We start from the raw sequence: 57,671 nt of genomic DNA on the forward strand, positions 1-57,671 counted from the left end.
TCTTGCTCAGATATACAAAGAGGATATAAACGGAGAAGTGAGAGGTGGACCAGCATTCTATATCAGCAAAGGATTAAAATGCAAAGGTCTGGCAGTATTTTTTTCCGTAACTATAATAATCGCTCTTGGGTTTGTAGGAAATATGGTACAGGCAAATTCTATTGGAGAAGCATTTAAGGAAGCCTTTGGAATAAATCCAATTATTATGGGAGCTATAACTGTTGTTGTAGCAGGTCTTATATTCAGAGGCGGAGTAAAGCAGATAGCTTCCTTCACAGAAAAAATAGTACCTTTTATGGCTGTATTGTATATGATAGGAGGACTATATATACTTCTTTCTAACTTGAGTGGAACTATTCATGGAATAGAAATGATATTTGTAGGAGCATTCAACCCTAGAGCTGCCACAGGTGGACTGTTGGGAGTGGGGGTAAAGCAGGCTGTAAGATATGGAGTTGCAAGGGGATTGTTTTCCAATGAAGCAGGAATGGGAAGTACACCTCATGCCCATGCTATAGCCAAAGTCAGGAATCCTATAGATCAAGGTATAGTGGCAATGTTTGGAGTATTTTTTGATACATTTATAATACTTACTATAACTGCTCTTATAATATTGTCAAATGTACCGATAGATGGAAAAATGACAGGGATAACATTGACACAGTTTGCATTTAAACAAGGAATGGGACAATTAGGAACAATATTTGTAGCTGTTGCTCTTCTTTTCTTTGCTTTTTCTACTATTATAGGCTGGTATTTCTTCGGGGAAGCAAATATCAGATATCTTTTTTCCAGTAAGAAAAGTGTGGACATATATTCATATGTGGTTTTAGTTTTCATATTTCTAGGCTGCCTTTTAAAAGTGGAGCTAGTATGGGAACTTGCTGATATGTTCAACGGACTTATGGTACTGCCTAATATAATCGCACTTATTGGATTATCCGGTGTAGTAAAAAAAGGACTGGAAGAATATAATAGGAAAGAAGGAGACTTTAAATAGGAAAGAACAATTTACTTTAAGAAATTTTCAATAGTGTGTAAGAAAAAGAAAAAATTTGACAAAAATGTTTTTAAGTAATATAATCGAATCGTAAAAAAGAAAATAATAATTAAAACTGCTAGGGGAGCTGAAAAGCTGAGAAGGATAAAACCTGACCCTTGGAACCTGATCTGGATAGTACCAGCGGAGGGAAGCAAGTTATCTTTTCAGCCTTATTTAGAATTATCTGGCAGAAAGTAGCACATTGCTCTATACCGTTTGGTATAGGGCATTTTTTATTTTCTGCCCTATAACTCAGGAATAAAAAACTTAGGAGGAAAAAATATGTATTCAACACAAATGGAAGCAGCAAAAAAAGGCATCTTCACAAAAGAGATGGAGATAGTAGCAAGAGATGAAAATATGACAAGGGAAGAGCTTATGGAAAAAATGGCTCAGGGAAGAGTTGTTATACCAGCTAACATCAATCATAAAAGTCTTTATCCAAGAGCCGTTGGAGAAGGAACTAAAACTAAGGTTAATGTAAATCTTGGAGTATCAGAAGATTGCTGTGATTACTGTGGAGAGATGGTAAAAGTTCAAAAAGCTATTGAATATGGAGCAGATGCAATAATGGACTTGAGTACTTTTGGAGATACTAAGAAATTCAGAAGAGAGCTTGTGGAAAAATCAACAGTTATGCTTGGGACAGTACCTATGTATGATGCAGTTGCAAAGCTTGGAAAAAATATAAAAGACATGTCTGTAGAGGAATTGTTCAGAGTAGTAGAGGAGCATTGTGAAGATGGAATTGATTTTCTTACTATTCATGCAGGTCTAAACAGAACTTGTGTAGATAGATTAAAAAATAATAAGAGACTGACTAAAATAGTAAGCAGAGGAGGTTCAATATTATTCCAATGGATGATGCTGAATGATAAAGAAAATCCTTTCTTTGAGCATTACGACAGACTCCTTGATATCTGTAGAAAATATGATGTGACACTTAGTCTGGGAGATGGACTTAGACCGGGAAGTATTCATGATTCAACAGATGCACCACAGATTCAGGAGCTTTTAATACTTGGGGAGCTTACAAAAAGAGCATGGGAAAAAGATGTACAGGTAATGATAGAAGGACCAGGTCATGTACCTATGCATGAGATTGTAACAAATATGCAGATTGAGAAAAAATTATGCCACAATGCACCTTTCTATGTATTAGGACCTTTAGTTACAGATATAGCTCCTGGATATGATCACATTACAGCAGCTATTGGAGGAGCTATTGCAGCATCATCTGGAGCAGATTTTCTTTGCTATGTAACACCAGCAGAGCATTTGAGACTGCCTACTCTGGAAGATATGAAAGAGGGAATAATGGCATCGAGAATAGCTGGACACGCTGCTGATATAGCAAAGGGATTAAAAGGAGCTATAGAGTGGGATCACAGAATGAGTAAATTCAGAGGAGAGCTTAACTGGAAAGGGATGTTCAGCGAATGTATAGATCCTGAGAAGGCAGAAGCTTACAGAGCATCCTCTGCTCCTATAGAAGAGGAAGTATGTACTATGTGTGGAGATCTTTGCCCAATGAAAAGATGCAATGAGATTTTAGATTAATATTACAAGGAGAAAATATGAATATACTTTTAAATGGAAAGGACTATTCATCAGAAAAAATATCCACTGTAAAAGAGCTTCTTATGGAACTGGAAAGAGAATGGTCGATAGAACTCGGTGGAGCAGTTGTTCTTGTAAATGATGAAATAGTAAAAAAAGATAGATGGGAAGCTACTGAAATATCTGAAAATGCAGAAATAGAAGTACTTTCTTTTGTATCTGGAGGGTAGAAGAAAGTTTGATTACTAGTTATTTATATGTAAAAAACCAAGGATTGTTTCATATTCGAGAAACTTGATTAATTAGGCTCATGGCAAAGAAGGATTACAACAGCTTTGCTGTTGCATCTCAGTAATTATAACAATTAAAATTGCTTAATTACTGGAACTCAGCTTTGCCTCAAACAGTTATATTTTTTAGCGTTCAATTTCGCTGTATTAATCTAACTTTCTTTCATAAATTACACAATCCTTTAAGTTTTTATGAAAAATTATATATTTTAGATAGAAAAAAGGAAGGTAAAATGGATAAGTTTATATTAAAAGGACATGAATTTGGAAGCAGACTTCTTACAGGTACTGGAAAATTTTCAGATAAAAATTTAGTAGCTCCTATGTTGGAAGCCAGTGGGTCACAAATAATAACTATGGCATTAAGAAGAATAAATTTTCAAAATCCTAAAGAAAATATATTGAATTATATCCCTAAACATATAACTCTTCTTCCTAATACATCAGGAGCAAGAACAGCAGAGGAAGCTGTAAAGATAGCGAGAATAGCAAGAGAAGCTGGATGTGGTGATTTTATCAAAATAGAGATAATCAATGATTCTCAATATCTTATGCCAGATAATTCAGAAACAATAAAGGCTACAAAAATACTAGCTGATGAAGGATTTATTGTACTTCCATATATGATGCCTGACCTTATAGCAGCTAAAAGAATGGAAGATGCAGGAGCAGCAGCAGTTATGCCTTTAGGGTCGCCTATTGGTTCTAACAGAGGAATAGTAACTAAACCCCTTATAGAAATGATGCTGGAAACTAACAGAGTTCCTATCATAGTAGATGCTGGAATAGGAAGACCATCTGATGCTGCAATAGCTATGGAGATGGGATGCGACGCTGTCCTTGTAAATACAGCAATAGCTACAGCACAAGATCCAGTGAAAATGGGAAGAGCTTTTTCATTGGCAGTAGAAGCTGGAAGGGAAGCTTTTCTGGCTAAAATAGCAGAGGAAAAGAGATATGCCAGTGCTTCATCACCATTGACTGGATTTCTTTTCAGAGGTGACAAATAAGTGAGCTATTATGATGAACTTGTAAAATGGAAAGATTTTGATTTTGAAAACTATTTTTCTAATGTTACAGATGAAGATATAAAAAAAAGCATAGGGAAGGATAAACTGGGAATATATGATTATTTAAACCTCCTTTCACCAAAGGCTCAAGATCATCTGGAAGAGATGGCAGTAAAAGCTGCAAAGCTTACAAGACAGCACTTTGGTAATGTAATAGGATTGTATCTTCCAATATATGTTTCAAATTATTGTACAAGCAACTGCGTCTACTGTGGTTTTTCAAAAAAGAATCATATAAAAAGAAGACATATGAAATTTGAAGAGATAGAGCATGAAGCACAGGAAATAGCTAAAAGCGGAATCGGAAATATACTTCTTCTTACAGGAGAGGCGAAAGGGCTGGTAGATAAAGAATATCTCAAAGGCGGAATAGATGTATTGAAAAAATATTTCTCCTCTGTTTCGATAGAGGTTATGCCTTTAGATGAAGAAGATTATAGATATCTGGCAGAAGATGGACTGGATGGACTCACTGTATATCAGGAGACATATGACGAAAAAAGATATGAACAGGTGCATCTATCTGGAGAGAAAAGAAACTTTAAATATCGTCTTGATACACCGGAAAGAGGAGCAAAGGCAGGAATCAGAACTATTGGAATAGGTGCTCTTCTTGGACTGGGAGGTATCAGGAGTGATGCTTTTAAGACAGGGCTTCATCTGAAATATCTCATGGAAAATTATCCAAACAGTGAATTCAGTATATCTTTTCCAAGAGTAAATGAAGCAGAAGGAAATCTAAAGGACAGCTATGCTGTAGATGATTTGACTTTTGTGCAGATACTCCTTGCTAACAGAATATTTCAGCCAAAGGCAGGAATAACTCTTTCCACTAGAGAAAGTGCAGCAATGAGAGATAATATTGTAGCTTTGGGAGTAACTAAGTTTTCTGCTGGGTCTAAAACAGAAGTTGGAGGATATTCACATGAAAATGAATCTACTGCTCAATTTGATATAACTGACAACAGGGATGTAGAGGATATAGTAAGAGCTATAAGAGGAAGAGGTCTGGAAGTAGTATATAAGGACTGGGAGACATTAGTATGAGAATAGGAATAGCTGGAACAGGTGGAATAGGTTCTAACACAGCTGTTCATCTTGTGAGATCAGGTGTGAAAGAGTTGAAATTTGGAGATTTTGATATTATTGAAGAATCAAATCTCAACAGACAGTTTTATTTCAAAGATCAGGTAGGAAAGTACAAAGCAGAAATGCTATATGAAAATTTAAAAAGGATAAATCCAGATGGAGATTTTCAATATAGTATCATCAAATTTGAAAGAGAGAATATAAAAGAATTTTTCAAAGACTGTGATATAGTAATAGAAGGGTTTGATAAAAAAGAGTATAAAAGTATGCTTGTGGAAGAATTGTATCCTTTAGGAAAATTGATAATATCTGCTTCTGGGATAGCCAGTCATGACTGTGAAGGAATCCGAGTGGAAGAAGCAGGAAAAAACCTGTATATAGTGGGAGATTTTCAAAAAGACATTTCTGAATACAAAACATATTCTCATAAGGTGGCAGTGATATCTGCTCTTATGGCAGAGATAGCTTTAAAAAGAGGTGGATATATTGAGGAATAGAATAGATATACCAGAAGGGTTATATGGGATAACTGGAGATAATTTTGCCAATGGGAAGAGCAATTATCAATGTGTAGAAGAAATGATAAAAGGTGGAATTAAAATAGTTCAATATAGGGATAAGAGAAAAAATTCCAGAGAAAAAGTAGAAGAGGCAGGAGCTATAAGAGAGCTTTGCAGAAAAAACAATGTACTTTTCATAGTAAATGATGATGTAGCTATTGCTATGCTGGTAGATGCTGATGGAGTACATGTAGGGCAGGAGGATATGAAGCCAGCCGATGTGAGAAAACTTCTAGGTGAAAATAAGATTATTGGCTTGTCTACTCATTCAGAGGAACAGGGAATGGCAGCATACAATGATATAGATGTAGACTATATTGGAGTGGGCCCTATATTTCCAACGACGACAAAAGATACTGCTCCAGTTGGACTTGGATATTTAGAATTTGCTGTAAAGAATCTTCATCTGCCATTTATAGCCATAGGTGGAATAAAAGACTATAACATAGATGAAATAATAAAAAGAGGGGCTAAAAGGATATGTCTTGTAAGTGATATTGTAGGAGCAGAGGATATATGTAAAAAAATTATTGATCTTAATAATAAAATTTTGAAAAAATAATAGTCATTTAATCTGATTTTGAGGATATATTTTTCTTTTAGTTATGGCACGGATATATTATTTCAATAGGTTAAGCCTCTTGACAATTAGGGAATTAAGTAATAAAGTATAATAAGATACTATAAATTAACTATAAGAAAAGAGGGATTTTGTGCTAAAGATATACGACGATATAATGGGTAAAACAAATTCTAGTTTTGCATACAAAATATTAAAAGAGAATATACTCAGACTTGACCTTAAACCTGGAGAGGAACTTCGTGAAATTGATCTGTTTCATTCTCTTAATATGAGCCGTACACCTATTAGAGAGGCACTTATTCTTCTAAAACATGATGGGTTAATAGAAACTCTTCCTCAGAGCGGAACTTTTGTTACTAAGATAGATAAAGAAAAATTTGAAGATGGAAGAATGCTGAGAATTTGTGTGGAAGAGAAAATGATACAATTAGCTTGCGATAATTTTTCAGAAGAACATCTAAAAAAATTAGAAGATAACCTTGCAAAACAGAAATTTATCCTTGATACAACTAGAAACTATGTAGAATTTCATAAACTAGATGTGGAATTTCATCAAATGATATTTGAAGGAGTGGGATACAAAGATTTATTTAAAGTGACAACAGAGAACTTTTTTGACTATCAGAGAGTGAGAGTTTTAAATTCCTCTAACAAGATAAAAGATAATTTTATTCAAGAGAGCCATTTGAGGATATTGGATACTATTAAAAACAAGAAAAAAGATAAAGTTCATGAACTGCTTAATGAGCATTTTTCAAGATTACCAGCAAAACTTGAATATTTTATTGAAGAATATCCATTCTATTTTAAATAAAAGTAAGAAGCTGACTATAAGTCAGCTTTTTTGCTTAGAAATAAAAATTAATCAGAGGGGAATTATGGAATACATAGAAGATTTTTTATTTATATCAGAAGATAAATGTAAAAAGATACAATTGGAACTAAAAGATAAAGTTGAATTAAAAAATAATTTTAAATTAGAAGACATTAAATATGTGGCTGGAATAGATCTGGCTTACTGGATGGAAAATGAAAAAGAGACAGCTGTATGCTGTATAACCATTATAGATATTGATACTAAAGAAATTGTGGAGGAAGCAAATACAAAAGGGGATATAACATTTCCATATATAGCAGGATATCTTTCATTCAGGGAGCTTCCCTTAATATTGGAAATTGTTAAAAAATTAAAGATACAGCCTGATTTATATGTTTTTGATGGAAATGGATACCTCCATCCAAGAAATATGGGAATAGCAACTCATGCTTCTTTTTATTTAAAAAAACCATCTATAGGGGTTGCTAAAAGTTACTATAAAATAGATGGAGTAGAATTTGTAATGCCAGAAGACAAAGAGGGAGCATATACTGAAATAGTAATAGAAAACAAAGTATGCGGTGCATCTTTAAGAACTCATAAAGGAGTAAAACCTGTATTTGTATCTGTAGGGAATTATATGAAATTGGAAAGAGCTGTTGAAATAATAATGCTGCTGGTTGGAAAAGAGAGCCATATACCGCTTCCAACAAGATATGCAGATATAGCTACACATAAAATGAGAGATTTTTATAAAAATAATAAGTAATTTAAAAATGAGTGACTAAACAGGCGGATTAAATCTGCCTATAAGCCACTCATTTTTTATTTGTCATAAATTAAAATATTTACTTGTAAAATATATTAAAAACAGCCACCTGAAGAAGTATTACAATAAGAATTCCTATTACTCCCCCACTTGTTCTTCTGCCTTTCTTGATATTATTTTTTACCTTTTCAAAATACAAGATATTTCCTTTAAAACCTAAATATGCAGGAAAAAGAAAAAGAAATGCCAGATATACTGATGGAAGATGATCTGAAGTAATATTGATAAAAATTATATAAAGAATAGCATATTCATAGAGCCCTCTATAGCCCAGCCAAAAAGGTGCTAAAAAAAATGCCCAAAAATTAAACTTTGTATTATCAGAGAGCCATTCATTTACATAGTGGTTAAAACCGTTTCCAACATGATCTTGAAGGCACTCAATATTATTTTCTATAAACTCAACATCTTCTATTAACAATGGATTTTTCATAGTATATCTCCCTTCTAGTAGTTCTATATATAATCGATTATAACAAAAATAGAAAAATAAGTCAAATTTTGGACTACAAAAATACATGTGAAATAGTTTTTTAGAATATAAAAATATAATAAAAGAGAAATTAAAATCTAAAGAAAATTTTTATTACTCATTTCTTCATTTATATATATAAAATTTTCCAAGATTAAAAAACTTAAAATATGTTCTTCATATAAAAATTTTTCTATGATTTTTATAAAAAAATGACATTTGCTAATCAAAGAAATGAGTAACTTAAAAAATAGAATTTTATTTTGTAAAATTTAAACTTCATAGAAAAAAATAAAAAAAATGAAAACCCTTTAAAAACTTAATATTTTTTTATGAATAAAAAATTTCAAAGATTGAATATACTGGACTTTGTTCTAGGAAATTATTCTAAACGAAAGAAATATCAATTCTTTTTTATGGAAAAATCTGCAAAAAAATAAAAAAACATTTGACATATCGTGCACAATATATTATAAATATATTAATATATTTAGTACTTAATTAAAACTTTGATTTCAAAAATAGTTCACAAATGGAAAAATAGTTTTAAAGGATACAGTAAATAAAAGTTTAATTTTAAAAAAACGTAGGAATTAAAGAGATTTAATTAATGAATAGGGAGGGAAGAGAAGAAATGAAATTTAGCTATTACCCTGGTTGTACTTTAAAAACTAAAGCACAAGACCTTGAGAAATATGCCTTAGATTCAGCAGCTGCTCTAGGTATCGAATTGGAAGAGCAGAAAGACTGGCAATGTTGTGGGGCAGTATTTCCATTAGGTTCAGACGAAATTGCTACAAAACTTTCTTCAGTAAGAAGTCTGGCGGCTTCTTATGCTAAGGGAGAGAAACTTGTGACTATATGTTCTGCATGTCACCATGTAATAAAAAGAACAAATGAGGAACTAAAATCTAATGAAGATATGAGAAGAAAAGTAAATAATTATCTTCAATTAGAAAATGACTACTCAGGAGAGGGAGAAGTAATCCACTATCTTGAAATGTTAAGAGACGAAATAGGATTTGATAAGATAGCAGAGAAAGTGGTAAAACCTCTTAATCGTAAAATTGCAGCTTATTATGGATGTATGCTTTTAAAACCTAAAAAAGCGATGAACTTTGATGATCCTGAAAATCCATCAATAATGGAGAATTTTATAAAAGCACTTGGAGGAACTCCAGTACTTTACCCATATAGAACAGAATGCTGTGGAGCTTATCTTGCTGTAAATAATAAAGAACTTACAGAAAAAATGAGCAGTAAGATAATAAAATCAACTTTAGATAATGGAGCAGAGGAAATTGTTACAGCTTGTCCTTTGTGCAAGTATAACTTGGAACTTAAAGATACAGCATCTGTAAGTTATTTTTCAGAGATTTTAGCTGAAGCTTTAGGAGTTAAGTAAGAGATTTCTAAAGACAGGGAGGAAAAATTGGAAAGAGATAGAGTAGTTTTCAATAAAGATAAAAAAGATGTACTTACAATAGAGGAAATCAGCAAGGAAAAAACAGCAAACTGTATGCAGTGTGGAAAATGTTCTGCTGGATGCCCTGCTGCTGAAGGAATGGACATACTTCCTCATCAAGTAATAAGACATCTGCAAATGGGAGATGTAGAAACAATAAAAAATAGTAAAACTATATGGACTTGTGCTTCTTGTTTTACTTGTGCTTCTCGTTGTCCTAGAAATGTAGATCTTTGTAAATTGATGGAAGCAGTTCGTTTGACTATCGTAAGAAAAAAAGGAAGCAGCAAATTGATTCCTGAGGATGTACCTGGAATAATGTCAGATAAAAAGATGCCGCAGCAAGCTATTGTTAGTGCATTTCGTAAATATAGTAAATAAACTGTTTTGTGAGGAGGAAAGAGATTGCAAAGAGTTGGAGTTTTTGTTTGTTGGTGCGGGAATAATATAGCAGGTACTGTAGATGTAGAAAGAGTATCTGAAGTAGCAAAGGATATTCCTGGAGTAGTTTATTCAACAAATTATCAATATATGTGCTCAGAGATAGGGCAAAATTTATTAAAGGATGCTATAAAAGAGCATAACTTAGATAGAGTAGTAGTTGCTTCATGTTCACCTAGAATGCATGAGACAACATTTCGTAATGCAGCAGCAAAGGCTGGATTAAATCCATACCTTGTTGAGATAGCAAATATAAGAGAACACTGTTCATGGGTACATAAAGACAAAGAGCAGGGAACAGAAAAAGCAATAGCACTTGTAAAAGCTGCTGTAGCAAAAGCTATTCTTAATGCTCCGTTAGTATCTGGAGAGAGTGGAGTAGAAAAAAGAGCATTGGTAATCGGAGGGGGAATTGCTGGTATACAGACAGCCCTTGATATAGCTGATGCAGGATTCAAAGTGGATATAGTTGAGAAGCAACCAAGTATAGGTGGAAAAATGGCTCAGTTAGATAAGACATTCCCTACACTTGACTGTTCAGCTTGTATCTTAACACCTAAAATGGTTGATGCTTCTATGCATCCAAACATTACTTTACATACATACAGTGAAATAGAAGCTGTAAATGGTTATGTAGGAAACTTTACAGTATCTATAAAGAAAAAAGCTCGTTATGTAGATATGGATAAATGTACAGGTTGTGGAATCTGTGTTGAAAAATGTCCTTCAAGAAAAGCAGGAAATGAATTTGAAGAAAATCTAACTAAAAGAGGAGCTATATATAAAGCATTTGCACAGGCAGTACCAAATGTACCAGTAATCGATACTACTCAATGTATAAAAATGGCAACTGGAAAATGTGGAATCTGTGAAAAACTTTGTATGGCAAAAGCTATAGATTTCTCTCAAAAAGATGAAATTATAGAAGAAAGATATGGAGCTATAGTAGTAGCTACTGGATATGATCTTATCAATCTTGAGAAGTTAGGAGAATACAACTATTCTCATCCAAATGTAATAACTTCACTGGAATTTGAAAGACTTACAAATGCAGCAGGACCTACTCATGGAAAATTCCTTAAACCTTCAGATCATACAAAACCTAAGAAAGTAGTTTTTGTACAATGTGTTGGATCAAGAGATACAAGCGACAGAGGAAAACCTTACTGTTCAAAAATCTGTTGTATGTATACAGCAAAACATGCAATGCTTCTTAGAGATAAATACCCAGATATCGAAGCATATGTATTCTATATAGATGTAAGAACACCTGGTAAAAACTTTGATGAATTCCAAAGAAGAGCAGTTGAAGAGTATGGAGTTCAATATATCAAAGGTATGGTTGGAAAAGTATTCCCAGAAGGGGATAAACTAATGGTAAATGGTGTAGATGCACTTACTGGACAGACAGTTGTAATAGATGCTGATATGGTAGTACTGGCAGCAGCTACAAGAGCTAAAGATGATGCAGTAGCTTTAAAAAGAAAGCTAAACATCAGTACAGATACAAACAACTTCTTTACAGAGGCACATCCAAAACTAAAACCAGTAGAAACAGCTTCAGCAGGAATATACTTAGCAGGGGCTTGTCAAGGACCTAAAGATATTCCTGAAACAGTGGCACAAGCCAGTGCAGCAGCAGCAAAAGCAATAATTCTGCTTTGCAAGGATAAACTTGTAAATAACCCTTGTGTATCTTCTGTAAATACAGATCTTTGCAGTGGATGCGGTCAATGTGCACAAATGTGTCCATACGATGCTATCTCTCTAAAAATGACTGATATCAGAGATCATGGAAAAGTTGTAAGAAGATTAGTGGCAACAGTAAATGATGCACTATGTCAAGGATGTGGAGGATGTACAGTATCTTGCCGTCCAGGAGCAATTGACCTGAGAGGATTCTCAAATAAACAAATTATGGCGGAGGTAGATGCAATATGTCGTCTGTAGAAAAAGTAGAAAAAGAAGAATTCAAACCTTTGATAGTTGCATTCTGCTGTAACTGGTGTAGTTATGCAGGTGCTGACTTAGCAGGGACAAGCAGATTAAACTACCCTGCTAATGTAAAAATAATTCGTGTTCCATGCTCTTGCAGAGTAAATACTAACTTCATAATCCGTGCTTTCCAAAAAGGTGCAGATGGAGTAGTTATTGCAGGATGTCACCCAGGGGACTGTCACTACTCAACAGGAAACTATTACACAAGACGTCGTTTCTCTGTGTTCATCAATCTTCTTGAGTATATGGGAATAGAAAAAGAGCGTTTCAAAATAGACTGGATATCAGCTGCGGAAGCAAATAAGTTTGCTACAGTAATGAATGAAGTATTGGAAAACGTTCATAGACTTGGACCAAATAAAAAGTTGAGGGATGGTAGATGGAAATAATGACTGAAAAAATTAGAAAAATAGCTAAAGAAGCACTTTCAAGTAATAAAGTCCAAATGGTAATTGGTTGGGAAAAAGGAGATTTCTCATTTGAATCTATACCAGTTTTCATCACTGATGCTGAACAGGCTGATAAACTTGTATTAGATGCTTACTGTATAAACAACCTAAGCAAATATCTTATGGAACAAACACAAAAATATGAAAAAATTGGAATATTTTTAAAAGGATGCGATTCATTAGGATTAAACCAATTATTGAAAGACCATAGAATAGACAGAGAAAAAGTATATGTATGGGGAGTTCCATGTAATGAAATGGTTGATTCTAAAAATAATAAATATACAAAATGTGAAACTTGTCTTCACCCTACTCCAGTAGTATATGATGAACTGTTAGGAGAGGAAATAACTTCTGAAATTGATCCTGAAGAGAGATTCAGAGAAGTAAGAATACTTGAGAATATGACTGCTGATGAAAGATACGAATTCTGGAGCAATGAGTTTTCAAGATGTATCAGATGTAATGCTTGTCGTAACATATGCCCAGCATGCAGCTGTGTAAAATGTGTATTCGACAATGATGATATAAATGTTTTAGGAAAAGCTAATATAGCACCTGAAAATGGATTCTTCCACTTAACAAGAGCTTACCATGTAGCTGGTAACTGTGTGGACTGTGGAGAATGTGCAAGAATATGTCCTGCTCATATCAGACTTGACCTGTTAAACAGAAAAATAATAAAAGATATCAATGAAACTTATGGAGCATGGGAAGCAGGACTTGATTCTGAAACTCCAGCACCATTAGTATCATACACACTAGAAGATAAAGATAACTTTGCAGTAAAAAAAGGAGGTAAATAATGAAAAAAGTATTAAAAAGCAGACTGACTGAATTATGGGAAGCTATTAATAACAGTTTTGATTTATTTCTTCCAATGGAAAATGGTACTCTTGTAAATTTTGGAAGCTATGCAGCTGACAAAAATGTAAGACTTGATGTACTTAAAACAAGTTCATCAGTAAAAGAGTTTGTTTTTCCTCAAACTGAAACATACTTAAAATTTAAAAATACAAGAAAAAAACTTGAACTTACACCAGTAAATGTAGAGGGAAGAGACTATGTGCTTTTTGGTGTTAGAAACTGTGATGCAGCAAGTTTTAAAATAATGGACAATATATTTTTGAGAGAGCCGGTAGATACATATTACAGAGCTCACAGAGCAAAAGGGATCATAGTAACTATGGCATGTAATTCTCCAGAGGAAACTTGTTTCTGTAGTGCATTTGGAATAGATGCTGCTGAAGCTTCTCCAGCTTCTGATATAGTAACTTGGGATATGGGAGACTATATCTTATGGGAAGCAAAGACAGAAAAGGGAGAAAAGCTTACTGCTGCTGTCTCATCTGTACTTGAAGATGCTGAAGATGTAAATGCTCTTGAAACATTAAAAAAAGAGATCAAAGAAAAAATGGAATCACTTCCATTAAAAGATCTTGATCCTAAAAAAATAACTAAAGAACAACAGGAGCTTTTCGATATGGAAGACTTCTGGGGAGATATCAGCAAAAAATGTCTAGCTTGTGGGTCTTGTACATTTGTATGTCCAACTTGCCACTGTTATGATGTAAAAGATTATGATGGAGGAAATGCTGGAGAGAGATACAGATGCTGGGATTCTTGCATGATATCAGACTTTACTCGTATGGCTCATGGAAATCCAAGAACTAGTCAATTACAAAGAGTAAGACAAAGATTTATGCACAAACTTGTATATTATCCAAAAAATCATGAGGGAATGTACTCTTGTGTAGGATGTGGAAGATGTGTTGAGAAATGTCCTGTAGGACTAAATATTGTAAGAGTAATAAAAAGATTGGGGGAGGAATAATATGAGTTGTGGTTGCGGATGTCATGATCATGACAATGATCCTTTAATGCCTAAAGTGGCAATAATAACTAATATCAGAAGAGATACTCCTGATGTTACTACATTTAGAATAGAGAGTCCAGAAGGTGGAAAACCTTTTGAATTTATGCCAGGTCAATGTGCTATGCTGTCAGTTCCTCCAATAGGAGAAGCTATATTCTCTATAACTTCATCTCCTACTGTAAAAGATTACATGGAGTGCAGCATAAAAAAATGCGGAATAGTAACTGACTATATACACCAGCTTGAAGAGGGAGCTGAAATTGGTATAAGAGGACCATATGGAAATAACTTCCCTGTAGAAGAAGCAGATGTATTGAAAGGTAAAGACCTTCTGTTCATAGCTGGAGGTATAGGACTTGCTCCTCTTCGTTCAGTTATCAACTATGTAATGGATAACAGAGAAAACTATGGAAAAGTGGATATCGTATATGGTTCACGTACTCCAGATGATCTAGTACATCAAAATGATATTTTCAAAGTATGGCCTGCTCAGAAAGACACAAATGTGCATCTGACAGTAGACAGAGAATTTGAAGGATGGGATGGGCATGTTGGATTTGTCCCAAACTATGTAAAAGAGCTTGGACTTGACAATAACAAAGTTGCTCTTGTGTGCGGACCTCCAATCATGATCAAATTTGTACTTCAAGGTTTGGAAGAAATCGGATTTAAGAAAGAGCAAGTATTCACTACATTGGAACTTAAAATGAAATGTGGTGTAGGAAAATGCGGACGTTGCAACATTGGAGATAAATATGTTTGTAAAGATGGTCCAGTATTTAGATGTGATGAAATTTTAGAACTTCCAAATGAATATTAATATTGAGAAAAAATCATAGTAAGGAGAGATAAATGGCTGAAAAGAAAATGGTTGATATATATATATTAGGTAAAAAATATACTGTACCTTCAACTCTAACAATAATGGATTCTATGGAATATGCAGGATATCAGCTTATAAGAAGCTGCGGATGCAGATCAGGATTCTGTGGAGCTTGTGCTACTGTATATAGAGTGCAGGGACAAAGTGAACTTAAAGTAACTCTTGCTTGTCAAAGCGAGGTAGAAGATGGAATGTATCTTACACAAATTCCTTTCTTCCCGGGGAAAAAAGCAGTTTATGATATGGATAAAGTAGAAGCTTCTGCTGATACTATGGTAGAAAAATATCCTGAAATATACAAATGTATAGGATGTAATGCTTGTACAAAAGGATGTTCTCAAGGAATCAATGTAATGCAGTATATTGCATATGCACAAAGAGGAGAATTTGAGAAATGTGCTCATGAATCATTTGACTGTGTAGGATGTGGAATATGTGCATCAAAATGTCCTGCTGGAATAACTCACTACAATGTAGGACTTCTGGCTCGTCGTATTACTGGAAAACATATAGCTCCTAAGAGTAAACATTTAATGGAAAGAGTTGAAGAAATCAACGCTGGTAAATTAGATGCGGAATTAGATGAAATGATGAACAAAAGTATAGATGAACTAAAAGATCTATACAATCATAGAGATATCACTAAATAGTAGGAATGGAGGTTTTTGATAGATGTATACGGCAGAAATGAGAGAATTAATAAAAAAGGTTGAGGCAACTCGTCCAAGTAGAATGGGACATGATTTTCCAAGATTGTCTCCAGAAGCTAAACTTGAAATATTAAAGAGTAATCACCCTGACTATGTAGAAAGTGGATTCAGACCGCTTAATCTTGGAGTAAATTCTGGAGATAAAGTGCCTTTGGAACTAGCTGATCTTATAGAAGCAAAAAGCAGAGTGGAATTAGATAAAGTAGATCTTAACAGAGTAGACTATGATGTAGATGTTCTTATAATAGGAGCAGGGGGAGCAGGAGCTGCTGCTGCACTGGAAGCACATAATACTGGAGCAAAAGTAATGATAGCTACTAAACTTCGTTTTGGTGATGCCAACACTATGATGGCAGAAGGAGGAATCCAAGCTGCTGACAAGCCAGACGATTCACCTGCTAGACACTACTTAGATGTATTAGGTGGAGGACATTTCACAAACATTCCTGAACTGGCAAAAGCATTAGTACATGATGCACCGGGAGCTATCCAATGGCTTAATGAACTTGGAGTAATGTTTGATAAAGAAGAAGATGGAACTATGCATACACAGCATGGTGGAGGAACTTCAAGAAAGAGAATGCATGCTGCTGCTGACTACAGTGGAGCAGAAATCATGCGTGTACTTAGAGATGAAGTAAGAAATAAAGGTGTAGAAGTAATAGAGTTTTCACCAGCTGTAGAACTTATAAAAGATACAGAGGGAAAAGTAGCAGGAGCTGTACTGTATAATCTTGAAACTAAAGAATACTCAGTAGCAAAAGCTAAAACTGTAATACTGGCTACAGGAGGAGCAGGAAGACTTCATTATCATGGATTCCCTACTTCTAACCACTATGGAGCAACAGCTGATGGATTAGTATTAGGATACAGAGTAGGAGCAGAACTTGCTTTTGCTGATACTATTCAATATCATCCTACAGGAGTTGCATTCCCATCTCAAATATTTGGTGCTCTAGTAACTGAAAAAGTAAGAGGACTTGGAGCTACACCTCTTAACATAGATGGAGAGCAATTCGTATATCACTTAGAAACAAGAGATATCGAAGCATCTGCTATCATCAATGAATGTAATGTAAAAGGAAAAGGAATTGCTACACCAACTGGAGAAGTTGGAGTATGGCTTGACACTCCATTAATCGACATGATACATGGAGAGGGAACATTGGAAAAAAGACTTCCTGCAATGTTTAGAATGTTTGAAAAATTTGGAATAGATATGAGAAAAGAACCAATTCTTATCTACCCAACACTTCATTATCAAAATGGAGGACTCCTAATCAATGATAAAGGGGAAACTAAAATAGAAAACCTATTTGTTGCTGGAGAATGTGCTGGAGGAATCCACGGAAGAAACAGACTTATGGGAAATTCATTATTGGATATAATAGTATTTGGACGTAGAGCTGGTAAAAATGCTGGTGCTAAGAGTAAAGAGGTTGAAGTAAAAGACCTTACTCTAAATCATATAGCAGAATACCATGAATCTTTGAAAGCAAATGGAGTAGAAACTGACAGAGTATCTCCTATGCTGCTTCCTCGTTACAGACATGGTGCAGATAAACAAAACTAATATATAAAGGGGGAATAAAATGAATTTTATAGTTGCAATTTTGGTTGTGGTGGCAGTTGGATATCTTATTGTTAAAAAATATTATGCACAAGGTGTTCTGTTGCTTGGGGGAGCTGTACTTTTGTTAGCTGCTGTTGTCTTTAATGGAACTCCTATCCTTGCAAAAGGTGGAACAGGATCACTTTATCTTGATGTATTTGCTCAATTAAAAGCTAACTTTATTAAGACTACTGGAAGTCTTGGACTAGCTATTATGATAGTATCAGCATTTGCTAAATACATGGACCATATAGGAGCAAGTAAGGCTCTTGTAAAAGTTGCTATTAAGCCTTTACAAAAACTTAACTCTCCATATATAGTGCTTGCATTATCGTATGTAGTGGGACAAATACTTAATATCTTCATACCAAGTGCATCTGGACTTGGAGTACTTCTAATGGTAACTGTATATCCTATCGTTGTATCTCTTGGAGTATCACCTCTAGCAGCTACAGCAGTAATAGGAACATCTGCTTGTCTTGACCTAGGACCAGCTTCTGGAAATGCTGTTCTGGCTTCTAAAACTGCTGGAATAGATGCAGCACTATACTTTGTTGATTATCAAATACCAGTAGCAATAGTTACAGTTATTGTTATCACAGTTATCCACTACTTTGTAAATAAATCTATGGACAAAAATATGAATTTAGCTGAAAAAGCTAAAGAGGAAGCTGAATTTGAAAAAGAAATGAATGCAGAAGGAAAAGTTCCTGGATTCTATGCTCTTTTACCTATCATTCCGTTGATTGTAATACTTGTATTCAGTCCGTTAACTGGAAGTAAAGTTAGAGTAGACGTTATAGAAGCTATGTTTATGAGTATTGCTTTAAGTATGTTCATTGAAGGATTGAGAAGAAAAGCTTTCAAAAGTACTCTTGTTGAATTGAAAATAGTATTTACAGCAATGGGAAGTCAATTTGCAAATGTTATCACTCTAATTGTAGCTGGAGAATTCTTTGCTCTTGGACTTACTAGAATAGGAGTTATATCAGCTCTTATTGACTCAACTAAGTCAGCAGGACTTGGACCTCAGCCAATGATTCTAGTAATGACTGCAATAATAGCACTTTCTTCTATCCTTATGGGATCAGGAAATGCACCATTCTTCGCTTTTGCGGCACTTGCACCAGCAGTAGCAGCATCAGTTGATCTTAATCCAATTGTTATGTTAATGCCAATGCAGTTAGCAGCAGGAATAGCAAGAAGTATTTCTCCTATCACTGCGGTTATTGTTGCAGTTGCAGGTATCTCTGGAGTATCTCCATTTGATGTTGTAAAAAGAACAGCAGCTCCAATGGTTGGAGGACTTTTAGCAGTTCTTATCACTAACATGATTCTATTTGGATAATATTTAAAAAATAAGGGGGACACATAGAAATGGATATGAAAAAATATTTAGCAGATTTAGAAAAGTTAGTAAACATCGACTGTGGAAGCAATGTACCTGAAGGGGTACAGGAAGTTACAGAATTTTTCAAGAAAGAGCTTGAAAATGACTGGATACTTAAAGTATATCCTCAAAATGATGGAAAGAACCCTGTATTAGTAGCTAAGAACAGAGACAGTGAAGATATTGATCTTATGTTCCTAGGACATAACGATACTGTATTCCCTAAAGGAACTGTACCAGCATGGTCATATAAACTTGAAGGAAATATAGCAACAGGAGCGGGAGTATATGACATGAAGTCTGGAGTACTTTCTATGATAGAAGTTGCTAAAGAGTTCAAAGATGAAGATATAACTATAGCTCTTGTAATGAATACAGATGAGGAAATCAGTTCTCGTTATTCAAGACCTGTAATAGAAGAAGTAGGAAAGAATGCAAAATATGCAATGGTATTTGAACCAGCTCGTAAAAATGGAAATGCTGTAATAGAGAGAAAAGGACTTGTAAAATACAAAGTTGAGTTCTTTGGAAAATCTTCTCATGCAGGAAACTATCCACAAGAGGGAATCAATGCTATTCTTGAAGCTTCTCGTTGGGTAACTGAAATATCTAAACTTCATAACTGGGATATAAAGAACTCACTTAATGTGGGACTTATAGAAGGTGGAAGTGGAGTAAATATCGTTCCTGATTATGCTTGTATCAAATTTGAAGGAAGATCTCACCAAGTAGAATTCTTTGAAACTATCAGAAAAACTATGGAAGAGTTAAAAGCAAATCCATTAGTTGAGGGAATCAAAGTAGAACTTGAAGAAATTGGATATAGACCACCATTAGTACTAAATGATAAATCAGCTACACTTCGTGATCTTTTTGATGAGAGCAAAGCTGAAATGGGAATAAAATATGACTGGGAAGTAGCTGGAGGATGTTCTGATGGGAACTTCTTAGGAGTATTAGGTGTAGGAGTAGTTGATGCTGTAGGTCCTGTGGGGGGAGAAGCTCACAGCAAAAACGAATATTTGGACATATCTACTATTGAAGAAAGAATTGATCTAGCTAAGGCTGTAGTTAGAAAAATGATTGATAGAAAGATAATATAACAACTGAATAGAGGGTTTAAAATTAGGAAAAGGCTGTTTTAGGACAGCCTTTTTTGTATTTAATATAAATTTTTAATTTTTTTAAATTTTAAGAAGCTTTATATTCCTCAATAAATATTTTTTTTAAAACTTAGGAAGAAGATAAAAGGAATATTTTAAATTAATTAGCAGGGAAGAGAACTTTAAAATGGATATTATTTTTTTATGTTACTTAAGACAATTTTCAATGCTTATTTTTGTTTTTTATAATATATCCTGTGAAAAAATATTATGATACGATATACGAAATTAGATAATTATGTTTTAATAACTGAGGATTTATCCTATTAAACTATAATAATTGGAGGAAAATTTTATGGAAAAGAAGGGATCACCAAAAGTAGTAAAAATGGATGTGTATCCAGTAGCAGGATATGATAGTATGCTTCTGACGCTTAGTGGATGTCATGCACCTTATTTCACAAGAAATATAGTAATTTTAGAAGATGAAACTGGAAATAAAGGAATAGGAGAAATACATGGCGGGGAAGCTATAACAGAAATGCTTGAAAGTTATAAACCAATAGTGGTAGGAGCAGAAATAGCTGATTACAGACAGGTTATAACAAACATAAGACAAAATGGGCAGAAGGCTAAAGGGGATAGTGGTGAAGGACTTCAGGGATTGAATATAAGCAATCTGAAATTTGTAGTTCAGGCTGAAGCTGCTGTGGAATGTGCTATGTTGGATTTATTAGGAAAATATGTAAATAAAGCTATGGCATCTCTGTTAGGAGATGGAGGAATACAAAGAAGAGAAGTTCCTTTCCTGGGTTATTTATTTTATATAGCTGATACAAAGAAAACTGATCTTCCTTATTTAGTAGAGAGTGACTGTAAAGATAAATGGGAGAAAGTGAGAAGAAAAGAAACTCTTACTCCTGAAGCAGTAGTAGAACAGGCAAAAGCTCTTTATGAAAGATATGGATTTAAAGATTTTAAATTAAAAGGCGGAGTATTAAAAGGAGAAGAGGAAATGAAAGCTGTGGAGGCTCTTCATGCAGCTTTTCCAGAAGCAAGAGTAAACATTGATCCAAATGGAGCATGGACTTTAGAGGAAGCAATAAGATTATGCGAGGGTAAAAATAATGTAGTGGCATATATGGAAGATCCATGCGGACCAGAAGCTGGATTTTCAAGCAGAGAAATAATGGCAGAATTTAAAAATGCCACAGGATTAAAAGTTGCAACAAATATGATAGCTACTAACTGGAGACAGTTCTATCATGCAGCAGCATTAAAATCAGTAGATATAATACTTGCCGATCCTCATTTCTGGACATTAAATGGAAGTGTAAGAATGGCATATATACTGAAAGACTGGGGACTGACATGGGGATCACACTCAAACAATCACTTTGATATAACTCTGGCAACATTTGCACAGGTAGCAGCAGCTGCACCAGGAAAGATTACACCTGTAGATACTCATTATATATGGCAGGACGGGCAAGGGCTTACTAAAGAATCTCCTGTGATAAAGGATGGAGTTATAAAAATAACTGATAAACCGGGACTTGGAGTAGAAATTGATATGGAAAAATTATTGAAAGCTCATGAGTTATATAAAACAATGCCAGCTAAGTTCAGAGATCGTGATGATGCACTGGCAATGCAGTATTTAATAAAAGACTGGAAATATGATTCTAAAAAACCTTGTATGGTTAGATAAGGAAGGAGAGATTTATGAGTAACAAAAGTTTAAATTGGGAAAGTAAAGATACTGTATTAGGAATTATTATGCTCTTATGTGGAGCAGCATATGGAATATTAGTACTTCAAATACCTGGAACAAGATCTCAGTTATTTGATTCAAGATTTGTACCCTCTCTTATCAGTGTTTTGATTATAGTGGTTGGAGTACTGCAAACAGGAAGAGGGCTTAAAACTCCAAAGGGGGAAGCAGAAAAGAAAGAATTTGATAAGAAAACAGTAATATGCACATTTGCATTGATAGCTCTGTATATTCTGCTCTATTCTAGCGTGGGATTTATTATAACAACATTTTTATTTCTTTTCTTGGAAATGAATGTATTAACCCCTGGATATGTTAAGAAAAATCAGCTTGTTTATTTGGCAATTTCTCTGCTCTTCTCAGTGGGAATATATTATCTATTTTATTTTGGATTCAGTATCTTCCTTCCTGGTGGATTACTAGATGCATTTTTATAGAAAATAAGGGAGGGACAAAGAGATGTTTGAATTATTTGGAGAGGGGCTGTTGACAGCATTACAGCCATATACACTTATACTTATGCTGATAGGAACTGCTGTGGGAATAGTATTTGGAGCTGTTCCGGGATTATCTACAGTAATGGGGCTGGTTTTAGGACTGCCGTTTACATATGCAATGACGCCGGCAGTAGGAATTTGTTTTCTAATATCACTATATATTGGAGGAACTTCTGGAGGATTAATTTCAGCAGTATTGCTGGGGATTCCGGGAACACCGTCATCAATAGCTACCTGCTTTGATGGACTTCCAATGAAAAACAATGGACGAGTTATGGAAGCACTTGGAATGGGAGTAGTATTCAGTTTTATAGGTACAGTAGTAAGTACTTTAGCACTTGTATTTATTTCACCGCTTCTTGCAAAAGTTGCTTTACAGTTTGGACCACATGAATATTTTTCAATAGCTATGTTTGCAATTATATTGATAACTTCATTGGCAGGAAGTACTCTGCCAAAAGCATTCTTTGCTGCATTTATGGGAATAGGTTTCGCAACAGTGGGGCTGTCGCCAACAGATGCTGTAAAAAGATTTACATTTGGAAGTCCTCAGTTGGTAGGAGGTTTTAATACACTGACAGTATTAATAGGACTTTTTGCTATAACAGAAATACTTCTTACATCAGAAACTATTAAATTTTCTACTAAGCAGGAAAAAATAGAAGTAAATATGAAGGATGTAAAAGGGTTCGGATTTTCAATAAAAGAATTTCTGGCACAAAAATGGAATGCTCTGGTAGCAGCTGTTATTGGAATAGTAATAGGTATCATTCCCGGAATTGGAGGTTCTACCTCTAATCTGATTGCATATAATGTAATAAAAAGCAGATCTAAATATCCTGAAAAATTTGGAACAGGAATACCTGACGGAGTTGTTGCTTCTGAAACTTCAAATAATGCTTCAGTAGGAGGAGCTATGATACCTCTTCTTACTTTGGGAATACCGGGAGACGGAGCTACAGCAGTTCTTCTTGGAGCTTTCATGGTACATGGTATTGTTCCGGGGCCACTGTTGTTTAAAAATAATGCTTCATTGGTATTTGCAATATTTGCAGCTATGTTTATAGGAGCTTTTCTTATGCTGATAGTAGAGTTCTTTGGATTGAGAATATTTGCTCAGGTGCTGAGAGTGCCTAAATATGTACTGCTTCCTATTGTTATAGTATTTACAACAGTTGGAGCTTTTGCTCTTGCCAGCAGAACATTTGATGTTATAGCTATTCTGGTATTTGGTATCTTAGGATATATATTTGTTAAATTCAAAGTGCCTCAATCGCCTTTTATAATAGGATTTATTTTAGGAAGAATGGCAGAAGAAAATTTGAGAAGAGGACTTATACTTTCTGATAATAATATATTGGACTTTTTCTCAAAACCAATAGCTTGTGTGTTTTTAATAGCAACTATTCTGTATCTAGGGTATATGCTATTTGGATATTGTAAAAAATGCAAGGTAATGAAAACAGCATAAATATATGAAAATGGAGGGATTTATCAATGAAAAAATTTGGAAAAATATTTTTAATGGGATTATGTGCTGCAACAATATTATCAGGTTGTGGTGGAAAAAAAGATGGAGGAAAAGATGCAGCAGCAGTATGGCCTAACAAACCAGTGGAAGTAGTTCTTCATGCATCAGCTGGTGGAGATACAGACTTTAATGCCAGAACATTTGGGGAATTCTTTGAAAAAGAAACTAAAAAACCATTAGTAGTAACTAATATGCCTGGTGCTTCTGGACTGGCAGCTACAGAAAGTATAAAAGCAACACCAGCTAATGGATACAAAGCTTTGTTTACTCACTCAGGTCCAATGGTGGTAAACTATGTATCTGGAATATCAGATTATGATTTTAAAGAATTTGATGTAGCATGTATTCCAGCAATAGATGGAGGATCAGTATTAGTAGCAAGTAAACAATCAGGAATCACTTCATTAAAAGATCTTATAGAAAAAAGTCAGGCTAATCCTGAAAGTGTTATATATGGAACAGAATTTGGAGGATTTTCACATTTACAAGTGTTGATTCTTCAAGATAAAACAGGGGTAAAATTAAAACTTGCAGATATAGGTTCAACATCTGAAAAAGTTACAAACCTATTAGGTGGAAGAATAGATGTAGCATCTATAGCTTATGGAAGTATAAAAGATTATGTACAAAATGGAGATATGATAGCTCTGGCTCAATACAATGGAGAGAGAAACCCTTACTTGGGAGATGTACCAACAGCTAAAGAAAGCGGTGTAGATATGGAAATGAATAACCCATATATTATAGCTTTTCCTAAAGGAACTGATCCAGCAATAGTAGCTAAAATGAGTGAAATCGCAGAAAAAGTAGTTGGAACACCTGAATATGCTGAGAAATTAAAAATTGGATTCAGTCAGCAGGCAAAAATATTAACTACTGAAGAAGCAAAGGCATATTTACAAAAAATAGAAGATGAGTATATGCAGTATAAAGATGTATTAAGAAATACAACAAAATAATATTGTAAATAAAGAGAGTGCAAAAGTTAGATTAAATTTTAGAAATTTGGAAGTCAGTAAGAGATAATTTTCTGATGAAAAAGTTCTTAATTATATTTCTGCTTTGAGGCACTCTTTTTTTTATTATATAGTTGTGCTATAATAAATTTAAAATAAAATACAGAGGGGTAAGAAAATGAAAACTTATGGACTCATAGGAGAAAAACTCGGTCATTCCCTTTCTCCTGTCATTCATCAATATATATTTGAAAACTATAATATAAAGGGATATTATTCTCTATATGAGGTAGAAAAAAGCAATGCTGAAAATATAATAGAGGGTATGAAGATAATGGGAATAGAAGGAGTGAATATAACTATTCCATATAAAGAAACACTTCTCCCAAAAATAGATTTCTTATCTGAAGAGGTAAGAAAAATAGGAGCTGTAAATGTCCTTAAAGTAAAAGATGGAAAAAGCTATGGATATAACAGCGACTACTATGGATTTATAAGACTTCTGGAAAGAGGAGAGATAGAAATAAAAGGAAAGAGCTGTGTAGTACTTGGAACAGGAGGAGCAGCAAAATCTGTAATAACAGCTCTTCATGATCTGGGAGCAGAGAGTATAAAAGTGGTATCAAGAACTCTTTCAAGTAAACTTACTGACCTTTTAGAAAAATTCCCATATATCAATATAGCTATCTATGAAAACTTTCTGGAAGGAGATGTTATAATAAATACAACACCAGTGGGAATGTATCCAAATGTTGGTGTTTCTCCAGTGGACGAAGAAGTCATAAAAAGATTTACAGCAGCAGTGGACATAGTTTATAATCCATTGAGAACAGAATTTTTGAATTTAGCTGAAAAAAATGGACTGCAATGTGCAGATGGACTTTATATGCTTATAGAGCAGGCAGTAAAAGCACAGGAAATATGGCAGGAAAGAGAATTTGATGATTCGTTGGGAGAGGAACTTTACAATTATTTAGCAGATAATTTTATAAAATAACAGGGAGAGATAGAATGAAAATAATGGTATTGAATGGACCTAACTTGAATTTTTTAGGTATAAGAGAGAAAGATATATATGGGCAGGACAATTATCAAAGTGTATGTAAATATATTATGGATAAGTTTGATGATCGTGATGTTGAAATAAATATATTTCAAAGCAACATAGAAGGAGAAATGATAAATATACTTCAAATGGCATATTTTGAAAAATATGATGGAGTTGTTATAAATCCCGGAGCTTATACTCATACTTCCATAGCTCTTTATGATGCAATAAAAAGTATAAATATACCAACTGTAGAGGTTCATCTTTCTAATGTTCATCAAAGAGAAGAGTTCAGACACAAATCATATACAGCTCCTGCATGCGTGGGACAAATCTGCGGCTTTGGAAAGGAAGGATATATACTTGCCATTGAGGGATTAATCGTTCGTTTATCTGAGAAAAATTTCGGCAAATAAACAAAATATATAATAACTGTAAAATAAATTGATCTTTTCTTTCTTTGTCACATTTGCTTTGACAAAATTCAGTATATATGATACTCTAAAAGTAAGGTAATAAAACTCATATATACCTGTAATATGGACAGGAGTTTCTACGGCCAACCTTAAAATGGCTGCTATGGGTGAAGTATACATATATAATCTTTTGTTTTTTGATTTTTTTGAAAAAAAGATTTACTTCATCTGGAATAGAATTAGAAATGAAGTACTGAAAACAATTTGAAGGAGGATTATACTATGTTATCTCATAAAAGAATAAAAAAGAAAATAGTACAGAACATAAATAATGTAGTAAATCAACCTAAGGAAAAAACAATGGTCTAAGTGTGCACTTAACGGAATGAGTGTGTACTTAGGCCTTTTTAATTATTTATATAAAATTTCAAGGGAGGAAATTTGTGAAAACTGATATTCAAATTGCACAGGAAGCTAAAATAGTCAACATTATGGAAATCGCAAAAAAGATAGGACTTGATGAGGACAGCATCGAACAATATGGTAAATATAAAGCTAAGGTAGATTTGAAAGTACTTAAAAACCTAGAGAACAAGAAAGATGGGAAACTGGTATTAGTTACAGCTATCACACCTACTCCTGCTGGGGAAGGGAAATCAACTGTTACAGTTGGACTTACACAAGCACTTAACAAACTTGGAAAATCTTCTATTGCAGCTCTTAGAGAACCGTCATTGGGGCCGGTATTCGGAATGAAAGGTGGAGCTACTGGTGGAGGACATTCACAGGTTATACCTATGGAGGATATAAATTTACATTTTACAGGAGATCTTCATGCTATTGGAGTTGCTCACAACTTAATAGCAGCTTGTATAGATAATCATATCAATTCTGGAAATGCTCTGGATATAGATCTTACTAAAATAACTTGGAAAAGAGTTCTGGATATGAATGACAGAGCACTTAGAAATATAGTGATAGGACTTGGGGGAAAGGCTAATGGAATTCCTAGAGAAAGTTCATTCCAAATCACTGTTGCATCTGAAATAATGGCGGCATTATGTCTTGCTACATCACTTTCAGATCTTAAAGATAAAATAAGAAGTATGGTATTTGGTTATGCAAGAGATGGAAAAGCTCTTAAAGTAGGAGATCTTAAAATAGAAGGAGCTATTGCAGCACTTCTTAAAGAAGCCATCAAACCAAACCTTGTACAGACATTAGAAAATACACCAGTATTTATTCACGGAGGACCTTTTGCAAATATAGCTCATGGATGCAACTCTATTCTAGCTACTAAACTTGCACTTAAACTTTCTGATTATGCAATAACTGAAGCTGGATTTGCTGCTGATCTTGGAGCAGAAAAATTTCTTGATATAAAATGCAGAAAAGGTGGACTTACTCCTAACTGTGTAGTTGTAGTAGCAACTGTAAGAGCTTTAAAACACCATGGTGGAGCTAAGGAACTTTCAGAAGAGAATCTTGAAGCATTAGAAAAAGGAATAGCTAACTTAGATAAACACATAGAAAATATGAAAAAATATAATTTACCAGTAGTAGTTGCTATTAACAGATTTGTAAGCGATACTGAAAAAGAACTTGAATTTGTTGATAAACACTGTAGAGAATTTGGAGTGCCAGTAGCTCTTTGTGAAGTATGGGCTAAAGGTGGAGAGGGAGGAATCGCTCTTGCTGAAGAAGTTCTTGCTCAATTAGAAAAAGGAACTGACAACTATACTCCACTATATGATTTAGATATGAGTATAAAAGAAAAAATAGAGAAAATAGCAAAAGAAATATATGGAGCAGATGGAGTAGAATTTACTGGTCCTGCTAAGAAAATGCTTAAAACTATAGATGAACTTGGATATGGAAAACTTCCAGTGTGTATGTCAAAAACTCAAAAATCATTATCAGATAATGCAGCACTTCTAGGAAGACCTACTGGATTTACAGTATCTGTAAAAGAATTGAGAATATCAGCTGGAGCAGGATTTATAGTAGCTATGGCAGGAGATATAATAGATATGCCTGGATTACCTAAAAAACCAGCAGCTGAATCTATAGACATTGATGAAAATGGAAAGATTGACGGACTATTCTAATTTAACTGAAAGTAAAAAAATTAATAATAAAATATAATTGCAGGGGGCACGATGAATTATCGTATTTATGTTGAAAAGAAAGCTGGATTTGATTTAGAGGCTAAGAGATTAGAAAATGAATTAAAAGAAAGTTTTCAAGATCTAAAACTTTCAAAAGTAAGACTTCTTAATTGTTATGATGTATTTAATATTGAAGCTGCTGAATTAGCAGAAGCTAAAAAGCTTATATTTTCAGAAATAGTTACTGATACTGTAACTGAAACTCTTGATACTAAAGGAGCAAAATATTTTGCAGTAGAATTTTTACCAGGACAGTTTGACCAGAGAGCCGACTCAGCTATGCAGTGTTTGAATCTGATATCTGATAAAAATCAAAATGTATCTGTTACTAGCGGAAGAGTTATTATCCTTGAAGGAGAAATAACAGAAGCAGATGTAGAAAAAATTGAAAAGTATTACATCAACCCAGTTGAGATGAGAGAAAAAGATCTTACTAAATTAGAGATAGAAGAAGGAGAAAAGGCACAGGATGTACCTGTTTTCACTGGATTCATAAATTACAACATGGATGAATTAAAATCTTTCAGAGAAGAGCTTGGACTAGCTATGACATTAGCAGATGTGGCTTTTGTGCAGGAATACTTTAAAAATACTGAAAAGAGAGACCCTACTGAAACAGAAATAAAAGTGTTGGATACTTATTGGTCTGACCATTGCAGACATACAACATTTGAAACAAAAATCAAAGATATAGTATTCCCAAAAACTTCTTTTGGAGATACACTTCAAAAAGCTTTTGATGAATATTTAAAAGCGAGAGAGTTTGTACATGGAGAGAGACTTGAAAAGAAATATATCTCTCTTATGGATATGGCAACTATCTGTGGAAAAGAAATGAGAAAAAGCGGAAAACTTGATGACTTAGAAGTATCTGATGAGATCAATGCCTGCTCTGTATATATTGATGTAGATGTAGATGGACAAATGGAGAAATGGCTTCTTATGTTTAAGAACGAAACTCATAACCATCCTACAGAGATTGAACCATTTGGAGGAGCTTCTACTTGTCTTGGTGGAGCTATAAGAGACCCATTATCAGGAAGATCATATGTTTATCAGGCTATAAGAGTAACAGGTTCTGGTAATCCATTGGAAAAACTTGAAGATACACTTCAAGGAAAACTTCCTCAAAAGAAAATAACTACTGGAGCAGCAAGTGGATATGCAGCTTATGGTAACCAGATTGGACTTACAACTGGACATGTATGTGAAATATATCATGATGGATATAAAGCAAAAAGAATGGAAGTTGGAGCAGTAGTTGGTGCTGTACCAGCTGACTGGGTAAGAAGAGAAAACGCTTCTAAAGGAGATATAGTTATCCTGTTAGGAGGAAAAACTGGAAGAGACGGCTGCGGAGGAGCAACTGGATCATCTAAAGAACATACAGGAGATTCATTGAGATTATGTGGTGCAGAAGTTCAAAAAGGAAATGCACCAGAAGAAAGAAAAATTCAAAGATTATTCAGAAATCCAGAAGTTACTAGACTTATAAAAAAATGTAATGACTTTGGTGCTGGAGGAGTATCAGTAGCTATTGGAGAATTAGCTCCAGGGCTTGATATAAATCTTGATGTAGTTCCTACTAAATACTTTGGACTTAGCGGTACTGAACTTGCTATTTCTGAATCACAAGAGAGAATGGCAGTAGTAATCGAAGCTAAAGATAAAGAAAAATTTATGGAACTTGCAGGAAAAGAAAACCTTTTAGCAACAGAAGTTGCAGTAGTAACAGATGACAATAGACTTGTTCTTAATTTTAAAGGTAAGAAAATAGTAGATATTTCAAGAGAGTTCCTTGATACTAATGGAGTTACTCAAGAAACTACTGTAGAAGTTGAAGACATAAAAGAAAATACTCCATTGAATGCAGTTAATTTTGAAGGAGCAGATATTAAAGACAGATGGATGAATATGCTTTCTTCTTTAAATGTAGCTTCTCAAAAAGGACTTATGGAGATATTTGATGCTACAATAGGAGCAACAACAGTGCTTATGCCTTTTGGTGGAAAATATCAAATGACACCTACTGATGTAAGTGTACAGAAAATACCTCTATTAAAAGGAGAAACTGATACAGCTTCTGCTATTACTTGGGGATATGACCCAGTGCTTTCATCTTGGTCGCAATTCCATGGAGGAGCTTATGCAGTAGTTGAATCTCTTGCTAAATTAGTTGCAGTGGGAGCAGACTACAAGACTGTAAGACTTTCATTCCAAGAATACTTCCAAAAACTTGGACAAAATCCAATGAACTGGGGAAAACCATTCTCAGCATTGTTAGGAACTATAGAAGCACAAAGAGGATTTGGAATTCCAGCTATTGGTGGAAAAGACTCAATGAGTGGAACATTTAATGATATTCATGTACCACCTACACTTATATCTTTTGCAGTAACTCCTGTAAAAGCAAGTGTTGTTATATCACCAGAATTTAAAGCTGCTGGAAATAAAATATACTTAGTAAGACATCATATGCTTGATAATTATATGCCAAATATAGAAGAGCTTAAAGAAAACTTTGAATTTGTATATGAAAACATTAAAAATGGAACTATCCTATCAGCAATGACTTTAAAAAGAGGTGGAATAGCTGAAGCTGTAAGTAAAATGACTCTAGGAAACAGAGTTGGAGCTAAGATAGCTGATCTTGGAGAAGAGCTGTTCAAACTTGGATATGGAACATTTGTAGTAGAAACTTCTAAAGAGCTTACAGGTAAAAACGTAGAGTTATTAGGAGAAACAATAAAAGAGTACAAGATTGTAGTTGGAGATAAAGAAATCTGTATGACTGAAGGAGAAAAGGTATGGTTAGATAAACTATTCCCAGTATTCCCTCACAAAACAATAGAAAAAGTAGAAAACTACATCTGGACACCATATGAGAAAAAAGAAATAATAGTATGTAAAAATAAAATTGCTAAACCAAGAGTATTAGTACCAGCATTCCCAGGAACTAACTGTGAATATGATTCAGCTAGAGTATTTGAAAAAGCTGGAGCAGAAGCTAATATACTTTTATTCAGAAATATAACTCAAGACTATATCAATGATTCAATAGAAAAAATGGTAAAAGAGATAAATAATTCACAGATCCTTATGTTCCCAGGTGGATTCAGTTCTGGAGACGAGCCAGATGGATCAGGAAAATTCATTGCAACTGTACTTACAAATCCTAAGATAGCAGAAGCAATAGCTAAATTCCTAGAAAGAGATGGATTGATACTAGGTATCTGTAACGGATTCCAAGCTCTTGTAAAATCAGGACTTCTACCATATGGAGAGATTGGAAAAGTTACTGAAAATTCTCCTACTCTTACATTCAACAAGATAGGTAGACACGTTTCTCAAATGGTAAAAACAAAAGTTACTTCAAATAAATCACCATGGTTGGCAGGAATAGAAACTGGAGAAGAATTTGAAATAGCTGTATCACATGGAGAGGGAAGATTCTTTGCCAATGATGATGTTATTAAAAAACTATTTGAAAATGGACAGGTTGCAACTCAATATGTAAATCTTGATGGAATTCCTACTAATGAGTTTAGATTTAACCCTAATGCTTCTACTTGTGCTATTGAAGGAATTACTTCAATAGATGGTAAAGTATTTGGTAAAATGGGACACTCTGAAAGAGCAGGAAAGAATATTTTCAAAAATATTACTGGAAACAAAGAGCAGAAAATATTTGAAAATGGAGTTAAATACTTTAAATAGAATTTAAATATTTTAAATAATAGATATTCTCAGGAGGATAATAAAAGATGAAAGTTGCCATAATATTTGGTAGTAAATCAGATACAGATAAAATGAAGGGAGCAGCTAACTGCTTAAAAGAGTTTGGAATTGAGTACTCAGCTCACGTTCTTTCTGCTCACAGAGTGCCAGAAAAATTAGAAGAGACATTAGAAAAATTAGAAAAAGATGGATATGAAGTAATAATAGCAGGAGCTGGGCTGGCTGCCCACCTTCCTGGTGTTATAGCATCTAAAACTGTACTTCCTGGAATAGGGGTGCCAATCGAGGCAGCTTTTAACGGTATGGATGCACTTCTTTCAATAGTGCAGATGCCTAAATCTATTCCAGTAGCAACTGTAGGAGTAAATAATTCATACAATGCTGGAATGCTTGCTGTACAAATGCTTTCTTTAAAATGTCCTGAATTAAAAGAGAAACTTGTAAAATTCAGAAAAGACATGAAAGCAAAATTTATAGCTGATAATGAAACTGGGGTAGAGCTATAAGATAATCTAGTCAAAAATTTTTAATTTTTAATACATTAACTATTTCTAGGAGGAAAAAAAGAAATGTCTGCACAAAAAAAAGAATTTATCTATGAAGGAAAAGCTAAACAAGTATATTCAACTGATGACGAGAATCTAGTTGTTATCCATTACAAAGATGATGCAACAGCAGGTAACGGAGCTAAAAAAGGAACTATCGAAAACAAAGGAATAATGAATAACAAAATAACTGCTATGTTGTTTGAAATGCTTGAAAAAAATGGAATAAAAACTCACTTGGTAGAAGTACTTAATGACAGAGATCAACTTTGTCAAAAAGTAAAAATATTCCCATTAGAAGTAATAGTAAGAAACGTTATAGCTGGATCAATGGCTAAAAGAGTAGGAGTAGAAGAGGGAACTAAACCTGTAAATACTATATTTGAAATCTGCTATAAAAATGATGCTTATGGAGATCCATTAATCAACGATCACCATGCAGTTGCATTAGGACTTGCTACTTATGAAGAATTAGCTGAAATCTACAGAATAACTGGAGAGATCAACAACTTACTAAAAACTTCTTTTGATAAAATCGGAATTACTTTAGTTGACTTCAAAATAGAATTTGGTAAAAATAGTAAAGGAGAAATCCTTCTTGCAGATGAAATCACTCCAGATACTTGCAGATTATGGGATAAAGAAACTGGTATGAAATTGGATAAAGATAGATTCAGAAGAGATTTAGGCGGAATCGAAGAAGCGTATATTGAAGTTTTAAAAAGATTGGGGGCTGAATAATGAACTGCACAGAAATGATGTTAGCAAAGGACAAAATGGAAGAGGAATGTGGAGTTTTCGGAGTATATAGTAAAACTCAAAAAGAAGTTTCACAATTAACTTACTATGCCCTATATGCTCTTCAACACAGAGGACAGGAAAGTGCAGGAATAACTGTCTCAAATAATGGAGAATTAGTAACATATAAGGGGATGGGACTTACAGCTGATGTATTTACTCAAGAAACTTTGAATAATCTTCAAGGGAACGCAGCAATAGGACATGTAAGATATTCTACTACTGGTGAAAGCAAAATAGAAAATGCACAGCCTTTAGAAAGTAGATTTAAACTTGGTCAGATAGCAGTTGCTCACAATGGAAATCTGACAAATACAAGAGTAATAAGAGAATTATTAGAAGATGGTGGAGCTACATTCACTTCAACTACTGACTCAGAAGTAATAATCAAAATGGTAGCAAGAAAAGCTGTAAATGGTTTTGAAGAAGCTATCAGAAGTACAGTTGGAGCGATAAAAGGAGCTTATGCTCTAGTAATACTAGCAGACAACAAACTTATAGGAGTAAGAGATCCATATGGAATCAGACCTCTATGCCTTGGAATGAATGAAGAGGGAGATTACTTCCTTGCTTCTGAATCATGTGCTATAGATTCTATAGGTGGACATTTAATAAGAGATGTAGAAGCTGGAGAAATGGTAATCATAGATGAAACAGGAGTTAAATCAATCAGATATGCTGAAAATAATAAAGTAGCACCTTGTTCATTTGAGCACATTTACTTTGCTAGACCTGACAGTATCATAGATGGGATAAATGTATATGAAGCTAGAGTAAGAGCTGGAAGACTTCTAGCTAAACAGATGAAAATAGAAGCTGACATTGTTATTGGAGTGCCAGATTCTGGAATACCAGCAGCTATTGGATATGCTGAAGAAAGCGGAATACCATATGCTATGGGACTTATCAAAAACAAATATATTGGAAGAACATTCATTAAACCAACTCAAGCTTTAAGAGAGCAGGCTGTAATGGTAAAACTTAATCCATTAAGAGTACAGCTTGAAGGAAAAAGAGTAGTAATAATTGATGACTCTCTAGTAAGAGGAACAACAAGTAAAATACTTATTGATTTAATAAGAAGAGCAGGAGCAAAGGAAGTTCACTTCAGATCAGCTTCTCCGGCAGTTAAATATTCTTGTTTCTATGGAATAGATACAGCACATAGAGATGAGCTTATAGCTGCTAGAATGACAGTTGATGAAATCAGAAAAGAGATAAATGCAGATACATTGGATTATTTATCAATGGATAATATGATAAAATCATTAGATTGTAAAGATTATTGTGTAGGATGTTTCAATGGAGTATATCCTATGTGCACACCAACAGAAGAGTAAAAAAATTATTTGGGAGGAAAAAATGGCAATTTCTTATAAAGAAGCTGGAGTAGATAAAGAAGAGGGTTACAAAGCAGTAGAACTTATGAAAAAAGCAGTGGCTAAAACTCAAAACAGTAGTGTACTTAATGGACTTGGAAGTTTTGGAGCTATGTATGAATTAGGAAAATATGAAAATCCTGTATTAGTTTCTGGAACTGATGGAGTAGGAACAAAACTTGAAGTAGCATTAACATCAAAAAAATATGATACTGTAGGAATAGATGCTGTGGCCATGTGTGTAAATGACGTACTTTGTCATGGAGCACAACCTATATTCTTCTTAGACTATCTAGCTTGTGGAAAACTAGATGCTGAAGTAGCTGCTGAACTTGTGTCAGGAGTTGCAGAGGGATGTTATCAGGCAGGAGCTGCACTTATAGGTGGAGAAACTGCTGAAATGCCTGGATTCTATAAAGTGGGAGATTATGATATTGCTGGGTTCTGTGTAGGAGCAGTAGAAAAATCTAAAATAGTAAATGGAAGTACAACTTCTGAAGGAGATATCCTTATAGCTATCCCATCTTCTGGAGTACATAGTAATGGATTCTCTTTAGTAAGAAAAGTAATAACTGATTATACTAAAGATTTCAATGGAAAACCTATCAGTGAAACTCTTTTAACACCTACAAAAATATATGTTAAAGCTGTAATGGCTGTATTAGAAAAATATAATATAAAAGGAATGGCTCACATAACTGGTGGAGGACTTCCTGAAAATCTACCTAGAACTATAAGTGAAGGACATCAACCTGTAGTATTCAAAGAAAAATTAAGAGTTCTTGATATATTCAAATATATTCAAAAAGAGGGAGAAATTCCTGAGAATGAAATGTTTGGAACATTCAACATGGGAGTAGGATTTGTTCTAGTAGTAGACCCTAAAGATAAAGAGGGTGTAATAGAAGAATTAGCAAAACATGGAGAAGAAGCTTTTGAAATAGGATATGTTCAAAAGGGAGAGAAAGGCCTATGTTTAAGATAGCAGTATTAGTATCAGGAGGAGGAAGCAATCTTCAATCTATAATAGAGAAGTCAAAAAGCGGCGAGCTGGCATGTGAAGTAGCCTGCGTCATTGGAGACAGAGAATGTTATGGAGTGGAGAGAGCAGCTGAGCAAGGGATAGTAAGCTGTATTTTAGATAGAAAAGTCTTTAAAAAGGAATTGTGCAAAGAAATAGACAGAGTCGTTTCTGAAAAAGGAGTTGACTTGATTGTTCTTGCAGGGTTCCTGTCTATAATAGATGAAGAATTTGTAGAAAAATGGAAGGGGAAGATAATTAATATCCACCCTTCTCTGCTTCCTAAATTTGGAGGACCTGGAATGTATGGAATAAAAGTACATGAAGCAGTCCTTGCAGCAGGAGAGAAAGAAAGCGGATGTACAGTTCATTATGTAGATAGTGGCGTAGATAGTGGAGAAGTGATCTTTCAAGTAAAAGTGCCTGTATTGGAAGGGGATACTGCTGAAGTTCTTCAAAAAAGAATATTAGTAGAAGAGCACAAACTTTTACCAAAATCTATTTCTAAAATAATATCAGAAAGATAAAAAGGAGAAAAAGTTGATGAAAAGAGCATTGATATCAGTTTTTGATAAGAATGGTATATTAGAATTTGCTAACTTTTTAGTTAATCACGGGGTAGAAATAATTTCAACTGGGGGAACCTACAAGCATTTAAAAGAAAATGGAGTACCTGTAATAGAAGTTGCTGAAGTTACTGGAGCACCTGAAATGCTTGATGGAAGAGTAAAAACTCTTCACCCAGTTATTCACGGAGGAATACTTGCTATAAGAGATAATGCAGAACATATGGCAACTATCAAAGAAAGAGGAATATCAACTATTGATATGGTAGTTGTTAATCTTTATCCTTTCTTTAAAAAAGTAAATGAAGATCTTACTTTTGAAGAAAAAGTAGAATTTATAGATATTGGTGGACCTACTATGCTTAGATCTGCTGCTAAATCTTTCCATGATGTAGTAGTTATCAGTGATACTGCTGACTATGAAACAGTAATGAAAGAAATGAAAGCTGGAGAGGTTACATTTGAAACTAAGAAAAGACTGGCTGGAAAAGTATTTAACTTAACATCAGCTTATGATGCAGCTATATCTCAATTCCTATTAGGAGACGAGATGCCTAAATATCTAAATGCTTCATATGAGAAACTAATGGATCTTAGATATGGTGAAAACCCTCACCAAAAAGCAGCTTACTATGTATCTACTACTGATACTGGAGCTATGAAGGATTTTGACCAATTAAATGGAAAAGAACTTTCATTTAACAACCTAAGAGATATGGACGTAGCTTGGAGAACTGTATGTGAATTTATAGAGCCTGCTTGCTGTGGACTAAAACACTCTACACCTTGTGGAGCAGCTATTGGTAAAAATGTTTATGAAGCTTATACAAAAGCTTATGAATGCGACCCAGTATCTATATTTGGTGGAATAGTAGCTCTAAATAAAGAAGTAGATGCTGATACAGCTAGAGAAATGGTAAAAATATTCTTAGAGATTGTTATAGCACCATCATTCACTGATGAAGCTTTAGAAGTACTTAGAACTAAGAAAAACCTTAGAGTTATAAAATGCAAACATACACCTCAGGATAAAATAAATATGGTAAAAGTAGATGGAGGACTTCTTATTCAAGATGAAGATTTAAGCTTCACAACTGATTATGAAGCAGTTACTGAAAAAGCTCCAACTGCTGAAGAGATGGAAAATCTTATCTTTGGAATGAAGGTTGTAAAACATGTAAAATCAAATGCTATTGTTGTAGTAAAAGATATGATGGCAGTAGGAATTGGAAATGGTGAAACTAACAGAATATGGCCGACTAGACAGGCAATAGAAAGAGCAGGAGATAAAATAGAAGGAGCTATCCTTGCTTCTGATGCTTTCTTCCCATTCAGAGACGTTGTAGACGCATGTGCAAAAGCTGGAATAAAAGCTATTATCCAGCCAGGTGGATCTATGAGAGATCAAGAATCTATTGATGCTTGTAACGAACATGAAATGTCAATGGTATTCACTGGTATGAGACACTTCAAACACTAATACAAAGGAGAAATTAAAGTATGAAATTATTAGTAGTTGGCAGCGGTGGAAGAGAACATGCTATCTGCTGGAAAGTAAGCCAGAATAAAAATGTAGAAAAAGTTTTCTGTGCTCCCGGTAATGGAGGAACTGCAACACTTCCAAAGGGAGAAAATGTAAATATAAAAGGGATAGATGAACTTTTAGCATTTGCTGTAAAAGAAAATATAGATCTTACTATTGTAGGAAGTGAAGAACTTCTTGTAGATGGTATAGTAGATAAATTCCAGGAAAAAGGATTAAAAATATTTGGACCAGATAAAAAAGCTGCTCTTTTGGAAGGATCAAAAGCATACGCAAAAGACTTCATGAAAAAATATGGAGTAAAAACTGCTGCTTATGAAGTATTTACTTGTCCTGAAAAAGCAAAAGAATATATAAAAACTTGTGAATTCCCATTAGTTGTAAAAGCTAGTGGACTTGCAGCAGGAAAAGGAGTTCTTATCTGTCAGAATCTGGAAGAGGCTCTGAAAGCTGTAGATGAAATCATGGTAGATAAAGTATTCAGCAGTGCTGGAGAACAAATAGTTGTTGAGGAATTCTTAGATGGTGTAGAAGCTTCTATTCTATCAGTAACAGATTCTAAAGTTATACTTCCTTTTATCTCAGCTAAGGATCACAAGAAGATAGGAGAAAAGGAAACTGGATTGAATACAGGAGGAATGGGAACTATAGCTCCTAATCCTTATGTTACAAAAGAAGTATATGATGCTTTTATCACTGGAATTATGAATCCAACTTTAGAAGGAATCAAAGCTGAGGGAATGAACTTTGCAGGAGTTATTTTCTTTGGACTTATGATAAATGAAAAAGGGGTATACCTTCTTGAATACAATATGAGAATGGGAGATCCTGAAACTCAAGTAGTTTTACCTTTACTTGAATCAGACTTTGTAGAACTTCTTGAAAGTGGTTTAGAAGGTAAATTAGATACTGCTGATGTAAAGTGGAGCAGTAAATCAGCTTGTTGTGTAGTTCTTGCTTCTGGAGGATATCCTGAAGCTTACAAGAAGGGATATGCAATAACTGGAATAGAAAAAGCAGACAATATGGTATTTGTAGCTGGAGCTAAACTGGAAAATGGAGAGCTTCTGACTAATGGTGGAAGAGTATTGAATGTAGTAGCTGTTGGAGATAACTTGGAAGATGCAAGAGCGAAAGCTTATGCAGATGCTGAGAAGGTAGAATTCAAAGATAAGTGCTACAGAAAAGATATTGGAGTACTATATAGATAAAAATTTTAGCAGGGTGACTTTTAAGTAGAGATATAATTTTGAGGTCACCCATATTTATAAGTTTTTAAAAAATATTTTAACTTTATTTTTATAAAATAGTTAAAAGGTATTTGAATTGTATTTGTATGAATATTTCAAAGATAAAATAGTCTTTAATAATAGATATAGAAATTTAATATAAAAGAGAGTAATCTTTAAGCAGAAATTAAATTTGCTTTTTTGACTACTCTCTTTATTTTAAATGTATTATTATTTATTGTAACAGTTTAAAAGTGTTATTCCTATACATACAAGAGCAAGGGCAGCAATAGTTTGTATTCCAAGACTGCTGTACTCTGAAAGTACTATGGCAGAAAGCAAAGTTCCAAATATAGGTTCCATAGCCTTGTAGCCAACTATTTTTGAAATAGGATTATATTTCAAAAGAATTCCCCAAGTTACAAATGTTACAGAGGAAACAAAAACCAGATAGAAAAGTATAAGGAAAGCTCCCATACTTTGAATCTGTAGTGATCCTCCAAGTCCAAGACCTATCATCACAAGGAAAGATCCTCCTATTAAAAACTGCCAGCCACTTAATGTAACAGCATTTTCATTTGTTGAAAATATTTTAGTTATACAATCTGAAAGTCCAAATACAACTGCACTTAAAAGTAATAGCCCCTCTCCTCTAAAAGTAAAGGAAAAAGTGAAATCTCCATCTAAATTCAGAAGTACAATAGCAGAGAAACATAGCAGTCCAGCAATACACTTCACAGGAGTAAATTTTTCCTGACGAAAGATAAAACAAGAAGCCAGCATAGCAAAAACCAGATTAGTTCCATTGATAACTGATGCTTTTATTCCACTTGTACTGGCAAGTCCCAGATACATCAATGAATAAAAAATAGTAGTACGGATAAAACCAAGAAATGCTATTTTAGAAAAATTTCCTTTAGCTGGGAATAAAAAAGATTTATGTATTATACTTCCAGTAACTATAGTAGCCATGCCAGCTAATGTAAAACGTACTCCAGCAAACAAAATAATGGCAGCAGTGGCTCCAGACTTAATATTGAAAAGGCTGTATCCAAGTTTTATACTAGGAAAAGCACTTCCTCCCAGAACGCAATATACCATTGCCAGAGTAAATACAACTACTCCTTTTGAAAAATATGATGATCTAGACTCATCATTCATAATCTTTCCCCCTCTTTTTATATAATTTTCAGGATCTATGATCCAATTTTCTTATATTGAAAATAGTTGTAAGTATATGATGCACTAGCTAGAATTAAAACTATTGTTACTGCCACAAAAGGCAGAAGTTTGTTTATTTCATATATAAATCCTGTGAACAGTGAACCTGTTATCATTCCAAAAGACTTTGCTGAATTAAAATATCCAGATAAAAGTCCATAGTTGCTGCTTTGCCCCTTTGTAAATAGCGACTGCTGTATTGGTACATAAATTGCATTGAAGATATAGAACAATACGCTAAATGCAAAGAATAAAAATATTTTTGAATTGAAGAAAAGTACAAATACTCCCATGACACTGTTTGTAAAAAGTATTATAGGGAAAATTTTTCTTAAGTCAAATTTATTAGCAAGCCACATATTAATAGTAAGATTAGCAAAAAGTCCAAGAATACCAATCATTCCCATTATACCCCCATTGTATGACGGAGGGAGTTTAAGAGCCGACTTAATATAGAAGTTAAAGCTGTTGTTGAAGCCAACTCTTGAAAATTCAGTAAGGATAACTCCTATAAAAAATACTATGATAGGAAAAGTAAGAATATCTTTTCCTTTTTCTATATCTATTATTTTCATTATTTTTTTGAAGTCTATTTTATCTTTTATTCTTTTTTCCTCATTTAAACTCTCTGGAAGTAAAATTTTAAATAAAAAAGATTCAATGAGGAGCAGAGGAATCTGAAGCATAAAAGTGTAGTAAATATTTATTTTTCCTATAAATCCTCCAATAAAGAATCCTACAGATACTGCCATTGTAACTAATGCTGCAAAGAAAGATAGACATTTAGTTCTTTCATGTCCTTCAGTCATATCAGATATATATGCAAGAGCAGTTACTAAAAATCCTCCTGAGAATACACCTGCAAAGAATCTAAAGAACAGGATGAAACCAAGATTGCTGCAAGTAGCAAACCCAAGCTGTCCAACAGCATATCCAACCATGCATATTCTTATAACTGTAACTCTTCCTTTTCTGTCGCTTAGCTCTCCCCAGAAAGGAGAAAAAAGAAAATTAGAAAAAGACATTGTAGCAAAGAGCAATCCAAAAACATAATCAGGCATATTTAAAGATTCTACATATGCTGGAGTAACAGGATGAATAAGGTTGTTAATAAGGTTGACGCAAAAATAAAGTATAAAAAATCTTGTCATTTGTTTTTTGATTTCCAATAAAAACATCCCCTGTGTTTTAAAGAGATCAGCCTAGAAAAGCAGACTTTGTATCTTCTATAAGCTTATTTCCTTGTATTTTATAGTATTTGAAATGTAAATTTTTATATTCTTTTGTATATTCACCTATGCTGAAAGGAGATTCAATAGAATAAATGTCTATATTAAGTTTATTAAAATCAGGATAAGTTTTTTTTATGTATAACAAAGCACCAGTAAGATATAAATTTTCCTGTTCTGAAGTGATTACTGTTATTTTTTCATCTTTGACTAATAAGATTTTACCTGCTAATTCTATAGCATGAGAATTAATAAGTGAATCTGGATTTCCTTTAAGATTTATGGCAAGAAACCTATTCCAAAGATTCTGGAATTGTGATGAATATTGATCATCGTTTGACAAAAGAGATATCACTTTAACTTTATCATCTTTTTTTATTTTAGAATTGATTTTATCCATTTCTCCAGCCAGAAGCTCATTTTTAAGATTAGTATATTTAGTGTTATTGATATAATGGATAACTGCGTAATCAGTAGTTTTAGTAATAGTTTTTTCTTTTACAGGCTTTTTTGCTGTTTTTGAAGGAATAGTTTTTGAAGCTGTAGTATTTCTTGGAGTCTTATCTATGATATATGGACTATCACAGCCAGTTAGAATACAAAAAGCTGAGATAAAACAGATAGATTTAAAGTATTTCATGTCATTCCCCCTAATATATAAGTAAAATAAAAATTACAGTAAATTATATAAAAAAATAAGAGTGAACCTCAAGGAGAAATATAATTTCCAGCAAAGAATGCTTACAGCCTTTTGATGCTGTTTCTTAGTAATTATAGCTATTAAACTATTAATTGCTTAGTTACTGGAAATTTACTTTAGCTTTTTGGTCACTCTCATTTATATTCACTACTTGAATTTATTATCAAGCTCTCTATAGTGAGTGTCTTCCCCAGGGTGAACAGTGAATTGAGATTTCATATTTTTAATAAAAGTACCCATTTCATCAGCACTACCTACAATTCTATTGAAAATACCAAGGTATTCAGTAATGATAGGATTGTCAATATCATATGGATATCTCATTAAATGATCAATCTCACTCCATGCTTCTTCAAAAACCGTTCTTACTTGTATTTCTACAAGAATTTCATCATGTCTTGTTACTGGAATTCCAATAAGATAATGTACAGAACGGTAACCATGATCTCTTACTACTATTTCACAATTCAGTTCAGAGATGCTTTCCTGAAGCTGAGCTACATTATAGTCTCCACGTCTTATATTTATTTGAGGAGTTTCTCTGATTTCCCAGATCTTCATTATTTCATCATGGATTCCTCTCCAGTCATCTTTAAATAAATGGAGAACTCTGATACCTATAAGGTCAGTCACTATATCTTTATATGTTTCTACAGAGATTCCTCTGCTTACATACTTGCTTCCCTTACGGATTATTTTTTCTATAAGGTGTTCAGGTTTTTTAACTCTTCTTCTTACAGAGTGTACATTAGGTACATCTATAAGTTTTGATACTATGTGTTCTGCTTCTTTTTCAAGATATGGAACAAGTTTACTATAATTTTCATATATCTTTACTAGTTCATCCCAAACCAGTCCTGTAGATTCGAAATATTCTTTATCAATACAGAAATTTTCGAAAAACTGATCTTTATCTAATAAGTCAGACATACTTCACCTCTTCATATCAGATTTTTTTAATTTTTTCTAAAGTTATTTCTACTGCTTTTCTATAGCAGCATATCTCATTTTTTTCATTTATTTCTCTTGAAGAAATAGGTTCTACAAGTTTAACATGTTCTTTTAAATCAAAATTTATTCCATGGAGCTGTAATTTATGAATTTTTTCAAAACTCAATATATCTCCTGGAAGTATGTTATAATTATTCTTTATTCTGAAATTAACCCAATTAGAAAGTTCTTCACCTTTTATATAGGCATTTAAAAGGAAAAGTGAATAAAAAGTATCTTTAGTATAATTTATATTTTTTTCCTTGTAAAGCTCTAATTCTTTAGTTATAAACTTGTATGAGCTAATAGTTTCAGCTACAATAGTGAATTTATAAACCTCTAATCTATTTTCAAAAACGATATTTCCCATAAGTTGATTATATTTAAAAGTAAGATTTTCTCCAGAGAATATTTTTTTGAAAATATCCACTACCTCACCAAGACGTGAAGTTTTAACTTTGTCATATATTTCATATTTAAAATAATCATCTTTTTTAACAAGAGTCTGTTTGTCATTGAGTTCTATGCTCAAAGCCAGTTTAAACTCTCTAGTTTTTATTTCTAATAATTTGAATTTACTATATACTAATATTTTTAATGAAGTATTATGAATAACAGTGTTTCCAATTTTTATTGAAGTATTTCCAATATTTACAATTTCATCAAAATCCATTTTTTCAGAGAAATTTTTATACTTGATTGGGAAATTTCTAAGTTGCAGAGATGTATATTTAATCTCAAGACCACTTTCAAAAGAGGAATCATCAGCAGAAATAACTATGTGTCTAGGCTCAGTTATTTCTTCAGCTTCAAATTTCTCTATTTCTTCATCTATAGGAGCAGTCTCCAGAGTAGCTTTCTCAATAGGGTTTTCAATAACATCTTTATGAACATCTTCAATTATAGTCCTATTTTCATCAGAAATAGGTTCTTGAATTTTCTCTTCTGTGTATTCTTCCACAACATTTTCAACAACAAAATCATTTTTATCAGTAATTTTATCATCAGAATCAGTTTCTATACTTTCAGAAATAATTTCCTGAATTTTTTCTTCTTGTTTTTCAATAATATCATCATCTAAAGAAGAAACATCTTCATTTAAAGAATCAGTTTCTTCCTTTTTTTCTTCTTCAAAAGGCTCAGTTGAGAATAAACGAGTCTTGATAGGTTCTTTGCTTTCTTCATTAATTTTATCGGTAATATCCATCTGCTCTACGCTATGCTCTCCATTTAGAGATATTACCTTACTAACTTTTTTCTTAAAACATCATCTCCATCAGCATCAATCACAGTATGAAGATTGGCTAAAAGTTCTTTTTCACTTAATGTTGTAAGTTTTATATTGTATTTGTTTATAAGATCAGCTACAGCAGGATCTATTATGGCAGTTGATGTTACCAGATAAACAGGCTGCTCATTATTTTTCGTCATTGATAAGAGAAAATCAAGCATATTTAAAAAATCTGGATCTTTAAGGTCAACCCCTAAGAAAATAGTAGGTCTGCTTATTAATTCAAATCTCAAATTATTGAAAAACTCTTTATAAAATTCAAGGACTTTTAATTTCCTAATGTCCTGGCTTGTTAAAAAAATATCTTCTGAATTATAGATAGTCCCCATGATCTTGTAAAATCTAATTTTTCCTTCAACTGCTTTTGCAGGTTTTAAAGGAGTAGATACAGAAACAAGATTAGCGAACAAACGTTCAATCATTACATCATAATTCATAGTAAAAATAGATTCAAAGTATCCTGAATTAAAAATATCGCTATATATTTCAACATTTCTATGATGTTTCAAATCAAATATTTCCCTGATGTGTTTTATTAATCCTTTTTTTGAACTTACCACTGCATCAAGATAAGTCTGAGATGTTTCAGCAAAAGAATGAATATTCCTAATATAACCCTTAGCTGACTGTTTGATATCAGACAGAACAGACTCGGCCATTTCAAGCCTTGTTGGGTATCCTGTGATTTTGCTTAGGAAATCCCCAGTAAAAAGATTCAATTTTTGATCTTTTTCAAACTTATCAAAAAAGTTATTCATGGTATCACCTACCTTGTTAGTTAATTGTTCTATCACTATTAGTATAACTTAAAATGACTAATTTAACAACAAAAAAATTTCAAAAAGTCAAGATAAAAACACTTAATTCAAAAACTATAAAAAAATTAATTAAAAAAAGGAAATAGTAAATTAAAATTCAAATTATTAATTAGAAAAATTTAGAAAAAAATGTTATTATCTTAGGTATAGAACATAGAGGTGATTAAATGAATTTAGTTATTACTTTTTTTAAAGACTATATAGCCATCATAAATATGGTATTCCTTATTATCATTATTTTGATTGAGCGTCGAAAGCCGGTATACACTTTATTTTGGATAACGATACTCATACTTGCTCCATATGTAGGATTTATAGCTTACTTATTTTTCGGACTCAGTTTTCAAAAGAAGAGAGTGGTAAATCAATTTTATAAATGGAAATTCCTTCATAGTAAAAAAGTAATCAAGTCTTCTGAGAGGGCTGATCTGATAAGGTGGAAGCAGTTGATTTCCTATCTGGAAATATCTTCAAAGAATAGATTGACTACTCTTAATTCAATGAAAATTTTTACTGAAGGGAATCAGTTTTTTAAAAGCATAATAGCTGATTTGAAGAAAGCAGAAAAAACTATATACATGGAGTATTATATATTCAGATATGATGAATTAGGAAAATCCATAGTTGATATTCTTATAGAAAAAGCTAAAGAGGGAGTAGATATAAGAATCATAGCAGATGAAGCTGGAGGAACCAGCCGTAAAATGATTAGAAAGATGAGAGAGAATAAAATAGATGTAGAAATATTTTTTCCATCACACTTTCCTTTTTTAAAGATAGCCAATTTGAGAGCAAACTATAGAGATCACAGAAAATTATGTATTGTTGACAGCAAACTGGGATACATAGGTGGATTCAATATTGGAAATGAATATCTGGGTAAAGGTAAAATGGGGCATTGGAGAGATACAGGAATGAGAGTTTTCGGAGAGGCAGCTCTGGAACTTGAAAAAGAATTTTTCTTTTCATGGGGAATAGTTAAGAAAAAGCACATAGAATATGAAGAGAAAAAATACCAGTATGAAAGAGAAGCGATGCAGGAAGTAATAAAAGACAGAGGAAAATATTCTGGATATGCTCAGGTAGTAAGCAGTGGACCAAATTATCAATTCAGAACAATGAGAGACAATTTTCTTAAAATAATAATGGAAGCTAAAAACTATATCTATATACAGACTCCTTATTTTGTACCTGATGATACAGTGCTGGAAGCGTTGAAGATAGCAGCTATGTCAGGAGTGCATATTAAGATAATGATACCAGACAAGCCAGATCATTTCTTTATATATTGGGTAAACCAGTATTTTGTTGGAGAGCTTTTGGATTTAGGGGTAAAAGTCTACAGATATAACAAAGGATTCCTGCACAGTAAAATGGTCATGGCAGATAGTGAGATAGTCAGCATAGGAACTGCTAATTTTGACAATAGAAGTTTTTATCAGAATTTTGAAATAAATATAAATATATATGAAAAAGATGTAGCTGAAGAATTTAGAGAAATCTTCTATAGAGACATGAAAGTCAGCAGTAAAATCCTGAGAAGTGAATACAGCAACAGAGGCTACTACATAAAATTTAAAGAATCAATATGTCGTTTACTTGCTCCTATTTTATAAAAATAGGAGTTTTTTAAATATTATTCAAAATTTTTTAGCTATTCATTAAAATATATTATTATATAAAAAATACATCAAGAAAGAAGTCTATAAATGAAAAATTATAAAATACTGAACCTTAGAATCAACAACATTTTGACAAGAGTTTAGATTAGTGTTATATTATTATCATAGAAGAATTTATTAAGAGCATAAAATGATAATATCCAGAAATAGATATTTTAACTGGATATTTTATAATTATACTATATTTTCAAGTGTCAGCAGATTATCAGAAATTTTAATAACCAGCATACACGCACTTTGAATACATAGGTTCTTTTTCAATATGTAAAAAGAGGTGAGAACAATGGTAGAATTTCAAAAACTGTCTCCTTTCTTTTTTCCTTTTATAGATAGTGACAGTAGATTTGCAGGAGATTTTTATTATGATCTCCATATACACACAACAGCTTCAGACAGCTTTATAAAGCCAGAATTTTTAAAAAGTTTTGTCAAAAATAAAAGATATCTTTTGTCTGTTACAGACCATAATGAAATAAGTGGCGCAGTAGAACTCTACGAAAAGGGAATAGGAGTAGTTCCGGGAATAGAATTAGGATGTGAAGACGGGTTTGAACTTTTAGTTTATTTTAAAAAAATGGCTGATTTAGAAGAGTTTTATGTGAAAGAAGTAGAACAATATAAGAATATAAAAAGAATGGCAAAAACTCATAGAAATATATATGAATATCTAGATGTGCTTCAAGGATGGGAATGCCACAAGTCAATTCCTCATATATGCGGAATCGTTCAAAAGAATTTTATAAATAATAAACCATATATTTATGATGTTATAAAATTAGTAGATTCTCTGGAAACTCATAATCACGCATTGTCATTGATTAGAAATCTAGAGGCTGCTGAATTACGGGAAAGATATGGTCTTACTGCTACTTTTGGCAGCGACGCTCATATCATTAGAGAGGCAGTATCATATTACAAATATTCCAATATGGATCAGAAGAATGGAGATAAGGTAATGGATTATCTTTACAAGATTGGCAGTGTAAGCGGAATAGGGCAAAAGCATCTGCTTCATCTTATTAAAAATACCATATTGTAGAATATTAAAAAACTCTTTTCAAAATTTAAATTTTAGTGTATAATATTGACTGTGTGATCCCGTAGCTCAATTGGATAGAGCAATTCCCTCCTAAGGAATAGGTTGTGTGTTCAAACCACATCGGGATCGCCAGCTTAACTACAAAGGGGCTGAAAATGAAAAAATTACTTATAATGATAGCAATTTTAATGATGACAGGGTGCAGTAATTTAGATTTTTTTGGTGGTGGAAAAGAAAAAAACGTTAAAAATGAGTACTCAAAATTGTCTATAAGATTAGACAGATTGATGGAAAATGAAATTAATGAAAAAAACAGAGCTAAACTGGAAGAGGATTTTGTAAAATACAGAAATAAAATAAATAATTCTGGAACTAAAGATAAAGAATATAATGCTGTAGTTAGAGAATATGTAAGAAAATCAGATATTAAAATACAATATTTGAAAGATTTAAAAGATTAAATTATAGAGAAGAACCATAAAAGTGGTTCTTCTTTTTTAATTTATTTTTATTATAAAGATTGATGGCGAGGACAATCAATCATATAGCATCCATACATCAACCATAATTTGATTTTTATTTCAGGTTTATAATTTTCATTAATTATCTTTTCAAAAGCTATTATAATTTCATTTTTCTCTTTTTGATATTCTTGAATACTTTCATTTTTTTCTAGTTCTGTAAAGTCATCATCTAGTTCCTCAGCTTCAATTTCCATAATTGCATTATTTTTTTCTGCTATTACTTTAGATAATTTTGTTTGAAGCTCTTCTGTTTTTCCCTGTACCTTCAGACAATAGAAATATGGTGCAAGCCATTTTACATCTGAATAATATTCAATATCAGAGTTGTCATGCATTTCATTATATTTAGAGTATTCATCACATAAAAAATATAAGTCCGCTATTTCAGATTCAGCAATATAATCATCATTTTTCCCTTGGGCTAATTCATTTGCTATTTCAATTGCTTTTCTTTTATCTCCAGTATAAAAACAACAAACTCCATATCCATATAATACTCGTCTTTCATTTTCATATTTTGGTAACAATTCTTCAAATAAGACTTTAGATTTTAAAATATAACCATATTCGAATAGAGCAACACCATAATTATATTGATATTTCATTTTTGGACTAAGAAAACATGCCTTTTCAAATAAGCTTAAAATATCACCTGTAAAATTATTTTCCATACGAATACGAGCGAGTTCATTATAAGCATTCGCTGTGTTGAGATTTAATTTTATTGCTTCTTCTAAATAATATAAACATTTTTTTTGATCATAGTTGCTTTCATATAAAAATGCTAAATTTACATAAATACGTGATTTATCAATTATACTGATTTCATCAATGTAATTAGTCAATGTATCGAGTATAAGTTTGATTGAAATATCTTCTCCATATCTTAATTCAAGATAAACAGCTGCAAGTTGGCATATTGCTTCAATATCTTTCGGATTTTTTTCGATACGACTTTCAAGATAATTTTTATATTCATAAAAAACATGAACATAATCATCAAATCCTTTATCCTTGACTTCTTGTTGAATGTATTTAATGTATGTAGATATATCCAATTTTTCCTCCATATAAAACAAAATAAATATATTTTTATTGTATCATAAATTTAAAAATTAGAAGAAAAACTTTTTATTATTAAATTTATTTTAAAAGTAAAAGTTTTTTGAATTTTTTATTTGTGTTTATCTATTAGAAAGAGGGTGAAGGGCTGAATTCTACTTATTATATAGCAGAGTATTAATACTGTAAAATTTAAAAATTTGTGAACTCATGCAGCTTTTAGAATGAAAATTCAAAAATCCGTGTTTTTTTTATTTTCTGATAAAATTACTCCTAAATTTAGAGAGAATAAATTTTTTTCATAAAAAAGAATAGAATTAAGAAAATTCTTAGTAGAAACTTACTGAGAATTTTTGTATTTTAAAGTACAGCTGAAGTGGGTACTTTTATATACAAATACGAATAATTACACTTTTAATAATACCAAAAATTTCTTTAAATAATGATTTTAAAGTAGATACTTGTATTGTAGATGATATATGTTTTTCATAAAAAAATCAATATTTTATATTTAAATAGCCTTCTCTAAATTTAATGAATAAATATATGTTCGCTTTTGTATATAAATGCGAACTTTTTTTGTATAAAAAAACCACTTGCTAAGCGAGTGGTACAAAAAAGCCGGAAGGCTATGCTTAGAAAATAAAAGCTCCTTTGATATAATTAATTAGGTTTGCCGGCCGATTAACTAATCAAAGGAGGTCATAAAATGTATGACAATAATAGTCTATCACATACAACATGGAATTGTAAATATCATATCATATTCGCACCAAAATATAGAAGGCAGGTAATATATGGAAAAATCAAAGGAGATATAGGGCAGATATTAAGAAAACTCTGCGAATTTAAAGGAGTAGAAATAATAGAGGCTAATGCCTGTAAAGACCATATACATATGTTGGTAAGTATACCTCCGAAAATAAGCATATCAAGTTTTATGGGATATTTGAAAGGGAAAAGTTCATTGATGATATTTGATAAACATGCAAATTTAAAATATAAATATGGGAATAGACATTTTTGGTGTAGAGGATATTATGTTGATACAGTAGGAAGAAATAAAGAAAGGATCGCAAAATATATAAGAGAACAGTTGCAAGAAGATATAGCGAATGATCAATTGACATTGAAAGAGTATATAGATCCTTTCGGAGAAAAAACAAACTAAAGCACACCAGCTACTTAAGTAGCTGAATGAAGAATTACGCGGTTGGCAAACCATTCAGTAAGGCTTAAGCCTAAGCTAGTACCATACCCTTATAGGGTGGAGCAAACCACCACTTGAAGTGGTGGTTTGTGATTATGTTTTATATTAACAATTATAATCTCTAATATTGAAAAAGTCAAGATATCAATATTTATATGAAAAAAAAGGTTGAAAAAATGACATCTTAAAAATAGAGAACTTTCTCCTTGTTAATGTTCGCATTTATATACATAAGAGAACTTTTTAAATTTTAAAATATCAATGGGGAGGAAAATAATATGTTGGAAAGGATTATGAAGGCTGTAAAAAGCGGGAATAAAAAAAGAGGGAGAAATATAACAATAGGAACAATAGTGGGAATGCTTCTCTCTTGCACAGTGGTAATGGGAGTAGAGATAATAGGGTTGGAAATAACAAAAGATAACAGTGACAATATAAAATTTACAGCACTATCAGGAGGTGAAGGTTCTAAAATTTCAATAGGTGAAGATTCAAATGAATATTACAATCATAATATATTTAAAGATAATGTATATACTAATAATATGAGGATAGAAGGTGGTTCTTCTTACTATAACACATATGGAATGAAGTTATCATCATTGACAGATAATTTTATCCTTATAAATGAAAATGTAATAACTGGAAGAAATACTGGAAAAGAGCAAAATACTATTGGAGAAAATTCTATTGGGATAAATATAGAAAATTCAAATATAGAATTTGCTATTAAAAATAATGGAATAATTTCTTCAGAAAAGGGAAGGTTAGTAACAACAGGGATAAAAATAGATGCAAATATAAAAAAAACAACTATAGAAAATGAAGGTATCATTTCAGCAAAAACAGATTCACCTTCTAAATCATTAGCAAAAGGAATAGAAAATGATGGAAAAAACATGGAAATAGTTATCTTGGAATAATTTATGGGGATGCATATGAAAAGGAGGGAATAGGGATAACAAACAAAGGAAGTAATTTCAAGTTAGAAAATAGTGGAATAATTTATGGAAACTCAAATGTTAAGAGCCAAAATATAATGGGAGTAGCTCATACAGGTAAAAATGGTGAGATCAAAAATATAGGAATGATTTTTGAAACTAGTTCAGGAAATAATATGTCACATGGAGTTTCAATAAAAGATTTAGATATTTTAAAAAATGATGGAATAATTTATTCAATAAAAAAGAGCCCAGGAAATATAAGTTCAGGAGTAACATATAATTATTCAGACAATAGTATTGAACAAAAAATATTAAATAATGGAATTATATTTGGAATTAATAATGGTACTAATAATGAAAAATTAAGTGGATATGGAATATATAATCAAAAAGGGAATATTCATAATTTATTGAATAAAGGAATTATATTTGGAAATGAATATGCTATTAAGAATTCTGACTTTTATTCTAATTCAGGTGAAATAGGTTCAGGAGCTAATTATGGATTGTTAGTAAGTGGAGGAGATAGAGTTACTGAAAATATTACTTTTGCTGGAACAGAAAATAATACTGTAAAAGATGATAATAACAATAAAAATATAATTACAAATTATGGATTGGTTTTCACAGTTGATGAAGATAGAGTGTATACAAGCAAAGATGAATATAAGAATAGCTTTGGGACAGAGAAAAAATTAACAGTAGAAGGAACAGAGTATACAGTTGCAAATGTAGGAGCAACATTAGCAGAGGATGGAAATGGAAAGATAGAAAGTTATGATTCTTTTAAATTAGAATCTGGAGACAAACAATATGATAAATATATACTTAACGGAATAGAAAAAACTCTTGTAGTAAAAGGAACAGGAAATACTGTAAGCAGTTCAGTCATCAATGGATATGATGAAGCAGTTGAGATGGAAGCTAGCTCTGGTCTAACTCTTAAAGATACTAAAGTTAATTCCTATGGAACAGCTATAACTATGGCTGGAAATTCAGAACTTACTCTTGAAAATTCAATAGCTAATGGTGGAGCATTAGGAGCAAAAGAGCTCCCTACAATAAATATTTTGGGAGATAGGAATAAACTTGTTCTTGAAAAAAACTCTATTGTTAATGGAAATTATAAAGACAAAGATGTAAAAAATCTTTCTCCAATAATAAAAATTGAAGGAAGTAATAATGTAGTAACTATCCATGGTGGGTCTGCTGTTAACGGAAAAATGGAAGCTTCAGGAGATAATAATATGCTTAATTTTTTTGGAAATTCGGAAAATATGAGAGCTGCTGGAACAGGAAAGATTAATGTACTTCATGATATATCTGGATTTGATAATATTGGAATAAAAGGGAATGTAACACTTTTTGAAGGAATGTCAGTATCAGGAGCAAGTTCTATAACAATAGCAGAAAACAGTGCTTTGAATTTGAGATTGAGTAATACTTCTTCAGGAAATTTGGATGATGCAGAATTTGATGAGGATAAAGAATTAATATTTAGACCAACTCATGCATTAGAAAATAATGGAGAAAAATTAACAATAACAGGGGAAGGAAATGATAAAAATACAGTAGGAAAGATAAATTTTGTAACAGATAATATTGGTAAACGTGTCAAGTTAAATATGAAAGATATCTATATAAAGAACCTGCATATCAAAGCTAGTTCAGCTATAGACAGTGCAAGATTTGAGGAAGGAAAAGAACTTGTTTTAAGTGCAGGAACATCATTAGAAGATTTACATTTGGATAAAATATACAACTCAGATGCATCAGGTAATCCAGACAATCCAAAACCAGAAAAGCCATCTAAAAAGAGATATAATTCTTTAAATAATATATACAAAGGAATATATGGCAGTACAGATGGTAACTTAAATGCTTTAAGAGTATTGATTGCTTCAGATGATTTAGGGAATAATTATGATGAAAATATGAGAGATGAGGAACAGTTTAAAAACCTCATGAGGTACTTAAATAGTGTTTACACAGAGACTCCATATTCATTCTCTAGTGAACTATCAAGAAGATCAGCAGGAATGTTTAGAGATATTGTAACAGAAAATGAGTTCAGACCAAATCTAAATAATTGGTTGATAATGGGCGGCTTAACTCATGCTGATGGTGGAACTAAAGATACATATTATGGAAGAAATTATCATGGAGTTGATACTGGTACATCAGATACAGATGCAGACATGAAACTTACTGGAGCATATATGCTGGCTAAATATGGATATTCAGAAAATACTTCTCTTGGATTAACTCTTGGAGGAAATAAGAGTGAAGCGAAGCTGGATATGTCTAAAGTAAAAGGAAACAGTGGATACCTTGGAGCTTTTGCTGAAAACTACAGAGGAAATCTTACATTAAAAGCAGGAGCAGGAGTACAGTATTCAGAATATGACGCAGACAGAAGAACAATGGGTGGACATAGCTACAGTGATAAATATTCAGATATGACTTATGATATCTACCTAAACGGAAGATACTCACACAATATTGGAAAAGATTTATTCCTAGAACCATACGCAACTCTATCATATACATATGTAGACCAAGATGGAGCTAATGAAGGAAGCAAAGCTTTAGCAATAGAAACTGATTCTAAATCATTTGACTACACAGTAGTAAAAGCAGGAGTAGATCTTAAAAAAGTAATTCCTCATGAAAAAGGTAAGAGCACTGTATCAGCAGGAGTAAGCTATACAAGAATATTTGATGGAGCAGATGAAGAATATATCACTGGAAAATTTGAAGGTGGATCAGACTTTGATATTCTAGTAGCTCACAAAAATGAACACAGTATTGGATTAAATGCTAAATATGCTCTTGAATTAGAAAACGGAGTAATCTTTGATGTAAAAGGAACTTACTCAGTAGAGAGAGATTCACATAATCAATCAGGTAAAAACAGAACTAAAGGTGAATGGATAGTAGGAGCAGGAATAGGTTATAAGTTTTAATTAAATGCAGCATTGAGCTAAATAACAGAAATTAAAACTTTTGACTGCTTAATAACTAAAAAATTATTTTAAATTAGTAGTGAAAAGCTGGCTTATATAATGCCAGCCTTTTGCTTAGTAATATAATACTTAAAGGGGGTAGATATGACAGAAGGGGAGTTTATAAGATTCTATAAGAAGAGAAATAGGATTAAAAGCCATAAAGAAGTGAAAGAAAAGATAGACTTGTTTTGGGATGTATTGCTGAAAGCTTTAGAGGAAGATAAAAAAGTAGTATTCAAAGACTGGGGAGTATTTGAAAAAAGAGAGATAAAATCAAGAAAAATAAAAGTACCAATGTGGGAAGAGGAAAGATATACCAAACCAAAAGAAGTAATAAAATTCAGAGCAGGAAAAGGGCTTATAAAAATGGCTGAAGGTGATGTAGATGAATAAAAGAGAGTTTGCAAAAATTTATAGAAAAATAAGCTCAGATGATGTAACAATAGAGGCTGCATTAAGAGATATAGATATTTTTCTTGAAACGCTAAGAGAGGCTCTGCAAATAGAAGGAGAAGTAAAGTTTGTGAAAAGAGGAACTTTTGAAGTGATTTCAAGAAAGCCAAGAGTGATATCTAATCCAGTAACAAGAGAAAGAATGACAGTATATCCAAAGAAAATAGTGAGATTCAGAGCATCTAAAAAAATAAAATAATTCATTGAAGGCAGAGAGAAATCTCTGTTTTTTCTTTGTAGTTATATTTAGTCCGATAATCGATCAAATAAAAAATATATTTTTTAATAAAACAAATAACATATTCCAATTTCTATTGCAATAGAATATAATAAATATAGAGGTGACCACAATGGAAAATATATTAGAAACAATTTCAGCAAAACTTATAAAAGGTGAAAGTATAGAAGAGCTGACACAGGAAGCTCTTGATAAAGGAATTTCTCCAAAGGATATCCTGACTAAGTCGTTGCTGGAAGGAATGACTAGAGCAGGTGAAATGTTTAAAGAAAAAACTCTTACTATGTATGATGTATTGGAATCTGCAAAGAATATGGAAAAGAGTGTAAAAATATTAAAACCTCTTCTTAGAGACGAAGATATAGTAAAAAAAGGAAAAATATTAACAGCAAGCGTACAGGGAGATTTTCATGATATAGGAAAAAATCTATGTATATTAATGCTGGAAAGTAACGGATTTCAAGTGATAGATATGGGAGTAGATGTACCACAAGAAAAAATAGAGGAGTGTATAAAAAAAGAGTCTCCTGATATATTAATGCTTTCAGCAATGATTGCTCCAACAATGGAAGTTATGAAAATGACTATTGAATATCTAAGAGAAAAGGGAGTAACTAAAGACTTAAAGATAATGGTAGGAGGAGCTCCTTTGACTGAAGAGACAGCAAAAAGTATGGGTGCTACATATTCAGCAGATGCAGTGAGTGCAGTAGAAGTCGCAGAAAAATTATTAAATGTATAAAAAAAGAAGCTTTTACTTTTATGAAAGAGACTATGTATTTTTTTATTAAAAATTATTAAATGTATAAAAAAGCTGAGTAACATTTAAAAAAATGTTTTACTCAGTTTTTTTATTATAGAAAAATCTATAGAAATTTAATTTGAAAAATCTTTTGAAGCATTCAAGTAAGAAATAAGAACTTATAAAAATTTTTTATTTATTATTTTTATAAAATATTTAAAAATAAAATATATATTTTTTTTAAGAACAATTGATTTTCATATTAAAATACAAGGGTTTAAAACTTTAATTAAAGGTTATTATTGAAATCATAAAAAAAAACAATTCATTATATAAGTATATATAATGTGAATATATGCAATATAAAAATAGAATTATGTAAAAAAAAATTAGAATTATAGAATATAAAAAATTAATGAAAAAATATAAAATATATTTTTTAGAACTAAAATTATTAAAAAAAGTTCTACTATAGTAAATTAAATTTTAATATTTATCTCTATAAGATTAAAAATTAAAATAATTGAAATTAAAATAATTACATCTTTTTATTATAAATAAAGCTGTATATGAAAAGAGATTAAATAAGGTTATATTATAAATACAAAGTAATAAATATCAAAAAATCAGCACATATATAAAAATTATAATTACTTAAAGAAAAAGAAATTAAAAGGTTGAATAGGGGGAAATATGAATGAAAAAATAAAAAGATTAATTGTAGTATTAAGCTTAATTTTTATAATTATTGTTATTAATACAATGACATTAATGGCAAGCGATAATTCTATTGATGTAGTTGGAAATGTAGATTTTACAACTAATAGTAATTTAGATATTTTCAATATAGGTGAAAACAATGTTAATAAACTTTGGGGGATTAGAAATTTAGGAGTGGGTAATGTTGAGGTAAAAAATATTAAAATTGATGTTAATAGTGGAAATAATACTATTGATACTGAAGTTAAAGGAATTTGGAATGGAAATCTTGTAGCAGGAAATTTTACTGCCCATGATATCAATTTAACTTTAAAAAATACTACTAATTTCTCTACTTGGGGAATAGAGCAAA

Annotated in this window: 53 protein-coding genes, 1 tRNA gene and 2 riboswitches (2 of these 56 only partly in view); of the genes, 46 read left to right on the plus strand and 8 right to left on the minus strand. The window is 32.4% G+C overall.

The annotated features are described in order from the left end of the window. The 9 genes from C4N20_RS13285 to C4N20_RS13325 form a co-directional block, all read left to right on the plus strand. A protein-coding gene (locus tag C4N20_RS13285; protein WP_005977857.1) for an alanine/glycine:cation symporter family protein crosses the window boundary here: on the plus strand, window positions 1–1,000 show its 3' portion. The gene continues 353 nt to the left of window position 1, outside the view; only the last 1,000 of its 1,353 coding nucleotides appear in the window; its start codon lies off the left edge, out of view; its stop codon occupies window positions 998–1,000. Window positions 1,001–1,110: 110 nt separating this feature from the next. Next, a riboswitch (TPP riboswitch) is annotated at window positions 1,111–1,209 on the plus strand. 115 nt (window positions 1,210–1,324) lie between these two features. Beyond that, window positions 1,325–2,602 (plus strand): phosphomethylpyrimidine synthase ThiC, encoded by a 1,278-nt coding sequence (gene thiC / locus C4N20_RS13290; protein ID WP_005977854.1) that lies wholly within the window; start codon window positions 1,325–1,327, stop codon window positions 2,600–2,602. A 17-nt stretch (window positions 2,603–2,619) separates the two neighbouring features. Then, window positions 2,620–2,832, plus strand: a complete 213-nt coding sequence (gene thiS, locus C4N20_RS13295) for a sulfur carrier protein ThiS (RefSeq protein WP_005977852.1) — start codon at window positions 2,620–2,622, stop codon at window positions 2,830–2,832. A gap of 293 nt (window positions 2,833–3,125) precedes the next feature. After that, window positions 3,126–3,902 (plus strand): thiazole synthase, encoded by a 777-nt coding sequence (locus C4N20_RS13300; RefSeq protein ID WP_005977850.1) that lies wholly within the window; start codon window positions 3,126–3,128, stop codon window positions 3,900–3,902. Beyond that, window positions 3,903–5,009: a 2-iminoacetate synthase ThiH gene (gene thiH / locus C4N20_RS13305; RefSeq protein ID WP_005977848.1), complete on the plus strand. Its 1,107-nt coding sequence runs from the start codon at window positions 3,903–3,905 to the stop codon at window positions 5,007–5,009. Beyond that, window positions 5,006–5,548 (plus strand): sulfur carrier protein ThiS adenylyltransferase ThiF, encoded by a 543-nt coding sequence (thiF, locus tag C4N20_RS13310; protein WP_005977846.1) that lies wholly within the window; start codon window positions 5,006–5,008, stop codon window positions 5,546–5,548. The genes thiH and thiF overlap by 4 nt, the downstream gene beginning before the upstream one ends. Further along, window positions 5,538–6,173 carry a thiamine phosphate synthase gene (gene thiE, locus C4N20_RS13315; protein WP_005977844.1) on the plus strand — a complete coding sequence of 212 codons (636 nt, stop codon included), beginning with the start codon at window positions 5,538–5,540 and terminating at the stop codon, window positions 6,171–6,173. The genes thiF and thiE overlap by 11 nt, the downstream gene beginning before the upstream one ends. Before the next feature lie 151 nt (window positions 6,174–6,324). Then, window positions 6,325–7,008 carry a GntR family transcriptional regulator gene (locus tag C4N20_RS13320; RefSeq protein ID WP_005977841.1) on the plus strand — a complete coding sequence of 228 codons (684 nt, stop codon included), beginning with the start codon at window positions 6,325–6,327 and terminating at the stop codon, window positions 7,006–7,008. Between the two features lie 64 nt (window positions 7,009–7,072). Further along, window positions 7,073–7,780 carry an endonuclease V gene (locus C4N20_RS13325; protein ID WP_005977838.1) on the plus strand — a complete coding sequence of 236 codons (708 nt, stop codon included), beginning with the start codon at window positions 7,073–7,075 and terminating at the stop codon, window positions 7,778–7,780. A 79-nt stretch (window positions 7,781–7,859) separates the two neighbouring features. Here C4N20_RS13325 and C4N20_RS13330 read toward each other — a convergent pair whose 3' ends face one another. Beyond that, window positions 7,860–8,273, minus strand: a complete 414-nt coding sequence (locus C4N20_RS13330; protein ID WP_005977835.1) for a DUF2628 domain-containing protein — start codon at window positions 8,271–8,273, stop codon at window positions 7,860–7,862. A 673-nt stretch (window positions 8,274–8,946) separates the two neighbouring features. Here C4N20_RS13330 and C4N20_RS13335 point away from each other — a divergent pair. The 26 genes from C4N20_RS13335 (at window position 8,947) to purD (ending at window position 39,430) form a co-directional block, all read left to right on the plus strand. Continuing rightward, window positions 8,947–9,717, plus strand: coding sequence for a CoB--CoM heterodisulfide reductase iron-sulfur subunit B family protein (locus C4N20_RS13335; protein WP_040490724.1), 771 nt, complete (start codon window positions 8,947–8,949; stop codon window positions 9,715–9,717). Between the two features lie 27 nt (window positions 9,718–9,744). Then, a complete protein-coding gene (locus tag C4N20_RS13340; RefSeq protein ID WP_005977830.1) occupies window positions 9,745–10,158 on the plus strand; it encodes a 4Fe-4S dicluster domain-containing protein in 414 nt (137 codons plus the stop codon). Between the two features lie 24 nt (window positions 10,159–10,182). Next, a complete protein-coding gene (locus C4N20_RS13345; RefSeq protein WP_005977829.1) occupies window positions 10,183–12,168 on the plus strand; it encodes a CoB--CoM heterodisulfide reductase iron-sulfur subunit A family protein in 1,986 nt (661 codons plus the stop codon). After that, on the plus strand, window positions 12,156–12,605 hold the full coding sequence (locus tag C4N20_RS13350; RefSeq protein ID WP_005977828.1) for a hydrogenase iron-sulfur subunit: 450 nt from the start codon (window positions 12,156–12,158) through the stop codon (window positions 12,603–12,605). The genes C4N20_RS13345 and C4N20_RS13350 overlap by 13 nt, the downstream gene beginning before the upstream one ends. Continuing rightward, on the plus strand, window positions 12,596–13,471 hold the full coding sequence (locus tag C4N20_RS13355) for a 4Fe-4S dicluster domain-containing protein (RefSeq protein ID WP_005977815.1): 876 nt from the start codon (window positions 12,596–12,598) through the stop codon (window positions 13,469–13,471). The genes C4N20_RS13350 and C4N20_RS13355 overlap by 10 nt, the downstream gene beginning before the upstream one ends. Continuing rightward, a complete protein-coding gene (locus C4N20_RS13360; protein ID WP_005977812.1) occupies window positions 13,471–14,499 on the plus strand; it encodes a 4Fe-4S dicluster domain-containing protein in 1,029 nt (342 codons plus the stop codon). Before C4N20_RS13355 ends, C4N20_RS13360 begins: the two co-directional genes overlap by 1 nt. A 1-nt stretch (window position 14,500) precedes the next feature. Further along, window positions 14,501–15,361, plus strand: a complete 861-nt coding sequence (locus C4N20_RS13365) for an FAD/NAD(P)-binding protein (protein WP_005977809.1) — start codon at window positions 14,501–14,503, stop codon at window positions 15,359–15,361. A gap of 32 nt (window positions 15,362–15,393) precedes the next feature. After that, window positions 15,394–16,074, plus strand: a complete 681-nt coding sequence (locus tag C4N20_RS13370) for a 4Fe-4S dicluster domain-containing protein (protein ID WP_005977806.1) — start codon at window positions 15,394–15,396, stop codon at window positions 16,072–16,074. A 22-nt stretch (window positions 16,075–16,096) separates the two neighbouring features. Continuing rightward, window positions 16,097–17,707: an FAD-binding protein gene (locus tag C4N20_RS13375; RefSeq protein WP_005977803.1), complete on the plus strand. Its 1,611-nt coding sequence runs from the start codon at window positions 16,097–16,099 to the stop codon at window positions 17,705–17,707. Between the two features lie 19 nt (window positions 17,708–17,726). Beyond that, entirely contained in the window at window positions 17,727–19,094 is a 1,368-nt protein-coding gene (gene dcuC, locus C4N20_RS13380; protein ID WP_005977800.1) for a C4-dicarboxylate transporter DcuC, read from the plus strand. A gap of 29 nt (window positions 19,095–19,123) precedes the next feature. Continuing rightward, window positions 19,124–20,239 carry a M20 family metallopeptidase gene (locus tag C4N20_RS13385; protein ID WP_005977798.1) on the plus strand — a complete coding sequence of 372 codons (1,116 nt, stop codon included), beginning with the start codon at window positions 19,124–19,126 and terminating at the stop codon, window positions 20,237–20,239. Between the two features lie 355 nt (window positions 20,240–20,594). Continuing rightward, window positions 20,595–21,950: a glucarate dehydratase family protein gene (locus C4N20_RS13390; RefSeq protein ID WP_005977796.1), complete on the plus strand. Its 1,356-nt coding sequence runs from the start codon at window positions 20,595–20,597 to the stop codon at window positions 21,948–21,950. Window positions 21,951–21,964: 14 nt separating this feature from the next. Further along, window positions 21,965–22,450, plus strand: coding sequence for a tripartite tricarboxylate transporter TctB family protein (locus tag C4N20_RS13395; RefSeq protein ID WP_005977794.1), 486 nt, complete (start codon window positions 21,965–21,967; stop codon window positions 22,448–22,450). 22 nt (window positions 22,451–22,472) lie between these two features. Beyond that, entirely contained in the window at window positions 22,473–23,981 is a 1,509-nt protein-coding gene (locus C4N20_RS13400) for a tripartite tricarboxylate transporter permease (RefSeq protein ID WP_005977792.1), read from the plus strand. 26 nt (window positions 23,982–24,007) lie between these two features. Then, on the plus strand, window positions 24,008–25,000 hold the full coding sequence (locus C4N20_RS13405) for a tripartite tricarboxylate transporter substrate binding protein (RefSeq protein WP_005977790.1): 993 nt from the start codon (window positions 24,008–24,010) through the stop codon (window positions 24,998–25,000). Window positions 25,001–25,175: 175 nt separating this feature from the next. Then, window positions 25,176–25,994 carry a shikimate dehydrogenase gene (aroE, locus tag C4N20_RS13410; protein WP_005977789.1) on the plus strand — a complete coding sequence of 273 codons (819 nt, stop codon included), beginning with the start codon at window positions 25,176–25,178 and terminating at the stop codon, window positions 25,992–25,994. Window positions 25,995–26,008: 14 nt separating this feature from the next. Next, window positions 26,009–26,461, plus strand: coding sequence for a type II 3-dehydroquinate dehydratase (aroQ, locus tag C4N20_RS13415; RefSeq protein WP_005977787.1), 453 nt, complete (start codon window positions 26,009–26,011; stop codon window positions 26,459–26,461). An 86-nt stretch (window positions 26,462–26,547) separates the two neighbouring features. Beyond that, a riboswitch (purine riboswitch) is annotated at window positions 26,548–26,645 on the plus strand. A gap of 307 nt (window positions 26,646–26,952) precedes the next feature. Continuing rightward, on the plus strand, window positions 26,953–28,569 hold the full coding sequence (locus C4N20_RS13420) for a formate--tetrahydrofolate ligase (RefSeq protein ID WP_231940516.1): 1,617 nt from the start codon (window positions 26,953–26,955) through the stop codon (window positions 28,567–28,569). 51 nt (window positions 28,570–28,620) lie between these two features. Then, window positions 28,621–32,346: a phosphoribosylformylglycinamidine synthase gene (locus C4N20_RS13425; protein WP_005977783.1), complete on the plus strand. Its 3,726-nt coding sequence runs from the start codon at window positions 28,621–28,623 to the stop codon at window positions 32,344–32,346. 47 nt (window positions 32,347–32,393) lie between these two features. Further along, window positions 32,394–32,873 (plus strand): 5-(carboxyamino)imidazole ribonucleotide mutase, encoded by a 480-nt coding sequence (gene purE, locus C4N20_RS13430; RefSeq protein ID WP_005977780.1) that lies wholly within the window; start codon window positions 32,394–32,396, stop codon window positions 32,871–32,873. 63 nt (window positions 32,874–32,936) lie between these two features. After that, a complete protein-coding gene (gene purC / locus C4N20_RS13435) occupies window positions 32,937–33,653 on the plus strand; it encodes a phosphoribosylaminoimidazolesuccinocarboxamide synthase (RefSeq protein ID WP_005977777.1) in 717 nt (238 codons plus the stop codon). Then, window positions 33,653–35,050 carry an amidophosphoribosyltransferase gene (gene purF / locus C4N20_RS13440; RefSeq protein WP_005977775.1) on the plus strand — a complete coding sequence of 466 codons (1,398 nt, stop codon included), beginning with the start codon at window positions 33,653–33,655 and terminating at the stop codon, window positions 35,048–35,050. Before purC ends, purF begins: the two co-directional genes overlap by 1 nt. A 22-nt stretch (window positions 35,051–35,072) precedes the next feature. Beyond that, on the plus strand, window positions 35,073–36,074 hold the full coding sequence (gene purM / locus C4N20_RS13445) for a phosphoribosylformylglycinamidine cyclo-ligase (RefSeq protein WP_005977773.1): 1,002 nt from the start codon (window positions 35,073–35,075) through the stop codon (window positions 36,072–36,074). Continuing rightward, on the plus strand, window positions 36,062–36,637 hold the full coding sequence (gene purN, locus C4N20_RS13450; RefSeq protein ID WP_005977769.1) for a phosphoribosylglycinamide formyltransferase: 576 nt from the start codon (window positions 36,062–36,064) through the stop codon (window positions 36,635–36,637). Before purM ends, purN begins: the two co-directional genes overlap by 13 nt. 13 nt (window positions 36,638–36,650) lie before the next feature. Continuing rightward, window positions 36,651–38,156: a bifunctional phosphoribosylaminoimidazolecarboxamide formyltransferase/IMP cyclohydrolase gene (purH, locus tag C4N20_RS13455; RefSeq protein ID WP_040490711.1), complete on the plus strand. Its 1,506-nt coding sequence runs from the start codon at window positions 36,651–36,653 to the stop codon at window positions 38,154–38,156. Between the two features lie 20 nt (window positions 38,157–38,176). After that, window positions 38,177–39,430 carry a phosphoribosylamine--glycine ligase gene (gene purD, locus C4N20_RS13460; protein WP_005977764.1) on the plus strand — a complete coding sequence of 418 codons (1,254 nt, stop codon included), beginning with the start codon at window positions 38,177–38,179 and terminating at the stop codon, window positions 39,428–39,430. 249 nt (window positions 39,431–39,679) lie between these two features. Here purD and C4N20_RS13465 read toward each other — a convergent pair whose 3' ends face one another. The 6 genes from C4N20_RS13465 to C4N20_RS13490 all read right to left on the minus strand — a co-directional run bounded on the left by C4N20_RS13465 (window position 39,680) and on the right by C4N20_RS13490 (window position 45,637). After that, entirely contained in the window at window positions 39,680–40,609 is a 930-nt protein-coding gene (locus C4N20_RS13465; RefSeq protein ID WP_005977761.1) for a DMT family transporter, read from the minus strand. Window positions 40,610–40,644: 35 nt separating this feature from the next. Then, complete coding sequence (locus C4N20_RS13470) at window positions 40,645–41,838, minus strand: MFS transporter (protein ID WP_040490710.1); 1,194 nt, start codon at window positions 41,836–41,838, stop codon at window positions 40,645–40,647. 28 nt (window positions 41,839–41,866) lie between these two features. Then, entirely contained in the window at window positions 41,867–42,538 is a 672-nt protein-coding gene (locus C4N20_RS13475) for a hypothetical protein (RefSeq protein ID WP_005977757.1), read from the minus strand. 207 nt (window positions 42,539–42,745) lie between these two features. Then, on the minus strand, window positions 42,746–43,528 hold the full coding sequence (locus C4N20_RS13480; protein WP_005977753.1) for a RelA/SpoT domain-containing protein: 783 nt from the start codon (window positions 43,526–43,528) through the stop codon (window positions 42,746–42,748). Between the two features lie 16 nt (window positions 43,529–43,544). Beyond that, a complete protein-coding gene (locus C4N20_RS13485) occupies window positions 43,545–44,795 on the minus strand; it encodes a hypothetical protein (protein WP_005977750.1) in 1,251 nt (416 codons plus the stop codon). A 32-nt stretch (window positions 44,796–44,827) separates the two neighbouring features. Then, window positions 44,828–45,637, minus strand: a complete 810-nt coding sequence (locus C4N20_RS13490; protein ID WP_005977748.1) for an SIR2 family protein — start codon at window positions 45,635–45,637, stop codon at window positions 44,828–44,830. Window positions 45,638–45,864: 227 nt separating this feature from the next. On the opposite strand from C4N20_RS13490, the gene cls reads away from it, so the two are divergent. The 4 genes from cls to C4N20_RS13510 all read left to right on the plus strand — a co-directional run bounded on the left by cls (window position 45,865) and on the right by C4N20_RS13510 (window position 48,879). Beyond that, the gene (cls, locus tag C4N20_RS13495) at window positions 45,865–47,313 is read left to right on the plus strand and encodes a cardiolipin synthase (RefSeq protein ID WP_005977745.1); all 1,449 of its coding nucleotides are present in this window, start codon (window positions 45,865–45,867) and stop codon (window positions 47,311–47,313) included. 349 nt (window positions 47,314–47,662) lie between these two features. Further along, a complete protein-coding gene (locus C4N20_RS13500; RefSeq protein WP_005977742.1) occupies window positions 47,663–48,418 on the plus strand; it encodes a PHP domain-containing protein in 756 nt (251 codons plus the stop codon). Window positions 48,419–48,473: 55 nt separating this feature from the next. Then, window positions 48,474–48,550: transfer RNA gene (locus C4N20_RS13505), tRNA-Arg, on the plus strand. A gap of 23 nt (window positions 48,551–48,573) precedes the next feature. Next, entirely contained in the window at window positions 48,574–48,879 is a 306-nt protein-coding gene (locus tag C4N20_RS13510; RefSeq protein ID WP_005977739.1) for a hypothetical protein, read from the plus strand. A 50-nt stretch (window positions 48,880–48,929) separates the two neighbouring features. On the opposite strand, the gene C4N20_RS13515 is transcribed toward C4N20_RS13510, so the two are convergent. Next, window positions 48,930–50,000, minus strand: a complete 1,071-nt coding sequence (locus tag C4N20_RS13515; RefSeq protein ID WP_005977736.1) for a tetratricopeptide repeat protein — start codon at window positions 49,998–50,000, stop codon at window positions 48,930–48,932. 713 nt (window positions 50,001–50,713) lie between these two features. Between C4N20_RS13515 and tnpA the strand changes: the two genes are divergently transcribed. The 7 genes from tnpA to C4N20_RS13545 all read left to right on the plus strand — a co-directional run. Then, window positions 50,714–51,175, plus strand: a complete 462-nt coding sequence (tnpA, locus tag C4N20_RS13520; protein WP_005981031.1) for an IS200/IS605 family transposase — start codon at window positions 50,714–50,716, stop codon at window positions 51,173–51,175. Window positions 51,176–51,492: 317 nt separating this feature from the next. Continuing rightward, the gene (locus tag C4N20_RS16745; RefSeq protein ID WP_005977730.1) at window positions 51,493–52,137 is read left to right on the plus strand and encodes a hypothetical protein; all 645 of its coding nucleotides are present in this window, start codon (window positions 51,493–51,495) and stop codon (window positions 52,135–52,137) included. Between the two features lie 116 nt (window positions 52,138–52,253). Next, window positions 52,254–55,124, plus strand: a complete 2,871-nt coding sequence (locus tag C4N20_RS13525) for an autotransporter outer membrane beta-barrel domain-containing protein (protein ID WP_005977727.1) — start codon at window positions 52,254–52,256, stop codon at window positions 55,122–55,124. 144 nt (window positions 55,125–55,268) lie between these two features. Then, window positions 55,269–55,559, plus strand: coding sequence for an HU family DNA-binding protein (locus C4N20_RS13530; RefSeq protein ID WP_005977723.1), 291 nt, complete (start codon window positions 55,269–55,271; stop codon window positions 55,557–55,559). After that, window positions 55,552–55,818: an HU family DNA-binding protein gene (locus C4N20_RS13535; protein ID WP_005977720.1), complete on the plus strand. Its 267-nt coding sequence runs from the start codon at window positions 55,552–55,554 to the stop codon at window positions 55,816–55,818. Before C4N20_RS13530 ends, C4N20_RS13535 begins: the two co-directional genes overlap by 8 nt. 151 nt (window positions 55,819–55,969) lie before the next feature. Continuing rightward, complete coding sequence (locus C4N20_RS13540) at window positions 55,970–56,599, plus strand: cobalamin B12-binding domain-containing protein (protein ID WP_005977717.1); 630 nt, start codon at window positions 55,970–55,972, stop codon at window positions 56,597–56,599. A gap of 693 nt (window positions 56,600–57,292) precedes the next feature. Further along, window positions 57,293–57,671: the 5' end (the start) of an autotransporter outer membrane beta-barrel domain-containing protein gene (locus C4N20_RS13545; protein ID WP_005977714.1), read on the plus strand. Its footprint extends 3,218 nt past the window's final position; the window shows 379 of its 3,597 coding nt (coding positions 1–379); the start codon lies at window positions 57,293–57,295; its stop codon lies off the right edge, out of view.

Source organism: Fusobacterium ulcerans (assembly GCF_003019675.1).
Classification (GTDB): Bacteria; Fusobacteriota; Fusobacteriia; order Fusobacteriales; family Fusobacteriaceae; genus Fusobacterium_A; species Fusobacterium_A ulcerans.

Excerpts from the sequence above, each read along its gene's own strand:
- thiC (WP_005977854.1), top strand. The coding sequence starts at position 1,325 with ATGTATTCAACACAAATGGAAGCAGCAAAAAAAGGCATCTTCACAAAA.
- thiS (WP_005977852.1), top strand. The coding sequence starts at position 2,620 with ATGAATATACTTTTAAATGGAAAGGACTATTCATCAGAAAAAATATCC.
- C4N20_RS13300 (WP_005977850.1), top strand. The coding sequence starts at position 3,126 with ATGGATAAGTTTATATTAAAAGGACATGAATTTGGAAGCAGACTTCTT.
- thiF (WP_005977846.1), top strand. The coding sequence starts at position 5,006 with ATGAGAATAGGAATAGCTGGAACAGGTGGAATAGGTTCTAACACAGCT.
- C4N20_RS13325 (WP_005977838.1), top strand. The coding sequence starts at position 7,073 with ATGGAATACATAGAAGATTTTTTATTTATATCAGAAGATAAATGTAAA.
- C4N20_RS13330 (WP_005977835.1), bottom strand. The coding sequence starts at position 8,273 with ATGAAAAATCCATTGTTAATAGAAGATGTTGAGTTTATAGAAAATAAT.
- C4N20_RS13335 (WP_040490724.1), top strand. The coding sequence starts at position 8,947 with ATGAAATTTAGCTATTACCCTGGTTGTACTTTAAAAACTAAAGCACAA.
- C4N20_RS13350 (WP_005977828.1), top strand. The coding sequence starts at position 12,156 with ATGTCGTCTGTAGAAAAAGTAGAAAAAGAAGAATTCAAACCTTTGATA.
- C4N20_RS13355 (WP_005977815.1), top strand. The coding sequence starts at position 12,596 with ATGGAAATAATGACTGAAAAAATTAGAAAAATAGCTAAAGAAGCACTT.
- C4N20_RS13360 (WP_005977812.1), top strand. The coding sequence starts at position 13,471 with ATGAAAAAAGTATTAAAAAGCAGACTGACTGAATTATGGGAAGCTATT.
- C4N20_RS13365 (WP_005977809.1), top strand. The coding sequence starts at position 14,501 with ATGAGTTGTGGTTGCGGATGTCATGATCATGACAATGATCCTTTAATG.
- C4N20_RS13370 (WP_005977806.1), top strand. The coding sequence starts at position 15,394 with ATGGCTGAAAAGAAAATGGTTGATATATATATATTAGGTAAAAAATAT.
- C4N20_RS13375 (WP_005977803.1), top strand. The coding sequence starts at position 16,097 with ATGTATACGGCAGAAATGAGAGAATTAATAAAAAAGGTTGAGGCAACT.
- dcuC (WP_005977800.1), top strand. The coding sequence starts at position 17,727 with ATGAATTTTATAGTTGCAATTTTGGTTGTGGTGGCAGTTGGATATCTT.
- C4N20_RS13385 (WP_005977798.1), top strand. The coding sequence starts at position 19,124 with ATGGATATGAAAAAATATTTAGCAGATTTAGAAAAGTTAGTAAACATC.
- C4N20_RS13390 (WP_005977796.1), top strand. The coding sequence starts at position 20,595 with ATGGAAAAGAAGGGATCACCAAAAGTAGTAAAAATGGATGTGTATCCA.
- C4N20_RS13395 (WP_005977794.1), top strand. The coding sequence starts at position 21,965 with ATGAGTAACAAAAGTTTAAATTGGGAAAGTAAAGATACTGTATTAGGA.
- C4N20_RS13400 (WP_005977792.1), top strand. The coding sequence starts at position 22,473 with ATGTTTGAATTATTTGGAGAGGGGCTGTTGACAGCATTACAGCCATAT.
- C4N20_RS13405 (WP_005977790.1), top strand. The coding sequence starts at position 24,008 with ATGAAAAAATTTGGAAAAATATTTTTAATGGGATTATGTGCTGCAACA.
- aroE (WP_005977789.1), top strand. The coding sequence starts at position 25,176 with ATGAAAACTTATGGACTCATAGGAGAAAAACTCGGTCATTCCCTTTCT.
- aroQ (WP_005977787.1), top strand. The coding sequence starts at position 26,009 with ATGAAAATAATGGTATTGAATGGACCTAACTTGAATTTTTTAGGTATA.
- C4N20_RS13420 (WP_231940516.1), top strand. The coding sequence starts at position 26,953 with ATGGAAATCGCAAAAAAGATAGGACTTGATGAGGACAGCATCGAACAA.
- C4N20_RS13425 (WP_005977783.1), top strand. The coding sequence starts at position 28,621 with ATGAATTATCGTATTTATGTTGAAAAGAAAGCTGGATTTGATTTAGAG.
- purE (WP_005977780.1), top strand. The coding sequence starts at position 32,394 with ATGAAAGTTGCCATAATATTTGGTAGTAAATCAGATACAGATAAAATG.
- purC (WP_005977777.1), top strand. The coding sequence starts at position 32,937 with ATGTCTGCACAAAAAAAAGAATTTATCTATGAAGGAAAAGCTAAACAA.
- purF (WP_005977775.1), top strand. The coding sequence starts at position 33,653 with ATGAACTGCACAGAAATGATGTTAGCAAAGGACAAAATGGAAGAGGAA.
- purM (WP_005977773.1), top strand. The coding sequence starts at position 35,073 with ATGGCAATTTCTTATAAAGAAGCTGGAGTAGATAAAGAAGAGGGTTAC.
- purN (WP_005977769.1), top strand. The coding sequence starts at position 36,062 with ATGTTTAAGATAGCAGTATTAGTATCAGGAGGAGGAAGCAATCTTCAA.
- purD (WP_005977764.1), top strand. The coding sequence starts at position 38,177 with ATGAAATTATTAGTAGTTGGCAGCGGTGGAAGAGAACATGCTATCTGC.
- C4N20_RS13465 (WP_005977761.1), bottom strand. The coding sequence starts at position 40,609 with ATGAATGATGAGTCTAGATCATCATATTTTTCAAAAGGAGTAGTTGTA.
- C4N20_RS13475 (WP_005977757.1), bottom strand. The coding sequence starts at position 42,538 with ATGAAATACTTTAAATCTATCTGTTTTATCTCAGCTTTTTGTATTCTA.
- C4N20_RS13480 (WP_005977753.1), bottom strand. The coding sequence starts at position 43,528 with ATGTCTGACTTATTAGATAAAGATCAGTTTTTCGAAAATTTCTGTATT.
- C4N20_RS13485 (WP_005977750.1), bottom strand. The coding sequence starts at position 44,795 with ATGGATATTACCGATAAAATTAATGAAGAAAGCAAAGAACCTATCAAG.
- C4N20_RS13490 (WP_005977748.1), bottom strand. The coding sequence starts at position 45,637 with ATGAATAACTTTTTTGATAAGTTTGAAAAAGATCAAAAATTGAATCTT.
- cls (WP_005977745.1), top strand. The coding sequence starts at position 45,865 with ATGAATTTAGTTATTACTTTTTTTAAAGACTATATAGCCATCATAAAT.
- C4N20_RS13500 (WP_005977742.1), top strand. The coding sequence starts at position 47,663 with ATGGTAGAATTTCAAAAACTGTCTCCTTTCTTTTTTCCTTTTATAGAT.
- C4N20_RS13510 (WP_005977739.1), top strand. The coding sequence starts at position 48,574 with ATGAAAAAATTACTTATAATGATAGCAATTTTAATGATGACAGGGTGC.
- tnpA (WP_005981031.1), top strand. The coding sequence starts at position 50,714 with ATGTATGACAATAATAGTCTATCACATACAACATGGAATTGTAAATAT.
- C4N20_RS16745 (WP_005977730.1), top strand. The coding sequence starts at position 51,493 with ATGTTGGAAAGGATTATGAAGGCTGTAAAAAGCGGGAATAAAAAAAGA.
- C4N20_RS13525 (WP_005977727.1), top strand. The coding sequence starts at position 52,254 with ATGGGAGTAGCTCATACAGGTAAAAATGGTGAGATCAAAAATATAGGA.
- C4N20_RS13530 (WP_005977723.1), top strand. The coding sequence starts at position 55,269 with ATGACAGAAGGGGAGTTTATAAGATTCTATAAGAAGAGAAATAGGATT.
- C4N20_RS13535 (WP_005977720.1), top strand. The coding sequence starts at position 55,552 with ATGAATAAAAGAGAGTTTGCAAAAATTTATAGAAAAATAAGCTCAGAT.
- C4N20_RS13540 (WP_005977717.1), top strand. The coding sequence starts at position 55,970 with ATGGAAAATATATTAGAAACAATTTCAGCAAAACTTATAAAAGGTGAA.